The sequence below is a fragment of the Stieleria bergensis genome (assembly GCA_007745635.1).
Lineage (GTDB): Bacteria > Planctomycetota > Planctomycetia > Pirellulales > Pirellulaceae > Stieleria > Stieleria bergensis.
In genome coordinates this window covers 3,275,925-3,320,620 of record CP036272.1, presented here as the reverse complement: position 1 = coordinate 3,320,620, position 44,696 = coordinate 3,275,925, and the positions used below count along the sequence as shown (strand labels likewise).

Genomic DNA, 44,696 nt, shown 5'->3' with positions numbered 1-44,696 from the left:
CTGATGATGACTGGAAGCATCGCGCCGAATTACTTGGGACGATGCCTGGTATCGGCGATGTGACATCAGCAACGATCATTGCAGAGTTACCAGAGCTTGGCGACCTGAACCGACAGGAAAAAGCCTCGCTCGTTGGACTAGCACCGTTCAACCGGGACAGCGGGCAGATGCGAGGCAAGCGTTCGATTTTTGGAGGCCGTGGATCAGTGCGATCGGCGCTCTACATGGCCGCACTGAGTGCTCGCCGATACAACCCAGCGATCGCAGCCTTTTCCAAGAGACTGGCCGAACAAGGCAAGCCTCCAAAGGTCGTTATTACCGCATGCATGCGCAAAATCCTCATCACACTCAACACAATGGTCAAAACAAATACAGCATGGGAAAATCCACAAAACGCTTGACATCTAACACAGCCGCTCCCGCAAGCGGGAGGGTATTGTTGAACGAACCGTTGACTGCACTCTCCCGCTGGCGGGAGAGTCGAGCCTAAGCGAGGTGAGGGTGAAGTGGTTGGCAACGCCAACCAGCTGATGGGCACTATTTGCCTTTCAATGCTTCGATATCGCCAAAGTTCCTTAAATCATGGGGAATGCCGACGTAATCCAGCACGCGACACAGACCACGCAGGGCGACACCAAAACCATCGGGACCGCTAAATCCACCGAATTGACCGCCACCTTTCACGTGCGGCTCCAAATCCATGAACACACCATCGGCACCCCGGGCTGTCATCCGTTCATGCACGGTCGGCATGAATCCTTTCAGATCACGCAGGATTGCTTCGTGCCCGCAATCACCTTGATCGGCAGGAACAAAATTCGCCAAGCTGGCTTCATCGACGTGAGTGATTCGGCCCGTGGGAGACGGATCGTGATAATCCTTGATGTGCAACCAGCCCATGCTGGGTTTCATGTCCAGGTACTGAGCGTAGGTTTCGTCGGCGGTGAAACCTTGGGTAACGATATTGGCGCCATCAAAAATCGTCAGCATCGCCGGGTGGTTGACCTTTTCGGCAATTTGCGCCAGCAGAGGTCCGGTTTGCCCGACAAGGTTCGCTTCGACTTCCAATCCGAACGTCAGGCCGCGTTTGTCACAGGCTTCGGCGATCTGTCCGAGCTGGTCACAAACCTGATCCAGATGCTCTTCTGCTGGCGTGCCCTTGGGATGATAAAACGCGAATCCTCGAATCAGCTTGGCACCGAAGGCTTCGGCGCGATCGCATGCTGTTTGAACGTCTTCGGCCAGGTATTGCTTGAAAGGAACGAATCGGTTGCCGCTTCCGTCGTCCACATCCAGCAATTTGACTTTGCCGATTGGCGAACCAATGCTGCTGACTTTCAGTCCATAATCCGACTGCATTTTGACCAGCGACTGGATCTCGGCGTCATCGAGCTGCATGACATTCTTGATGCCATTTCCTGCGTCAATAAAGCGGATACTGTAGTAACGGAGCCCTAATGCAGCGAAGGCACTGTACTGCTGGACGGCCGTTTTATCGTTGGCGGCTTCATCGGCGAAGCCAGTCAAAAGAACAGGAACCTGATCAGACATCGTAAGTATCGAAAAACTGAGGAAATAAACCGTGTACTTCGCTCAGAGTGACCGATTCTCGGCGTCGAATCAACGGGGGATCGACAAAGATTCTGGGGAGCTGGGATCAGGATTCGGTCGGAAACTGGACAACAATGTTGCTGTGCAGCCCGCCGCGTGGTGTCCATTGACTCTCCACCGTGGCACTTTTCGGCTGTACAACGGCCAAAAAGTCGTCCATGATTCGGTTTGTGATCGCCTCGTAGAAGATTCCTTCGTTTCGGAACCGTTGCAGGTACATTTTCAAACTTTTTAGCTCGACGCACTTCTGGTCGGGCACGTAAGTGAAGATGATCTTGCCGAAGTCCGGTTGGCCCGTTTTGGGACAGACCGAAGTGAACTCAGGGCAATGGTGTATGATCGTAAAATCACGCGACGTGTTGGGGTTCTCAAAGACTTCCAGAATGTCGCTGAATTTGTCGCTCTCGCTCACGTCTAGGCTCTCCTCAGGGAAAAATACAAGTGTTGCAGGTTCGGTCGAAATCTACCAGTCCCGCAAGCCCCGAAGAGGGTAACTCAACGGCCCCGGTTCCGGCAATCGCTGATCCTGTGCAACCACCAAACAGCAGCGGACTGCCGACGGTGTCTCAATCACTGTTCATCAGCGAGACGTTCTCCAGCCGCCAGGGCGAAGGCAAACTGACCGGACAAGAGAGTTTCTTCATCCGCACCAGCGGCTGTAACCTGCGTTGCTGGTTCTGTGACACACCTTACGCATCTTGGCAACCCACCGGACAACGGCAATCCATCGAATCACTGGTCCAGGATGCTCAGGCGGTCTTTGCGGACAAACCTGCATCTCACCGGCATGTTGTCCTGACGGGCGGCGAACCGTTGCTGGGAGCCGCGATCGAACCCCTCTGCCATCTGTTTCACCAAGCCGGATTCCACGTGACTCTGGAAACCGCTGGCACAATCCAGCGAGAGCTGCCCTGTGATCTGCTGTCACTCAGCCCCAAACTTGCCTCCAGTGCTCCGGATGCCAAACAGCATCCGCGTTGGCATCAATTGCATGAGCAACGACGCATGCCATTGAACACCATGCGCTACCTGATTGAGACCGCCAAGGATCATCAACTGAAGTTCGTGGTCAGCGATCGCTCACAGTTTGACGAAATTCAATCACTGGTTGAGCAGCTGGAGGTTCACCCCAGCAATGTCTTTATCATGCCACAAGGCGTCTCGATCGACGACCTCGATGCAGCCCTGCCATGGCTTCAACCATGGACCGAGCAAGTCGGCTATCACTACTGCGATCGCATGCAAATTCGCTGGTACGGAAACCGCCGCGGCACCTAGGTCTCGCCCGTGCTTGCCCAACAACCGAGCCAGCGGAAACGCAAAAACCAAACGGCTGACCATTCGTTTCCTGAACTCTCCCGCGTGCGGGAGAGTTCAGCCTAAGCGAGGTTAGTGTCAAGCGGTTGGCAACGCCAACACGGCTGATGGGCTAGCCGTGTTGAACACAGTCTTGGCACACCATCGCGCCTTGGATGGTGATGCCGGCTAATCGATCGCTGTGACAAAGCACACAAGCGACTTGCGTCGACGGTGCCCGATAAGGGTTGCCATCGTCGGTCGCTGACGATGGCTAAGCAGACTCTGTGCGGAGCAGGTGGCGAACCCGTTCGCCCAATTCAAGCAGACAGTCCTGGCACAGCCATGTGCCGCGATTCCCTTTTATCAAGACCGATTTCGAACGTCGTTGATCGCAGCGCGAACACTGAGACTTGCCACTCCGCACCGCCACCGCAATGATCGGCAGCAGCAAGATCAGCAAAAGCACAACAGAGGCAAGCAAAACAAGGACAATAGACATGGTCGGTCCAGTGGTCATCAAGGCATCAAGTTCAAGGCAAGAAAACGCCGAAACAGAGCTCGTTCAGCAGTTGGCTATTGTGAAGGCCAGAACGCTATGTCGCCAGGGCGCCTCCCGCTGCCAACAAACCACGGCATCGCCAAAACGCCTGATGGGATGGCGACCGCTACAGGCACTTCTTCAGCGCGGCCAGCAGGGTGGTGACGTTCTTTTCCGTCGCCGAATGCCCCATCAGGCCGATGCGCCATGCTTTGCCAGCAAACACTCCCAAACCGCCACCGATCTCGATGTCAAACTCGTGGAGCAATCGCTGACGCACTTTGGCTTCATCAATCACGTCGGGGACGGAGACACAATTCAATGTATGCAGACTCTGTTTAGGAATGTACTGCAGGCCAAGTTCCTCCAGCCCCTTGCGCAACAAGAGATGCATTTGCCGGTGGCGTTCAAAACGCTGCTCAAGGCCTTCTTCCAAAACGATCTGCAATGCCTCTCGCAGCGCGTACACCATGTTGATCGGTGCGGTGTGATGATAGGCTCGCCCGCCGCTGCCGGTATAGTAATTCTTCAGCATCGAGACATCGAGATACCAGCTCTGACACGGTGCTTTGCGTGCCTCGATCACCTCGATCGCTTTGGCCGAGAACGAAACGGGCGACAATCCAGGAGGGCAGGCCAAGCATTTCTGCGTCCCAGAATAGATCGCATCGATGCCCCATTGGTCCACTTGAAGATCGTGCCCACCGATTGAAGTCACCGCATCGACAGCAAGCAACATGCCGGCTTGATGCACCACGTCGCCAACGCCCGCTAAATCTTGAAGGGCACCGGTAGACGTTTCCGCATGAACGACGGCCAGCATTTTTGCAGCGGGAAACTGTTTGACAGCGTCCTCAAAATGCTGCAGCGTGAAGGTATCCCCCCAGGGAACTTCAACGGTATGCACCGTGGCTCCGCAGCGTTGCATCATGTCCTTCATGCGGCCGCCGAAGACGCCGTTGATCATCACAATCGCTTCGTCACCCTGTTCCAGCAAATTGGAAACCACGGTCTCCATCCCCGCCATTCCCGTTCCCGAAACAGGAAAGGTCAGCGGGTTCTGGGTCTGATAGACACGCCGGATCATTTCGCAGGTCTGATCCATGTATTCGATATACTGTGGATCCAGATGGCCCAACGTCGGCGAGCCAATCGCTTTCAGAATGCGAGCTGGCACGGTGCTCGGCCCGGGGCCCATCAGCAAGCGTTCACGAGGGTTCAGAGCGTCAAATAGGTTTTCAGACATGATCCAGCCGATATTCGATGAAAATGCGATAGAATCAGCGTTCCAGGCACGCTGCGGGGAATCGTTCTCTAGAGGTCCATTTTATCGCATCAGAGTCCGCCAACCTAGCGGTCGATGAAAAACACTCGCTAGCCTAAGATAAGCATCAGACACGACGCTCTAGAAAAAGAACGAAGATGAAAACTGACGCGGAACGCATTGCCGATTTGGAAATCGAATTAGCTCACATGCAACGACTGTGTGACCAACTGAATGAAGTGGTCACCGAGCAGGCGTTGGTGCTGGACAAAGCAATGAAACAGATCAAGAAATGGGACAATCGATTCAATGACTTGAAATCGTCATTGGACATGTCACACTCCGACGAGCGTGATCCATTGGCGGAACGGCCGCCGCATTATTGAATCGGCCAAGCGATCCCCAGCAGGAAACGCACCCTCCACCGGCGATTCCAAAGCCTCTCAGCGTTTGGGACGATACAAGTGATTGCCTTGCTTAGCGGCTTTGTGAGCCCGGGCAGTGTCTTGATCCACTCCGGGGTCCGCCTGTGCGTTGAGCCAGCGATCCAGTTCCTCGCTGAGCTCGGCGCGCTTATCACTCATCTCACTGCGTTCGGCAAGGTTCGTCATCTCATACGGATCGGCTTGTAAATCGTAAAGTTCCACTGCCGGTCGTCGTTGGTAACGCTGAATCAATCGCAACGCTTTCTCGTTTTGAAAACTATCGAAAACCCACGATTGCCAATAGCGGTTGTTTAGCTTTCCATCGCCGCGAATCCCCATCAGGTGCTTTTCGATGTACAGATTTTCCGGGGACAGGTTCTTCACCAAGTGATACCGGCCGTCGGTGATCGATCGAATCGGATACGAGGGACCTTCGGGGATATTGTTGTGGACCCCGAAAACGTAGTTGCGATGTTGCGGCTGCTTACCCAGTAGCACTCCGGAAAAACTGGAACCGTCAAATGGGTTTCGAATGAACCGGATTCCAGCCAAGTCAGTCAGGGTTGGCAGCACGTCTGCATACTGAACCAACGCCTCGGTACGCTTTCCAGCCGGGACGATGCCTGGCCAGCGGGCGATCAAGGCGGTGTGCACGCCCGTGTTGTAGTTGGTCCATTTGTTGCCTGGAAACTGCGATCCCTGTTCGGAAGTGAACAGGACCAAGGTCTCACGGTCCTTCCCCGATTCATCAAGCGCCATCAGCAGTTCGCCCACTTGAGAGTCCATGTAGGTAATTTCTGCCAAGTAACGACTGAACGCATCTCGAGTGGTGTCCGTGTCGGCAATGTTTGGCGGCAGCTTCAGCTTGCCTGGTGGATACTGCGAGGCGTCGCCCATCACCCAAGGCACATGAGGCTCAACCAAGGCAACCACCAAGCAGAACGGTTGACTGTCGCGACCGATGAACTCGCCAACGGCCCCCAGATCGTGCTCATTGGTTGGTGAACGCACACAGGATTTGTCAAATCCCTGAACCATTTCAAAGGGGAAGGCTTGTTTTGGCTGAACATGCACTTTCCCGGCAATACCGACGCGATAACCTGCAGAACCCAAGTAGTCGGGCATGGAATCAATGTCCGCATGGCTGGCCGAATGATTCCAAGCGCATCCGTTGGTCATGGGATACAAACCGGAATACAGTTCCGCACGGCAGGGCTGGCACATTGCCTCAGCAAGAAAGGCTCGGTTAAACACCAGCCCTTCGCTGGCCAAGCGATCGATGTGCGGAGTCTTTGCATTCTGACCGCCATAGACTGGCAAATCGTTGTACGTGCAATCATCAGCCATGATGATCAAGACATTGGGCCGCTCCGCATCAGCGGCGTCTGCCTTGGACACACTGACAACCGAGAACAAACCAAGAGCACAAACAGTAACCAGCGTCAGGTAAAACCGAGTCATGAATCGCCACCAGTTGCAAAAGAGAAGAGACGTTGTCGAGCGACAAACAGACGCGCCGCACCACAGATGATGCAGGTTGCGAGCATCGAGGCAACAAGCACGAAGCGCTGGCGACGGCACAAGAAAGACCGGACTATTGTAACCGAATGAAACGACCGATGTCGTGTGCCGTGCTTGCATGCACCAGCAAACCGTAACGTGCTGTGCTTGCACACACGCACCAACCGGAGGGTGCCCGAATTGATTTAGGCCATGATCTCGCGGATCGGTTCGACGTGTTCAACGCCGACCAGTTTCTGGTCAAGTCCGCTAAAGAAGTACGACAGGTTGTTCGGATCAAGTCCCATCAACTGCAAGACCGTTGCGTGCAGGTTTTTAACATGCAGAGGTTTCTCAACGGCGGCCGCTCCCAGTTCATCGGTGGTACCATAGGAGACACCGCCTTTGATGCCCCCACCGGCCATCCACATCGTGAAGCCGTACGAATTATGGTCGCGCCCGCTGCCTTTGGCGTATTCTGCCGTAGGCTGACGGCCAAACTCGCCGCCCCAGACCACCAAGGTCTCGTCCAACATCCCGCGTTGCTTGAGATCCTTAAGCAGACCAGCGATCGGCAGATCAGTGCGGCCAGCATGGCGGTTGTGGTTCAGTTCCAGGTCACCGTGTGCGTCCCAGTTATCATCGTTGTGCGCGCCACCACTGTAGAGCTGAATGAATCGGACGCCACGATCGACAAGCCGCCGAGCGATCAGGCAGCGTGTTCCAAAGTCATTGGTCTCGGGATTGTCGATGCCGTAGAGCTGTTTGGTCTTCTCGTCCTCATCGGCCAAGTCAACGGACTCTGGCGCCGCAGATTGCATCTTGTAGGCGAGTTCATAGCTGGCGATTCGAGAAGCCAAATCACTATTGTGCACTCGCGATTCCATATGCCGTTGGTTAGCGGATTGAATCGAGTCGATCATTTCGCGCTGCATGGCTTCGGAAACGCCATCGGGACGACTCAGATTCAAAATTGGGGAACCCTGGCCACGGAAAACCGTGCCTGCATAGCTGGCGGGCATGTAACCGCTGCTCCAGTTCTTCGCTCCGCTAATCGGTCCCGCTTTGGGATCCAGCATCACAACATAGCCGGGCAAGTTCTCATTCTCGGAACCAAGACCGTAGTTAACCCACGATCCAAGTGCGGGGCTGCCCGAGAGGATCTTTCCGCTATTCATCATCAGCATCGCCGAACCGTGAATAGGAGAGTCAGCCGTCATCGAATGCAGGAAAGCGATGTCGTCAACATGATTGGCTAAATTGGGAAACAGCGAACTGACCCATTTGCCGCATTCACCATGCTGGGAAAATTTCCAACGCGGCTCAACAATTCGGCCACCGGTTCGTTTGCCACCGCGACCAAAGGTTTTGACGTCAACGGTCTTGCCGTCCATGCCCGTCATCTTGGGCTTGTAATCAAACGTGTCCATGTGGCTTGGACCGCCGTACATGAACAGGAAGATGACGCTTTTGGCTTTGGGAGCGAAATGTGGCAGTTTTGCCGCTAACGGGTTAAGCGAACCGGGCTGATTATCAGCCGCCGACAACACATTGTCTTTGGCCAGCATCGATGACAGAGCGGCAGCACCGAATCCACAACCGCCTTGCCACAGGAACTCGCGACGCGTGCGACCACAAAAATTTCGTTTTTTAGGTTTCATTTGACTTCTCATCAATCCACAAACAGAAACTCGTTCCAGTTCAACACGCTCAGGCAATACAGATCCTTTGCCTTCTCGGCAGACACACCGTGCGTCTGCTGCAATTTTTGAATGAATGCCACTCCATCGCTGACTTCCGCAGGTTCTGCGTCGCGCGAAATCGCACCACGAATGGTCGCTTTGACAAACGCTTCATCGCTAACGCCTTCGCCGCCGTAGGTCTGACGCATGCGGACGGCTTGCTGATGAGCGAATTCGCCATTGAGCAGCGACAGCGCTTGGGAAGGCTGCAAGGTCATGAAACGACCTTCGCACGTGACATCCGGATCGGGAAAATCAAAGGCCGACAACAAGGGGGTCAGCAACGATCGCTTGACGTAAATGTAAACGCTGCGACGGTTCTGATCTTCGGGACTGGAATTGCCCCAGCCACTACCGGGTCGCGATTGCCCCGACATCGCCTCACGGGAAAGCTTTGGATAAATGCTTGGCCCATAGGATTTCAAATTCAATGAACCGCTGGCGGCCAACATCGAATCTCGCACCTCTTCAGAGCTCAAACGGCGCGGATCGAACCGCCACAACAAGTCGTTGTTGGGATCGGCCGCCATGCCAGCATCAGTGCCCCGCGACGACATCTGGTAGGTCTTGCTATTGAGGATCAGCCGATGCATCGCTTTGACACTGTAGTCGGATTCGATAAACCGATTGGCCAGGTAGTCAAGCAGCTCGGGGTGCGTCGGCGGCGTCCCCAATTGACCAAAGTTGTTGCTGCTGCGAACGATGCCGCGTCCGAAGTGAAATTGCCAAATGCGATTGACCATCACTCGAGCCGTCAAGCGGTTGTCGTCACTGGTGATCCAGTCGGCGAGCACCGTGCGCCGTCCGGTGGATTGTTCGGTCGTCGATTCGCGTTGCGGAAATTCAGGATTGGCTGCGTCAAAGAGCTCGGGGAAACGGGGCTGTACCTCATCCGCAGGCGAATGCGGACTGCCTCGGAACAGCACATTCATGGGCTTGTCGACTCGTTCGTACCGAGCGACGCCTAAAACCTGTTCTCGAGCCGGCAACTTCTTAGCCGCTTCAGCATTTGCCGTAAACTGTTGCTTTAAGTCGTTGTACCGCGTCCATTGATCGCCGTCCAAGTTGTCTTTCAATTTGGCTTTCAGCACACGCTGCCGGTCTCGACGTGGCCCTTCGGTCGCACGTTGATCGGGAGCGGACATCTTCGCAATTCCGGCTTGCTCGATCTCGCGAATCAGTTTCTCCAGTTCGACTCGCTTGGCGTCGTTGGCTCGATAAGCCGCCTTGACCTCATCCGATGTCACATCAATCTGGTTAAAGCCCGTTCCATTGCCTCGCACTCCATATGGGGTCAGGTCCTGGAAGAAGGAAAGATAGCTGTAGTAATCCGTCTGAGGAATCGGGTCGATTTTGTGATCGTGACAACGAGCACAGTTCAAGGTCAGGCCCAAGAACACCTGACCAGTGGTGGTGATGATGTCGTCAAAGCCATCAAACTTCGCTTGCAGTCCGTCGGCCGGTTCATCATCCCAAATCCCCAGTCGATAGAAACCGGTCGCGGTCAATGTGTCAACAGTGACCTCTTCCAGTTCATCACCGGCCAGTTGTTCGCGGACGAATTGATCATAAGGTTTGTCATCGTTGAAGCTGCGAATCACGTAGTCGCGATACTTCCAAGCGTTCGGCTTGGGACCATCGCGCTCATAGGAGTTGGTTTCCGCAAAGTGCACCAAATCCAACCAGTGCCGTCCCCAATGTTCACCGTATTGAGGTGCAGCCAGCAGGTCGTTGACGCGCTGCTGGTAGGCATCGGGAGACTGATCGTTGACAAAGCTTTGGACCTGTTCCGCCGTCGGTGGCAATCCGGTCAGGCTGTAATACAGACGTCGAATCAAGGCCTGCTTGGAGGCAGGAGCGTTGGGTTTCATTCCCGCCCGATGAAGGCCTTGATAAACGAATGCGTCAATGCCATTGGACTGCCACTGGACCGCTTCAACGACGGGCGGAGCGGGATCACTCAGTGGCTCAAAGCCCCAGTGATTCTTCCAGTTGGCACCTTGCTCAATCCATTTGCTAAGCAACTCAATTTGCTCTTTGCTCAGACGATCGCCTTCAGGTGGCATTTGCTCACCTTCATCGTCACTCAGAATCCGAGCGATCAACAGACTGCTATCGACATCACCGGCGACAATGGCGTGATCGCCGGAATCCGCTTCAGCAAAGGCTGAGTCTTTATCAGCAAAACTAAGTCCCGATTCTGCCTCGTCGGGACCGTGGCACGCATAACAGTGCTTGGCCAACAGCGGCTGAATCTGCTTTTGAAAATCAATTTCGTTCTCAGCAGCAGTCGCCGCGTTTGGCAGATTGACAGCAACCAGGAGACCGAACAGCAGCAGGGGGTGGAAAACGAGCTTCATCGTGAATGTTGCCGAAAGGAGCAGCAGGAGGGAAGGGCACCAAGGTCGAGCTTCAAAGCGAGCATTTCAGCGCTGCAATGGCTGACGTCTCATTATAGCTCGGTGAGCCCGCTTAAGCGGGTTCGACGCAACGTTACTTTGTAATCATCGACGATTACGCCACCAATTCCAATGAGATTAAGTTCAAAACTCCTGAGCAATATTCCACAGGCATTCTGAAATGGAAACTTTGCCGGAAATGGATCATGTCGCTTGCCTTGAAAGCGTCAACTTATCCTCGCCGATCCGCCAAAAGCCCGCCCCAATCGCTAGCGGTTGAAAGCCAATCGTCTAGCGCTGAGCCGACAGAACACGCGAGCCCGTTGCCTTGAACTGCGATTCCATGCTCACTTTGCAAAGTGCTGCAAACGTTGTCGCAGCGCATTTTCCTTGGGTGGGACAGTCAAGAGAATGTACTTGGCCCGCTTGGACGCTTCGTCCTGCTGTCCCAGAGCGTCCAACAACTCCATTGCATGAAGCTTGGCATTGTACCACGCAGCACTGCCGCGTTTCATGCCCAGAGAGTGCCGTTCGAAGAGCTCGACAGCCGCTTGAACCGCAGCCGCGGAGCGATCGCCAGAGAGAATCTGCTTGGTTTGCAGGAGAAGGTTTTCCAACAACGGACCGGCTGGTTGTTTTAACGTCACACCTGCCAACGCGTCGGCACTTGCCTTTCCCGGTTGCAGCCAAAACTGCACGACGGCTTTCTGCCACGCGTCATCCAACGAGAACTCACTGAGCACCGCTGCATTTCGTTTGCGGATCGCCGGGCGTTCGATACCATCAAGCATCAAGCGCATGGCGACCGAGTTCTGCAAGGCAGCGGGAATGGTGTTGGCATTCAGTGACGCAGCCTCCTGCAATCGAAACGTCGCCAGTTGATGGGCAGCGTTTTCCACCGGAGGCGTCACCTCCGGACCACAGATCGCCACGATGGTTTCCAACGCTTGTAAATTGAAAAGCCGCCCAGCCACCTCGTAAACCGGCCGCTTCAACTGGTCATCCTTTCTTGCCAGCTCGATAAGTGTTTGTGCCAGGGAATCAAGATCCGCCTGCGTTGCCTTGCCGACTGAACAAGCCTGCAACCACTGCGTGGCCGTTGGCTGAACAAGCTCCGGTCGTTTACTTAGCACGACCAGTTGCAATATTTCTTCGCCGGCAAGCTTGTCGTGGCCCGACGCATTGTGAATTTTGACCAACCAGTTCATTGCCGTCACCGCTTGTGATGACTGTGGCCATTGCTGATATACATCCTGCAGGTACCCAATCAGGGTCTCAATGCTGATGCCGTCAGTGGACTTTTCGGCGAGTGCTTTGGAGACGATCAGCGCGGCCTGCAGTTGAGCCGAACTCGCTCCTGGGTCGGATTGATGCCGCTGGGAGACACGACTCAACACCAAGGCTGCTTTGCTGGGCTGATCCGCTCGCATCCATGCGGCAGCCGCTTTGCCGGCATACTGCAACGCCATGGCCGAATCGGGCTCAATTTCTGCGGCGTTTTGCAATAGCGAGGCCGCCTGCTGAACGTCCCCGCGCCGCAACCAGTCTTCTGCTTGAACGACCACCAGCGCAGCGCTGGAGTTCATGTTGGGCTGGGTCGGCGTGATCAGTTTTGCGTCTTTCATCTCGCGCAACACGATGGCTTCGGCACGTCGCCGGGCGAAGTCACCGTAACGAGATCCGATCGTCCCGATCCAAGCCACTACTTGAGTTTGGTCGACCGGTTGCTGAGCCAACCGGACCTGCAAGGAGGCGAAGTCCAACACCTTAGAAGCCACGGATTTGCTCGCCCCGAAACGCAACTGTTGGTCGAGTCGCTCGGCGGCACCCAACTCATTTTTGGCCAGCAACAGGCGAATGCGAAGTGCGTCCCAGGCGTATTGCTCAGACTCATTGCCACTGACTTTCGGGGAACTGGTGAGCTGCTCGGCCTCCACCAGATTGCCGCTCCGGAGTTCCGCTTCAGCCAACCAGCGCTGGGCCACGGGCTTTGCGGCAGCGTCGTCTGGCAACTGTTGCAGAAGTCGCTTCGCCTGCACCGCCGCGTTGGTTGCGAGGCTGCGATAATCCGCTGATTGAGGATCAAAGACTTCAGTTTGCAACACCGAAGTGGCGAGCTGGCTGAGTCGCAACTGATTCTCAAGACTCTTGAGTTGTGACGCAGTGGGCTGGAATCCGCTGCCCTGCGAAACGGTGCCACTGGCGGCGTTGGCCCATAGCGGTTTGATTTCTTTGACCAGTAGATCCGTGTCACGCTGCAATCGCGAAAATTGTTTGACCAAACGATCAGTGTCCTGCTGATTTTCCGCGGCGATGGATTTGGCGACAATCGCCGCTGCCAAGATGCGCTGACGTGACTTGATTTCTGCCGCCTTTAGAAAGACCGACAAAGCAGCCCCTGGAGGCGGGTCCGCAGCGATTTGCTGGCCAACGGGCTGAACACTGATCGCAACGGCGTTCTCAATTCGCTGTTGCAAAGATTCGGTTCCCGAGAAAAGCCGATCGACCTGCCGCTGCGTCAGCACTTCGACCAACATCGCCGCCCAGCGAGCGTCATCCAGTGACCCTTTCATGGCTCTCGCCTGCATGCGTTGGCACAGGGCCTGTGCAGCATCCAGCTGCGAACGTTCGATCAGGGCATCGACTAAGTTACGATCGACCGAATCAGTTGCAGGCGGGCGCCACGTATCACGGGCCTGCACTCGCGGCGCTGACCAGGCCAGCGCAAGCATGACAACCAACGCCGTGCCCCAGCGAGGCCCGGCGAACCGATTGACAATCGACGGCACGATTGATCGATACAACATCAAGAGGGAATCCGTTTACAAGCTGCGTTATCAATTCAAGGCGTCAGATGCTTAACAAAGAACTCTCGCATGCGTCGCTTTCCGTATCTCCCGCCATCACTGTGGCCGAGTCCGGGAATCATGAGGAATTCGAAATCCTTGTCCGCTTGAATCAAGGCATCTACCAGGCGATAGGTTGACTCTGGCGGGACGTTTTTGTCCAGTTCCCCGACAACCAAGAACAGCTTTCCGGTCAGCTTGGCTGCGTTGTCAATGTTACTGCTTTCGGCATAGTGAGGCCCAACGGGATAGCCCATCCACTGCTCATTCCAAGAGGCCTTGTCCATGCGGTTGTCATGACAACCACAGGATGCGTAGGCGGCTTTGTAAAAATCCCCATGAAACAAAACGGCACCGCAGGCGTTTTGTCCGCCAGCGGAGGTGCCATAGATTCCCACACGGTCCACATCCAGTGCTGGGTACACTTTGGCTGCGGCTTGGATCCAAGCGATGCGATCGGGGAACCCCGCGTCTTTTAAATTGTGCCAGCAGACATCGTGAAAGGCTTTGGACCGATTGGCGGTGCCCATGCCATCGATTTGCACCACAACAAATCCAAGATCCGTCAAATCGGTGAACCGCGCTGAGTTCGAATACCGCTTGGGCACATGGGAACCGTGAGGCCCAGCGTAAATCGCTTCGATGATGGGGTACTTGGCCTTGGCTTTCTGATCGAAGTCCGCTGGAAAATGAAGGGTGCCCCAGATCTCAGTCTGCTTGTCACGGCCGACGCAATGGAAAACGCGCGGCTTGGCGAAGTCACTCTCCCCGTCGGCAAGACGCTCGGCACTTACCAATGGACAGACCAGTTGACCGTCCTTCGTGCGCCGGAGTTCATGGACGGGCGGTAAGTCAAGCCGACTGTAACTATCGATCACAAATCGCTTATCAGGAGAGAAAGCCACTTGATGATCTCCATCCCCATCGGTCACCGGAATCGATTCCGAGCCATCGAGTTGGACGCGCACCAAGTGCTTAAAGTAAGGGTCCTGATTGGGGTAATAGCCACCAGCCATTAGATCGAGGGTCCCCGCTGGTTCGTCAATGTCGATAATCTGTCGCACCAACCAATTGCCACGTGTAATGGGATGGGCTTGCCAATCATCAGTCTTGTCCAGGTCAACCATGTAGAGATGCCGATAACCGCTGACCTCGCTGGAATAGATGACTCGATCGGAATCCTTGAGATACGTCAGCAGCGGCACTAGCGGTCCATGCATGGTCCAAATAAAGGTGTCAGTTTGCTCGTCGATCAGCACATCCTGTTTGCCAGACAAGAGATCTAGACGAAACAGGCGGAAACGCTGATGTCCGCGATCAATTTTGGAAATCGCCAATTGATTGCCATTGAACCAATGCACTCTGGGACCACCAAAATCAAGCACGGGCAGCTGGTGCTCAAGTGCTTGGCCGGTCTTGGTATTGAATGCCACCAGGCGATACTCGTCATAGGGATCACCAGGCAGGCGGTACGAGGCACGATGCTCGACTGCACGTCCGCCACGCGCGGGCGATGATTCGATCGTGACCACGTCTTGCGGGCGATGTTGAGTCTGCAACCAAGCAATCAAAACGCTGCCATCGGGTGACAAAGCGGCACGTGTTAGGCGCTGTTGCGAGTCCATGTCCACCGACAAGGTCTGCCACGCTTGGTCGGTTGCCCGGTCCCGAACTTGCAACACGTTGCCTTGCAAGCGAGACTCGACTGTTGGGGCAGGACGTTGCTCGGGACGCCCGCGACGCGGACTCGGCTGCGAAGGACGCTGCTTGGGATTGGGGTACTCCTGTCGGATAACGAAGGGGCGATCGCTTTGCTCGGCAACCATGCTGCCAAAGTACTTGCCTTCCCGAGACTTGGCCATCCAGGCATGCCCGCTAAAGGTCTGTTGGCGACGCTTCTTCCCTGGTTCTAAAACGCCATAAGACCGAGTCCCGCCGGAGAGGTCCACCCAAAACAGTTCGACCGTGGAATCACTTTGATTCTCGATCGTGATATTGATCTCCGCCGGAGAGGATTCAGAACGTGCTATCGGCCCGCCAATAAATTCATTCTTCTGATTGCGAACGCTCGCGGCCTCCTGAGGGTTGCTTTCGCCCGTTTCAGCGTTCACCACGATGACCTGACGACCACCGCCTGGCAGTTGCTTCGTGAACGTGAAATGTGTGTCGTCTGTCCAACGCACGTCCAAACGCTGATTCAGTGTGCGCGGCTGCACTCGCTTGGGCGTCAGCGACTGTTGACTCCACGCGGATTGACCAGTCAAACACAGCAAACCCAAGGCCGCCGCGAACAGCGGAAGCAAACGGGAAGGGAACACGAAAGGCGGGATCAACGAAGTACAAATCGTCCGCATCGGGGGTCTCTCAGATCGAAGACTCAAGTGGGTAAGGCAAGTGATAGCTTAGCAACTGTAGCCAAGTGGTTTTCACTACCCAAGCACGCCGCCTGAAGGGATCGAGGAAAATCGCTTGAAACCGAGGCTGGTTTTGAACCGTCCCTGCCTGAATGATAGAAGCCCAATGGTAGCGGCATTGACGATGATTGCCCCAAGCATCGCGAGCGAAAATCCCCAAAAGCAGGTGCGGTGGTCGGAGACCAAACATGCGTTTATGGAGGTCTCGGTCAGGTTTCCGGTTATGCGGGCGGTTCTTTCACAGTCTATGCCGGCTGGTCCATTTTGATGCATTCGGTCCGGCAGACCCCAACTAGCGTGTTGGAATCCCCCTGCTGTGGAAAGATCGTCAGCCGAAGCTGCACTGGATCAGTAAACTCACGTAATCCACCAGTAGCGGGGAAGTATTTACCGCAAACTCAGCGAATAAGCGGGGGGCCGGCACACCATCAGGCCTTTCCTGAAGCTGAAGTTTAACTACCATTCCCCTTTTGAATGTGTGGAGCACACGGAAGTCTGCACTTCGAACTCTCTTCTTTTTTAATGTCCGAGGTCTTATTTAGATGTTTTCTAAGCAACAGCGTCAAGCATTTACGCTTGTCGAACTCTTGGTGGTAATCGCCATTATCGGAATTCTGGTTGGCCTGTTATTGCCAGCCGTCCAAGCTGCTCGAGAAGCAGCGCGAAGAATGAGTTGTGGAAATAACTTCCACCAAATTGGACTCGCTCTTCACAACTATGAAACTGCCTTCAAACAACTTCCTACCGAGCAGGGCGGAACTTGGTCTGATGGCAATACGCCAGCGAACATGAACAATCGTCTTGATCTCTCGATTTTTGTTGGCTTGCTTCCTTACATGGAGCAGCAACCGTTATGGGAAAAGATTCGCAACCCCAGCATTTACAATGGCGTTCAGTACCCAGCGATGGGGCCAGCCGGATGGATTGGTGCCTACGAGCCGTGGGTAACTGAGATTCCAGCACTCCGTTGCCCCAGTGACCCTGGTAGCGGTCTTCCTGCCTTCGGACGAACCAACTATGCAGCTTGCATGGGTGACTCCGTCGACTTCATGAACAATGGCAAGGTCCAAATTTCGCAAGGCGCGATCCGACGTCCGACTCAAACTTGGGTTGTCAACCGAGCGAACGCCGCCAACCGCGGTGTCTTTGTTCCTCGCACCACCTCAAGAATGCGAGACATTCTTGACGGTACTTCCAACACGATCATCTGTGGTGAAATCGCCACTGACTTGGGTGACCGAGATGCCCGAACACTGGCTTCGTGGCGAAACGGCGGAAACGCGGTTCGCAACAACCCTTTGATCTGCGAGGCTCAACTGAGCCCAGAACGCCCTCAGTTCTGGTCCAATGGTTCAGACGGTGGTACCGCTCCACAATTACCGGGTGCCGCTCAAGGTCGTGGCATGCGTTGGGCTCACGCTGTCACTGTGTACACCGAGTGCAACACCATCCGTCCACCCAACAAAGAGCTTTGTCTGCAAGGCGGCGACACTTCTGGTATTGATTCACCCGGCAATGCAACCATGAGCAGCCGCCACTCCGGTGGAGCTCACATCCTGTTGGCAGATGGCGCCGTGACCTTCATCACGGACTCCATCGAAGCGGGTGACCAAACCATTCAAAACGTATGGCTCAACGGCACCGGTCCTTCAACGGTCGGTTCAGAAAGCCCTTACGGTCTTTGGGGTTCACTGGGAACCAAGAACGGACGCGAAACCATCCAAGAAGACTTTAACTGATCTTCTCGTGTCAGGAAGGTCACGCGGAAGCCAGTTAACGATCCAATCGTTGCTTGACCGCGTGACGCGTAAACCATGCAATTTTTCCATTCGAGTCATGGCGGTGCCGTGCCTCACTCACTCCTGTTTTGATAGGAAACAATGAAGAAGATTTTGATGGCGCTTTTAGTGCTACCTGTTGTGATGGCCGTTACGGTTGGCTGCTCAGAAAAGAAGAACACAGTGATCCAGCAAACGGAAGATCCCGCTGCAGCGACCGACCCCGGATCCATGACGGATCCTGGCATGGCCGAGGACGAAACGTCGGAGTAGTCGCCCGCGTTCGATAGCCGCCTTGTTGCGGATCACTTCAAGACAAGTGTCGAAACTCCTTGTTGGCCATTCTGCCAGCAAGGAGTTTTTTAATGCCCTAGGAAGTCTCGACCGAAATCCATGACCCTCAGAACTTCAGCCGATTGCGTTTAACAACACGCTGGGTTGGAGGACTCAGCCACTTGACGCAAACCTTCCAGGCCAGTCGGTGGCTCAATCAACCAGGGGATCAAGTGCGTGCGATGATCGCTCTGTTCGACGGCTTCATCCACGTATTTCCTCTCACCCAATTGCCGTTGTTTCAGGATTGGATCGTGAACCGTTAACGGCAGCAGACTTTGATTGACCACCCATGCCGTGGGCTTGATTCCAGCACGCAGCAAATCCTCTTGCAAGGCTGCCGCCTCATGCACCGGAGTCGCTTCCGGCAGCGTGACCACCAAGACATTGGTAAACTCGGGATCGCGCAGTCGGGGCAAAAGGTTTTCAACAGAGTCACTCACCTGACTGGTCTGTCGACTGACTTCCTTGTGAAAGGCCAGCGCTGAATCGAGTAACAAGATCGTGTGTCCGGTGGGAGCGGTGTCAAGAACAACAAACCCGTCCTCGCCCTCGGCGACCGCGTCGGCAAAGGCCCGAAACACAGCAATCTCCTCGGTGCACGGCGAACGCAGGTCCTCTTCGAGCAATGCCCGTCCCTGTTCATCCAAGCCATCACCTGCTGCCGCGCGAACCTCGTTCCGATACTTTTCAGTCTCTTCACCGGGATCGATGCGGCCCACCGTTAGATTCGGTAACGCGTCCTGAGCCAAAGTGGCCGCGACGTGAGCCGCCGGATCGGTCGTCGTTAGACGCACTGCATGTCCGCGCTGTGCAAGTTCAACCGCCACGGCACAAGCCACGGTGGTTTTTCCAACACCGCCTTTGCCCATCGCCAGCACCACGCCCTTCGACTTGGCTGACAACTGATCGATCAGCGGACCAAAGCTGGCTGGAAGATCACTCGTTGGCAGTTCTCCATCGGACGTCGGTTGGACCGACTCCTCGGCGCTGCCCAGTTGTGCCAAGGCATCAATGCCCATCACCGCACGCGCCGAGAGCGGAATCTGTCTTTGCTTCAGGCTTTGCAGAGATTCCGGCATCTCGGCGATCGCTGATTGACCGCGTTTCTGCATGGCCAAAGCAACAGGATCATTGACATCCGTCGCCTCAAACAGGCCGTTGATAATCAGGTGTTGATTCTCCACGCCTAGTTCCCGAAGCTCATCAGCAGTCTTGCCAGCTTCAGCAAGCGCAGAAGTCTCTGGGCGACTGACAAGCACCAACGTCGTTGTCTGAGCTTGACGCAGCGCTTCGGCTGTCTGAGCATAAACGGCTTGCTGCTTCTGAAGTCCAGCCAAGGGACCGACGCAACTGGTACCCGAGGTGTTCTCTTCCAAGAACTCAGACCAAGCCGACGGTAAGGTCAACAGTCGCAGCGTGTGCCCTGTGGGTGCGGTGTCAAAAATCACATGATCGTAGTCCTGTGTGGTCGAAGGCTCGCCCAGCAATTGCGCGAACTGATCGAAGGCGGCGATCTCCACAGTACAAGAACCAGAGAACTGCTCTTCCATACTTGCGACCGCGACGTCGGGCAACACGCCGCGATAGGGACCAACCATTCGTTCGCGATACTCCGCAGCAGCGGCCTCTGGATCGATGTTCATCGCGAACAGCGTTGGCAAACCCCGAACAGAGGTCGGCTCCGTCCCCAACGGTGTCGACAGGACTTCGTCCAAGTTGGACGCGGGATCAGTGGAGACCAGCAGGACGCGTTTGCCAGCTATGGCTAACTGCACAGCCGTCGCACAGGCGGTGGTCGTTTTCCCAACGCCGCCCTTTCCTGTGAAAAATAAATTCCTTGTTGCATGTTCAAATAGCATTTCTCTGCCCTCGTTTCGTTCTTTCACTCTTCATGCGTCCCGACACCCACTTTGAAACCGAGACCGACCTCCACTCACCATCCGTAGCAAAACACCGACGCAAACGCGTTTCCAATCCTTGCCCCAAACCGAGTCCGTTGCCCACTGAACTGGATCAACGAACCGACTTCGTCGCCTGGGCGGACACTCCACGCCAAGCGAATCCATGTGCACTGCCTCTTAGCAGCAACCGGACTGACCACCGCAGCATCCACCACCAGAAACTGGCAGGGCAGGGCGTGTGGCAGGCTGATCGCCGCCCGACGCAGGTGCGACCGCGTCGATCAACTTGACCAGTTCGTCCCGACTGGGATAGTCGGCCTTGCTAACGATGTTGCCATCAATCATCACGATCGGCAGGACCTCGGTGCCCTCTTTTTCGATCAACTGTGTCACCACATCATTGGCTGCAAACGCGGCCGGCGTGTGCGAGAGATTGAACCGGTTCACGTGATGCCCCTGATCTTGTAACCACTGTAGATCACCCGCAAAACGCGGCAAAACCGGGTCAACACTTGGACCACACACACCGGTGGAGCAACACATGGGGCGGTCATAAATACTGATTTCACTCATCTTTTTTTCTCCGTGATTAACAATCCTAGACACGTCCATCCGGTCGCGTCACTGTTTTTGGTTGACAATGGTTCGCGTCCTAACAGACACAAACTTGGTCGAATGTTTGCACCAACGTCTTCAGGCGTTCAAGTTGATCGCGATCGACTGAATAGATCGTCCGGTTCCCCTGTTGTTCAGCTTTCACCAAACCGCTTTTACAAAGAATTTTCAAATGCTGCGAGACCGTCGACTGAGCCAACGGCAAGCAATCCACAATCTGCCCGCATCCACAGCAATCGCCCGTGCAAAGAATTTGCAAAATCTGCACACGTACAGGGTGTGCGATGCCCCAGGCCATTCCAGCGAGTTGATCATTGTCTTGATGAATCAGGGCCTTCGAAGGCCGCTTAGAAACCGCTTTAGTCATGTCACTCCTCAATTCAGTCAACGATCAGCAACGCCACAACGTCGTCGGTACTAAACAATCGCCTTCATCGCCAATCGCCGATTAACGATAATAGCATCGCGGCAACGAACAGCCAAGGCCGCAAGAAAAACAAGAAAATAGTCAAAGCCGGCCAATTGAGGCCGAATGGCAACGCGTTCAAATGGGCTCAGTCGTTCACAACTCCCACCCTCGCGCTCTTCAAGTCCTTCGTGGTTCATTCCCGATTTCACCACAACTGACAGGAGACGCAATCATTAAGAACTCGCTTCGACGAATAGCGTGTGCTGGCATACTGCCAATGGAACGATTGATCAATCAACGTTCGTCACGCCGTCTCAAAATTCTAAAGTCGAAAAATTAACACACACAGAGGAGCAGAAATCACGGAGGAAACTCTGTGTTCTCCCTGTTCCGTGACAGGACCAACCGACGCCGAATGACCGGACCGACACCAGGCGATTATCTTCCTGCCCGGGGACAAACAGCTAAACCAAAGGTGCGCTGTGGAACACCTGCGGCGTTCGGGCATTCGGTCCGGATTGGAGAAATTTGGTAGGGAACTGCGCAAGTGCGAGCACTGCGTCAGGCACCGTGACCAGCGAACAGACTCATGTCGTTGGTCACGACGGGCATGGGAGTGTGCCAGTGGTCTACGACACCGCGAGAGCGATCGACCAACTGATGAGCTTTGCAGCCTACGGTCAGTGCCTGGCTCGCACAGCCGCCACTCCGACCGCTTGCACTATTTTTCCCGAATCAACTCGACAAACTCGGTTGGAGACATCGCTCGCAAACGCTGCAGATCGGCCTGACATTCGGGCCTACCGGCCAGATTCCGCCACTCGTGAGGATCTTGCTTGATGTCATAGAGTTCTGCATCTCCGTTGGCATATTGGATCAGTCGCAAATCCTTCGTGCTCAGTCCAAACGATCCGGGCTCGCCCAGAAAAGTGACCGAGGCATGGGGCCAAGCAGTCTGGGGATCTTTCAGCAACGGCACCAAGCTGGGGCCATCGTTGTCAGCCTTAGCCGGCAAGCCGGCCAGCTCGACCAACGTCGGATATAGACTCAGCAGATTCACGGGCTGGTCGCAGGTTGCTCCTGCGCGAGTGCCGTCTTGCAATCCCGTGGTGCCTTTGGGAACCCGCATGATCAAAGGCACGCGGGTGCAGACGCGCCAGCCGGTGAATTTCTGCCAGTGCTGCTTTTCCCCCAGATGCCAACCATGGTCACTCCACAACACCACGACGGTATTGTCCGCATTGGGCCCGCGTTCCAAGGCGTCCAGGACTCGACCAAGCATGGCGTCGGCAAATGCGATCGAGGCGAGATAACCTTGAATGCCCTCTTTCCACTTTCCCAACGAGCGGATGTGGGGAAAGTATCGATTGGGTCCACGACGCTTGCCAGCGGGTGGCAAGTCGTTCAAATCGTCTTCAAGGTAACCCGGCGGCAATTGGATTTCCTCTAATGGAAAGTCATCAAAGTACTTCTTGGGGACAAACCAGGGCTCATGCGGACGATAGATGCCGCAGGCCAAAAAGAATGGTTGATCGTGCTTCCTGCTCAACTGATCACTGACCCATTGAGAAACGAGGTAGTCACCGCCAAACTCTTGATCCGTCGCCTCCAAAGGCCCCCAATCCGTTTCCACATACTGCCACTTGCCACCGCGTGGCAAACTGAGCGGACGGGTCTTGGGATACAGCGTGCGTGGAAAGGGATTTTCCTTTTGCTTGTTGGGAAAATAGTCATCCCAAGAAGCCGCATCAATCACATAGTGCAGGATCTTGCCGCTGCCGGCGGACCAATACCCGTGATTCGAAAAGTAGCGGGGCAGCAGCACGGCATCCGGCAAGACCTTCCGCATCGACTGGGTATTTTGATAAAGCCCAGACCGGTTCGGTGCGATGCCCGACAGGATCGCAGTGCGTGAAGGGTTGCACGCCGGGGCCGCACAATGAGCGTTGGTAAACAGCACACCACTGTTGGCCAAGCGATCCAAGTGAGGCGTCTTGGCTTGAGGATGTCCGCCCATCACCCCCACCCAATCGTTCAAATCATCAAGCGAGATAAACAGAATATTGGGTCGCTGGCGTGGCGGTTGTTGTGCAACAGCCTGGCCGAACGCGGTCTGCCATCCCAATAACACCAAGACGCTGCACAAAATTGGACGCACGTTTTTACTCTCACTGTAATCATGGTGTCTCGGCGGAACATCGCGTCGGTGTCGACCTGGCAATGGGCTCCGGATCCGAACCAGCACGCCGTTTTCCCAGCCAAGCGATTGAAAACGCTCTAGTTTACGCCGTCACACTCTACCGTGTTTGATTGCCACACGCGACAACCTGTACAATCTTCTGATTCACGGTCAACACCTACTTTCCCTCGGTGCTCGAATGCATTTCCCAAAATTCTGGGCGCTTGCGACAGCTCACTCAGACTCAGCCACTGGCGAACGCGTCACGGTCAAGGCCTACGGATGGTCTGATCTGTCCAAAGACGAGGCGCAGCAAAGGGCGCAACAGCGAGCCACACAAGCGGCCAAGCGGCGTAGCGACCAAAGCGACGTCTCCGAGCGTTCGCAGTACGATGAATACGCTGTCACGCCGCTACGCGAGCCTGCGGTTGAACGCGTCTTCGCCGAGGGGAATGAAGTCGCAGTGATCAGTCGCAATCGATACGGCGCATTGGTGCTCAACTGTCCATCGACCATGTTTGTCGACATTGATTTTCCAGCGGTCGCCGCGGACGGCTTTCTGGACCATCTGAAGATGATGTTTTCCGCCGGTCATCGAGCTAAGCGAATCGCTCAAGTCGAAGAGCAAACGCTTGACAGGGTCCGCGATTGGTTCGCCCATCATCCAAAAGCGTCAGGTCGACTGTACCGCACGCACAGTGGGCTAAGAGTGTTACTGTGTCATCGCGAGTTTGATCCCGATTCGCCAGCGGCCATGACCGTGCTGGAAGAACTGTGCTCTGACCCGCTTTATCGCAGCTTGACCCGTCGCCAATCCTGCTTTCGCGCCCGACTGACGCCCAAACCCTGGCGCTGCGGATGCGATCAGCCACCTTCTCGCTACCCGTTTCTGAAGGAGTCTGACCAAGATCGGCACCAAGAGTGGGAATCCAAATATTTGCGTGCAAGCGAACGATTTGCCACCTGCCGATTGATTGAAACGGTGGGCCCGGCCACTCAGGCCGAGCCATTCCAGACCATTGTGCAGTACCACGACTCGTTGGCCTGCGAACCGGACCAGCCGCTGGCCTGAGTCGCCAATCCGCTGTGTTTTTTTAAAGTGCTTTCAATGCAATTACCGCATTTCTGCTATACTGTTTGTCCCTAGGCAAAACCCCGCCTGCATTTCCCTCCCCACTCTTTTTACGGTGACTTCGATGAGTAACAATCGTCGTGATTTCATGAAAACCGCCGCAGCCGGTTCCGCTGCGTTATCCGTCGCCGCCAGCACCACGTCGGCGCCAGCGAATGCTCAAGAAAGCGATAGCAAACGGTTACGTCTCGCAGCAATCGGCGTGGGCGGATCACGCGGACGTTACAACCGTGGTGGCAGCATCGCGCGTGACGCTGCTCGCCATGCCGACATGATCGCCGTCGTCGATGTTGATGACGTGCACACCGAAGAATTCAACAAAGCGTTTGGTGGCAAGCTAAACAAGTATCGTGACTATCGCGAGATGCTGGAGAAAGAGAAGCCAGACGTGGTCACCATCGGCACGCCTGACCACTGGCACGTGCCCATCGCGATTGCTTGTTTGCGTGCGGGTGCTGATGTCTATTGCGAAAAGCCCCTGACATTGACAATTGACGAAGGCAAACAGATTCGCAAGGTCGTTGAAGAGACCGGCCGTGTCTTTCAAGTGGGTACACAACAGCGCAGCAGTGCAGATAAGTTCCTGACCGCGATCGCCATGGTCCACACCGGCCGCCTGGGCAAGAACGTGAATGCCTATGTCGCCATCGGTGGCGCGCCAAACGGTGGCCCCTTTAAGAGCACCGAAGCGCCCGAAGACTTGGACTGGAACATGTGGGTCGGTCCTGCTCCGGAAGCAGACTACTGCGAAGAACGACGGCGCATGTTCCGCTGGTACTTTGAATACTCCGGCGGCAAGATGACCGACTGGGGAGCACACCACATCGACATCGCTCAGTGGGCCATTGCTCCTGGCGAAACCGGTCCGACCAAGATCAAAGGTGAAGGCAAATTCACTTCTGTCGTGCCAGAAGACATGGACTGGGTTTCGTTTTTGAATGGTGAATCCGAGATCGAAAACGGCTACAACACCGCAACCTCGTTCAGCATCGACCTTCGTTACGACAGTGGACGCTTGGTCAACGTCAACCATCACTATAAACGTGAAGGCGACAACGTCGACTTTGGCAATGGCATCTTGTTTGAAGGCGAAAAAGGTCGCATCTTTGTCAATCGCGGGAAAATTGAAGGCGCTCCAGTCAAAGCACTGACAGCCGAGGACCGCAAAGAGCTGGACGAATACATCGTCAAAATCTGCAAAGGTAAAAAGCCCGGCAGTCACATGGCGAACTTCTTTGATTGCGTCAAGGATCGCGGCAAACCAATTTCAGACATTTGGTCACATCACCGCACCATGACCTCCTGTCACCTGTGCAACATCGCCTTGATGACCGGTCGTGAATTGAGCTGGGACCCCAAAGCGGAGCAGTTTGTGGGCGACGACGAAGCCAACAAGTTGCTGAGCCGCAAGTCTCGCGACTTTTCCAACGCCTAATCGACTGAGGGAAATCGGCCATTGAGTCGATCCATCCCAGCCACGCCAATCAATCACGGCAGCGCCTCATGGTGCTGCCGTTTTCTATTGGCAAACGGTGGGCTACGGTAATCTGTTCGAGTTGCTCGATGGTGTCTGTCCCGCAAAAACAAAACGTCCGCCACCAGCCTATGGCCAGAATCCTTGTGATGCTAACGTCGTTGTTTTTGGGGGCTGTGCTCTTGCTTGGCCTCGGACGACTGACGCACTACCAAACCCAACCCGGCCCTGTTGGCCAAGTTCCGGAGAACTTAACTTCCGCGGTGCTGGCGTCACTGTCGAATTCATCTGCCGCTCCAACTGGCGGCGCTGAGGGAGTTCACTCATCGGAGCCGACTTGGCAACTTCTTGTCTTCGTGCATCCCAAGTGCCCTTGTACGCGGGCTACGATTCACAACCTGGATCTCGTCAGTCGCCGATCCGATCTGCGACTGGAGATCATCCCCGTCATCTTCCGTCCCTTGCACGGTGACGCCACGTGGCTGGAAACGGACAACACCCGGCGACTGGCCACGCTAACCCGACGCTCGCTGGTCGACGACCAGGATAGCCAACTTGCCCGTCAATTCAACGTGCAGGTCTCCGGCCATTGTCTGCTCTATGATGGCGCTGGCAGGTTACCCTTTAGCGGCGGCATTACGGCGAGTCGCGGGCACGAAGGTCGCTGCCGACCACTTGCTGCCTTAACGAAGACCCTTGAAGGTCATTCAATCGATCAAACACGATGGCCAGTCTACGGATGCCAAATGTATTGAACCACTTGCCGAGTAGCGAACAGTACTCCAACGCACAGGAGTATTTTGAGGCAACCTATGAACAGGACCTCCGTCGTATTAATCGACTGATGATCGCCCTGATGGTGCTGCAGTGGCTGGCTGCGATGGCAGCGGCCCTCTTTTTCACACCGCACACCTACCTTGGCCAGCAGTCCGCTGTCCATGCACATGTTTGGGCCACCGCGTTGATCGGATTCGCGATCAGCGGCAGTGCGATTCTGGCGATGCGCTATCGTCCCTATTCACCCAACACGCGCCACATCGTCGCCGCGATGCAAATGCTGTGGGGGGCGTTGATCATTCATGTCAGCGGCGGACGGATTGAGGCTCACTTCCATATCTTTGTGTCGATCGCGATTCTCAGCATCTACCGGGACTGGAGAATTCTGGTCACGGCCACCGTTGTCATTGCCTTGGATCACTACATCCGCGGCATCTACTATCCGCTGTCCGTCTTTGGCGTCAGCACCGCATCGGAGTACCGTTGGCTGGAACACTCCGTCTGGGTGTGTTTTGAAGTCGCCTTCCTAGGCCCATCCTGCGCACGCAACTATCGCGAAATTCGTGAGTTATGCAATCGGCAATTTGAACTCACCGAGGCCAAACAAACCCTGGACCATCAAGTCGCCATTAGGACGCACGCCCTGGAGATCACCAACCAACAACTCTCCAAGAAAACCATCGAATCCGAGATGTTGGCCGTCGTTGCCCGCTACACCGACAATGCCGTTGCCATCACGGACTGCCAACTCAACATCCAGTGGATCAATGAAAGCTTCACTCGGATCACTGGACGCTCGGAGGAGAACGCGATGGGCAAGTGCCTGGTTGACTTGCTGCTGTGCTCAGGGACCGACCGATTCGCCGCAAAACGACTGATGCTTGCCGGAGAACTGCAGCAAGGCTTCACCGGCGACCTTCTTTCGGCCGACGTCCACGGCCGCGGCTATTGGGCCTCCGCCGAGATTCGCCCCATCCCCGATGAGAAAGGCAACATCAATCGCTTCATAGCGATTCAACGCGACATCACCAAACTAAAGACCGCCGAAACCTCGTTGCGATCCGCCGAACAACGCATGCGATCGCTGATGAACAATGTCCCCGGTGCTTATGTCCGCCGCCAGGGGATCGGAGAGCAGCGGATCAGTTACGCCAGCGACACCCTGGGTGATCTGATGAGGGTCGATCCGGCAGTCCGCAAGCTGGGCACCACCAGTAGTTATCTGGAACTGATCGCCGCTGAAGACCGCGAACGCGTGACCGAACAATTGCGTGAGATCACCAGCGAAGGCCAAGTTTTCGAACTGGAATACCGAATTGGATGTCACAGCGCTACGCCAGACCAATGCAAACCCCTGTGGATCTGGGAACGCGGCCAGTGCATCCGCAGCCAAACAACCAATCACTGCGCTCTGCTGGACAGCGTTCTGCTGGACATTACCGACCGCGTTGCCGTCCAATCGCAAAACGCGGCCTTGCAAGAAGAAATGGTCAGTCTGTCACGCAATGCAGGCATGGCAGAAGTTGCTACGGGGGTCTTGCACAATGTCGGCAATGTGCTCAATAGCGTCAACACCAGCGTCGCGTTGCTCACCCGACAGACCAGAAACTCAGCACTCAACAGCTTGCAACGAGTCTGCGATTTGGTATCACAGCATGAACAGAGTTTCGACCAATTTGTTAGCCAAGACCCACGCGGAAAGCGGTTGCCAGAGTTTCTATCGGCTGTCACCAACGCGATGCAGGATGAACAGGGCGTCGTCCAAACGGAACTTGAATCCCTGGTCTCCAATGTTGAACACATCATCGCCATCGTCAAGTTCCAGCAATCACTTGCTGGCGACACCTGCGTGGTCCAGAAACTAGAGGCCAAGGACATCATCCAACAAGCCATCAACGGATGTGGCCTCCGCCGTCACGACGATGGTGTTCATGTCCAGATTGAAGTTGACAGCCTGCAGATCGAATTCGAAAGCGACCGGCATCGCATCTTGCAAATCTTGATCAATCTGCTTCGTAACGCCCGCGACGCCATCAGTGACCGCGAGGCGGGAACAGGCAAGATCACAATCCGCTGCTGGCGTCAGCCCCATGCAATCTGCTTCTCGGTCAGTGATAACGGAGTCGGAATTGCACCCGATGCATTAACCAAAGTCTTTCGCAGTGGCTATACCAGCAAATCTCATGGTCACGGATTTGGCCTCCATAGCAGCGCCAATGCGGCGGAGGAATTGGGGGGGCGATTAACGGCGGCTAGCGACGGCCCAGAAAAGGGGGCGGAGTTTACCCTCACCATCCCCGTTTAGGGTGCCCCCTCGGATCAATGCGACGATTTCAGTGCTACAGTTTCACTCCGAGAGTTCCAACCATCGCGAGATGGGCGTCGAAACCTATCTACCAGCATGTCCATTTCCAGGGGTTTCAATGAAGATTCTAGTGGTTGATCCCGACGTCGATGAACGTCATGCCTTGGTTGCCAATCTTCAAGAGCAACAGGAACCGTGGCAGATCGACCAAGCTGTCGACGATGGCCAAGCCTTGCAGCAACTCACGCAGTCGGCTTTCGATGTTGTCGTCAGCACCGTGTCTGATGACACCTTCACCAACACACACTTCCTGCGATCGGTAGAAGCACGCTTCCCGCGCGTTTATCAAATCATTCTCACCGGAAACTCGGACCGCGGGACGCTGCTGCGAAGCACCGGACCGATGCAGCGCTATCTGCAAACTCCCTGTCAAGGCTCGCAATTGGTTGAAGCCATACGCCGTGTCCAGCGGTTGCCGCTGAGTCAAATCTCTGCCCGAGTTCTAGAAGCCATCAATGCCGCTGACTGCATTCCACCGCTTCCCAGAGTCCTCACGGAGGTCAACGAACTCGTCCAGCAAGACGATTGGTCCAACACGCAGGTCGCAGAGTTGCTGGAACATGATCCGATGCTGTGCGCCAAAATCCTGCAACTTGCCAATTCGGCCGCCTTCGGGCTAGCCAGTCAAGTTTCAGAAATCGAACATGCCGTGTCGGTGATCGGCATCGAAACCATTCGGTCGCTGATCATGGCGCAGACACTGTTCCACTCAGCGGAAAGTGGATTTACCCAACAAGTCGACGCGATCATGAGTCACTGTTTTGACGTAGCCTCACTGGCCCGGCAGTTGATGAGACACGAAAAAGCATCGTTGCACGAAACGAATGCAGCCTTCACCGCAGGCTTATTGCACGACGTCGGTAAAGTCGTGTTGCTCAATGCGGTGGGCAACGATTACGTGGAACTGCTCGGAAAAGAATCCGCGGGAAATTGCGATCTGAGAGAGATCGAATTCGCAGCCTACGGAGCCAACCACGCGGAGGTCGGTGGCTATCTCTTAGATCTTTGGGCGGTCCCACCAGACTTAGTGTGCGCGGTCTCCTGGCACCATGATGCCTATCGCTGCGCCGCGGCCGAACGAAGCACACAAGCCGTGTTTGCAGCAAACTGGATTCTTTGCGGCGCCAACTGGGATGTGCTGCCCGACTTGAATAATGAACGTCAGGCGACGCCAACGAACGAAGCGGCCAACGGTCAGCACACAATCTATGAACAACAGGATGCTGAAGTGGCCAGCTTCGTGGCCAAACTCGAGGCCTGGCGACAGATTGCCAACGAAATCTGATTCCCACTGAAGTCTGTTTGCCTTTACACTCGCAGCCTGTTTCATCAATCGCTGACCCAGTCACATGCCCGTAAACGGTGTCTTCCCTCGATTGCTCCACGCCATGATTCGCCAGAAACATGGTGATGAAGTCTGGGAGCATATGCTGCGAAATGCGGGAGCTCAGCCGAAACATTTCCTGCCCGGACGAAGCTATTCAGACGCGTCCATCGCAAAACTGCTGCAGAGGGCTGCCGAAGGCTATCCGTGTAAACTCAACGACTTACTGCACCATTTGGGCAGCTTTCTAGTCAGCAACTGGCGAAAACTGGCCGTGCAGTGTTACGGTCCTGACGCAGCCAGCACAATCACTCAGCTGATGCGCAGCCTGAAAATCTTGGCTGACACCATTCCGATTGTCGACGACCTTTCTGAGACACTTGTTCCACTGGAAGGTGTCCGTGAAACGCCCAGGGGGTTCGAACTGCAATTAGCCTGCATGGGGCGCTGTAGCACCTATGCCATCGGGATCGCACGAGAGCTTGAAAGGCAGAGCGACGGCGATCTTCGCTGGACTCTCCCTATCCAGGGCGATCGTGCGACTGGCAGCAAAGCGAATCAGCCGAGTTCCTGCCAGTTGCGTTTGGTACTTTTTCCGGCCGATCGACTAAGCGGTTCAGCAAGCGCGGCGACCGTTGCCGACGAGCGTGCCAATTGTCCAACGAGTTCCCTGGACATGCCGAGCATCGACGATGACCCCGGCAGTGCGGACAGCGACACCAGCCTGGCCGCTCCCCTCTCGGATGCTCCGTCCGAAACCTTCTCCTGGGATGAATCACTTGCCCCACCGCAGCCAGCGGCCTCCTCGCATCCATTGTCAGGCGCAGCGAGCGGCAAGAACCCGCTGTCGGTGGTCACCAAGTCTGCAGAATCGCATCGAATGGACAGTCATGTCCAGTCCCTGAAGTGGCTGGGCAGGTACCGTATCGACCGCTTGATTGACGGCGGCGGCATGGGGCTAATTTTTCAAGCGGTTGACTTACAACTGCAGCGTGTGGTAGCCATCAAAACACCGCGCGACCCTCTGGTCAGCCACTTGGTTCGCCAGCGGTTCTTAAACGAAGCCCGTTCAGCAGCGCAGTTAGAACACCCCAACGTGATTCAGATCTACGATCTCGGCTACGTTGCCGAGCGTCCCTATTACGTGATGGAACATCTTCGTGGCGAACCCTTGCAGCGATACCTACGCCATCGTTCGATCGCCTACCATGACGCCCTGTTACTGATTAAACGCATCGGCGCAGGGATCGCCGCGGTGCACCGGCATGGGATGGTTCATCGTGATCTAAAGCCCAGCAATATTTTCGTCAACGAAGACCTTTCGATGTGCAAGTTGCTGGACTTTGGCATCGCCACACCCGCCGGTGACAACCATCAACAGCACAGTTCTGCTGGCACTCCCGGGTACATCGCTCCAGAGACCATTGGCGCAAAGCTTCGCGATCCCCGAAGCGACCTGTTTAGCCTTGGCTGCATTGCTTACGAACTGATCTATGGACGCAAGTTGTTTCCCAAGGTGCCGATTTCTGAATACTGCAAACTGCTGATGCAATTTGACGAAAACAGTCCAGAGATGCAGGCCATCTACCACCGTGACCGAAAACTTTTATGGGGCCTTCTGCATCCGGAGGTCGATCGCCGATTTGATTCCTTCGAAACAATCAACACCTTGATTGACCACATGTGGCGAAACGCGGAACCGATCTACTACGGCTGACAAGGTGGTCCCAGGCAAAGCTCCAGCACCCCGCGTCACTCATGACGAAGTGCTTCAATCGGGTTCATCTTGGCCGCTCGTCTTGCTGGATAGACGCCAAAAATCAAGCCCACCCCAAGCGAGATAAACAGCGACATCCCAACCGACCACAGCGCGATCCGTGGCTCCAACGAATGCACGATGGGTGGCAACAGGTCGGGCCATAACGCGGATAAAGTCGCCCGCGTGAAATGGAAAATCGGTTTACACAGCAAGCCGCACGCGACTCCCAGCAAGCCGCCCAAACTGGTCAGGACCATCGTTTCGGCAAGAAACTGCATCACGATGTCTTGCTGCTTGGCGCCGATCGCTCGGCGAATACCAATCTCTCGAGTGCGTTCGGTGACAGTGGCCAACATGATGTTCATGATGCCAATCCCGCCAACCAACAACGAGATCCCAGCAATCACCACCAACAGCACGTTGAACATCGTCCGCGTTCGCTCCGCCTGCCGCAACAACTCTTTGGGAACGACAACGGCGTAGTCTTCCTGTTCATGATAGCGCTGCAGAAGATCCGTCACGATCTGAGCGGTTTGGTCAACCTGACCGATATCAGAGACGACTAACGTGATCTGAGTCAGCTCGATGATCTCACCTTTGAAACTGAAACCGGGCCCCGTTCGAGTCATGATCTGATCGCCAACTCGATGCTGAAACGTCAGCAACGAGGTGTAGGCGTCAAAGTCATAATCCCGCGCGTCCAAGCTGCCACCAATCGCAGCGCTGCTGCCTCGAGGAGCACACTGACCGATCACGGTATAGACGTCACTCTCTACGCGGACTTTCTGACCAACCGGATCAACCGACGGAAATAAACGACGCGCCGTCTCGTCGGCCAACACAATCACATTTTCGCCGCGATCATCCTGCTTGAACCAGCGACCGCGCGCCATGCGGAGACGATTGAGTTCGAAATACCCCGAGGTACAACCGACGAGCTTGGCATCGACGCGTCGACCGCCAACCATCAGTTCACGCCGCAGTTCGCGGATCGGCACCGCCTGTTCGATCGTTGGCAGATTCGCCATGATGCGATCGTAATCCTCTCGCAACAATCCATAGCGTTTGACTTGCTCTTCGCCACCGTCGGCGGATTGCGGCTCAATGCTGCGTAGAATGATGTTGGTCGCACCAAGTTTTAGAATCTGTTGCTGCGCGTCATAGCTGACGCCCTCGCCCATGGCGACCAACCAGATCACGGTCGTTGTCCCGATAAAGATCCCCAGCGCTGCCAATGCGGATCGCATTTTTTGCAGCATCAAGCTCTTCACGCCCAATTGCACGGTACTTAGGAATTGCGTCACAAACATCGACTGACCTAGGATTGCTTGGCTGGCTGCTGCTGCTTTGCCTTACCCGTCTCCTTGGGTGTGCTTGGCGCTGACTTGGATTCAATCGAGCTGTCCTTGTTGTCGTTCTCCTTGTTGGCGTTCTCTTTGTTGGCGTCTTCTTTGTTGGCGTCTTCTTTGTTGGCGTCTTCTTTGTTGGCGTCTTCTTGCTGGGTTGTGTCATCTGGGCCAGCGTTGTCTTCGTTTGACTCCGCTCCGCCGCCCATCGAGAATGCTTTGCGTTGTGCATCGGCAAGAAAAGCGCCCGGGTTCAATGCAACTTCGTCGCCTTCATCCAAACCGCTCAGCACGACATTAAATTTGTCATTGGTTTCGCCAATGTTGACCTCTCGACGCACGAACGTCTCGCCCTCCTTGACCCAGCACGAATGTCCACCATCGTGTGCCAGCACCGCCGCGACGGGAACGGTAATGACATCTTGATGGCTGGACAGAATCACATCCACAATCGCGCTCATCCCCGGTTTCAATCCCCGGCGTTCAGGCAGTTCAATCACGGTGTCGTACTTCACCAGATTCCCGGTCCACCAGCCAGCGGGCTTGGTGACTTTGGCAATTTCAGCCACCGATCCGGTGAGAGTCAGGTCTTGCAATTTGATCTCCGCGGGCATGCCGATCTTTAACCGGTCCACCTTCGATTCATGGATCCCGACCTTGACCTGCATCTTGGTCACATCGGGGATCATCAACAGCGTCTGCTGTTCACGCACGACTGCCCCCTCTTCGATGTCCGGTGTATCCTTCCACTCCGCCATCGACGGAAAAATGACCATCCCAGCGACGTCGGCAGTGATGGTGCAATTCGTGAGCTGCTCCTTCTCACGATCGAGCCGTGCCTTCTCCAGTTGCAAGGAAGCATCATAAGAGGCCAGCTGCGCTTCAGCGGCACGGAGGTTGCTTTTGAGCGTCTGAACCTCCTTTTCTTTCTGGTATTTCTCTAACGTCTCCAGTTCGGTCTGCTTGACCTGCAGCGCCTTCAAGGCCGATTCCACTCGAAACGCCTCTTGTTCGAGCTGCAAATTCTTGATCAAGCCTTTCGCCGCCAACCGCTCGGCGGAACCATAAGCCAGCTTGGCCTGCGTCACCGTTTGACGAGCATCAAACAAATCCTTCTGGAGGGTTTGAAGATCGCGAACATACGTGCCTTCCAAATACTCCGTGATGCTCTTCTCAGCGACCGCAACATTGCTTTCAGCGGTAATCTTGTTCGCCAGTGCGTTCTCGTAAGTGATCTGCTTGGACAGAATGTTGTCCTCGATCTGCGATTGATCAAGTCGCACAAGAACGTCGCCAGGCTTGACCATGGTTCCCGTTTCAATCACCCACAGCACGGTGCTGCCACCTTTGACCATGCATTTGATTTCCTTATTGTTGGAACTCTCCACCGTTCCATTCTCGGTGACCACGACCTCCAAGTCGGAACGTCCGATGACGTGAGTCAAGACGTCGCCCGTCTCCTCGGTGTTGGTCGGGTCTGCACCAAAGAAAACCACCGCCACGACCAAGCCGATGGCAATGCAAACCGTGAGCGTGCGAAGCAGAATACTATTCATGGAATCAATTCACGAGCGCCAATGAACACAGAATCAACAGACTCGCCAGCATCCCTACCAACGCCGTCACCAAACGAGTTTCCACCATCCGCCGGAACAGCCGACCGATCCCAAACTCAACGCGTGCGGACACTCAAATACAAAAACACTTGAGCCACCACTGCCAACTGGAACAAACACCCAGGAATCCAGAAAAAGCTGCGGTTCTCCACGCAACGCGGGCACCCACAATGGCTGGCAGGCCAGACAAGACGGATCACCGTCTAGAATACTCCAACCCACCTGCTCCATTGGACATTTAACTCAATAGAATCCGATTTCAGCTCGGTTCAAACGGCGGACTCAGTCGTCATCTGTCCGCAGGGCGGGTTTGCACGGCTTCAGCCTTCGCTCGTCCAACCATCCGCATCACCAGTGCAGCGAAACGCGTGCCGCACTCCGACTCCGTCCCCTTTTCTCTACTGCAATGTCAGGACAATTTTCCCGCCCACGTTGTCGCTCTCTTGCAAACGGTGCGCCTCCGCTGCCTCGCTCAGTGGGAACGTCTTGGCGATGTTTGCGTTTAGCTTCCCAGCGGCCATCCATTGATTCATCTCTGCGGCGCACACCGCAATCTCTGCTGCGGACCCTTTGAACATGACAAAGCCGTGCAGTGTGCACTCTTTGACATAAAACGGCCCGACCGGAAACTCTGGACGCGAGTCGCGCCCGGCCATCACGATCATCTGGCCGCGATCAGCCAGCGCATTGACTGCGAGATCGAAATCAGGCATGCGTCTGGTTTCCCAAAACAAATCGACGCCCTCCATGGCGAACTCAGCCAAACCGTCGGCGATCGATTGTTCACGGTATTGAATCACGTGGTCGGCTCCCAGCTGGCTGGCGACCTCCGCTCGCTCGGGGCTGCCTGCAGTGGTGATCACACGCGCCCCGACATTCTTGGCCATTTGCACCACCATCGATCCGACACCGCCACTGCCACCGACGACAAACACCGTTTGCCCGGACTGGAGCTTTGCGCGTTGGAACAGACCAAGGTGTGCGGTCACTCCGACCAACGCATTGGCCGCCACGGTCGCATCGTCAACACCATCCGGACTGGGATAGACCCATTGTGCATCGACCGCAATCTGTTCAGCAAAGGTTCCCTGTCGTCCCAGCAAGCCTTGGTTGGTACACCAAACGCGCTGGCCGACCTCAAAATCAGTCACATCCTCGGCGACTTGAGCAACGACGCCGGCGGCATCGCAACCGGGGTAAAAAGGCTTTGGCAAATCGACCGCGACTAAACCACTACGGACATAGGTATCGATCGGGTTGACGGAGACTGCAGCAACTTGAATCAACACCTGTCCCGGAGCCAACTCCGGCGACGGTTGATCACCGTATTGAATGACGTCACAGGTTCCAGTTTCTGTCAGGTAGGCAGCTTTCATCGGTCAGAGTCAGTCAAAGGAGGAGAGTGTGGAAGTGCAGCGGTTTAACGCTGCTGCCAATCAAAACCATTTAGTGAAGCGAGTGCCAGGATCAACGCCTGAGTGCCGTCACGCTGGTGGCCCTGGGCGGCGAGCGCTTGATACAACTGGCTGGCGAGCGCTAAACCCGGCAGCGCAAGCTTCATTCGCGAGGCTTCCTCCAACGCGATGCGCATGTCTTTCTGGAAGTGTTCCACAAAGAAGCCCGGATCAAAATCATTCTCCAACATCCGCGGAGCCAAATTGGACAACGACCAACTTCCAGCGGCTCCACTGGAGACACTTTTGAGAACCGTTGGAATGTCCAAGCCAGCGCGATAGGCATACAATAGCGCTTCGCAAATCGCGATCATGCCGCTGGCAATCAAGGTTTGATTGACCATCTTGGTGTGCTGCCCACAACCGGCCGGTCCCTGGTGGACGATGGTCTTTCCCATCAGTCGCAATAAGGGTTCAACGCGTTGATAGGCAGCCGCTTCGCCACCAACCATGATGGAAAGCGCTGCATTTCGGGCCCCCGTGTCGCCACCGGAGACCGGAGCATCGATGCTAGCGACACCTTTCAGTGCGGCTGCCGCTGCGATCTCTTTCGCCAAACTGGGTTGACTGGTAGTCATGTCGACAATGATCGCCCCCGATTGAGCCGAAGCTAACACACCATCGGCACCCAGGATGACTTCACGCACATCGCTGGGAAAGCCGACGATGGTAAACACAACATCACTGTTGGCAGCAAGAGCCCCCACCGAATCAGCTAGCGTGGCTCCCTTTTCGACCAACGGTTTCGCTTTTTCGACCGTGCGATTAAAGACAGTCATCCGGTAACCAGCGTCCATCAAGTGGCCACACATACTGGTTCCCATGACGCCGGTACCGATCCAGCCCAGGCGAGTGGATTCTGGGGAAAGTTCGTTCATCTCTTGCGACATCAAGCCATTTGGGTCAAAACCCGCCCAGCAGGACTCTTGCTGGAGTCGCCGGCGGTTACGTCAATCTTTTTCCCAGCGAAACGCCAGGACACGAGCCAACAGTAGAAACGCTACGCCGGCAATCATCAAGACGGCTAGCTGTGGCCACAACTGGCGGACGCTCAATTCCCGCCAGAACACTTTGTTATATCCATCCAGTGCCCAAGCGTTAAACGTCCACATGCCGAGCTCCCGCATTCGCTCGCTCATCACATAGCGGGGCACCATAGACCCGCCCAATGCACTCATCGTCAACACAATGATCATCGACAGGGCGTTCAGCTGACCACGGGACTTACAAAGCGTAGCCAGAAACAGTCCAAAGGCCGCAGCCGCCATGCTGGTCACCACGGTCATCATCAAAAATCCGTCCCAATGCGAGAGCAGATCAATTTGAAATACTAGCTGCCCCCAGATGAACATCAACGTCACCTGAGCAAGGCCCAGGAGCGTCAAATAGAACCACTTGCCGAGCAACATTTGGTCCATCGTCAGCTTGGTCGAAAGCAACCGTTCCAGCGTTGTGTTCTCACGTTCCTCAAGCAGCGCCCCGCCACCGCCGACGGCACCGAAGAGCAGAAACATGACAGCAATTCCCGAGGCGTACATGCTGACCACTGGATTTGCTTTACCGCTACCGAGCACATCCACAATCTGGACATCCTGAATCACAGTTTCGACCGGCACCGGTTCGGTGGACGACGTTGTCTGCACAGCATCATCGCGCGACATCGCAGGCCTGGGCAGCATCACCGCTTGCACGGGCAAGACGCCTGTCGCGGTTTCCATCTGCCGAGTCTTCAGTGACGCCAGACGCTGACCCGCCCCGTGCGACATCGCCATCGACTGTTTGGAAATCGCAGCAGCCCGCGCTGCCTTGACCGCAGCCAGGGTTTGCGTGACGACTGCCGACACCAGATTGCCTGCAATCGGATCTGACGAATCGACAAGCACCTCCGCGACGACTTCCTGCTGTCCCCGTTCACTGACAGCGGCTTTCAAAACAATTGCTGCCGCGACGCGGCCACGTTGCACCGCTTTGCGTGCCGCGTCAAGCGTTAACAAAGGATCCGACGGCTCATCCATCCAGCGCAAGCCCTCGTGCTCGGCAAGCGTCTGCAAGATTTGCTCGCTGGCCGGGTCTTGCATCAAGTCGACGATGCTGACTTTCACTTTGGTGGTCGCGCCAGCACCAATCCCTCGGCCAAAGATCAGGGCAAAGATACTGAAGAAAGCAATCGGCACGACGAATGACAACAGCAACTCGGTCTTGCTATGCAGCAGCCGAGTCAAGTTGATTCGCATTAACGTCCAGATCATTGATCCCTCAATCTCGCAATTCTTGGCCGGTGAGATGCAAGAAAACATGCCGCAGCGAAGGCGAACGAATCTCCAAGTCCGCCACTTGATATCCGTTGCGTTTGATCAGCTGCACCAAACGTCCCAAATCCTCATTCACATCCGATAGCCGAGTATGAATCGATTGCTCACCGGACTGGCCAACGACTCTTTCCTCTAACGTCGTTCGCATGCCGGTCAATTCGATTGGCCGAGTGAGCGGTTTATCCAAACGAACCTTGACCAGCCGAGAATTCCCCACGGTCTCTTGGACCAGTTCAGAGAACGTGCCATCAGCGACCATCCGACCATGATCAATCACCACGATTCTGTCGCTACGGCTTTGCGCCTCGTCTAGATTATGCGTGGTCAGCAAGATCGCCGTGCCAGCGTCGTTCAGTTTGTCCAGCATGCCAAAAATGTGCTCTCGGCTCTGCGGATCGACTCCGACTGTTGGCTCGTCTAACAGAATCAGTTGTGGGCGATGCAGGACACCACACGCAATGTTAATACGGCGTTTCATGCCACCAGAGAAATTCCGCACCAACTCATTGGCGCGATCTGCCAACCCTGTCCACTCCAAAGCCCAGGACAGACGCTGGCGAAGCAGTGTCCCTTTTAGACCATAGAACCTGCCGAACGCTTTGAGGTTCTGGCGTGCGGTCAGATCGCCATAGAGCGCGATCTCCTGAGGCACAAAGCCGATCAATTGATGCGTCCGCGAATCATCGGGCGATTGACCAAAGATCTTGATCGACCCTCCGCTGGGGGATGTTCGAGCAGCGATTGAGCGAATTAATGTCGTTTTGCCGGCCCCGTTGGGACCAAGAAACGCCAATCGCTCGCCAGCTTCCAAACGAAAGGAAACTCCGCGCAGTGCCTCACGCGTCCCAAATCGCTTGGTCAGTTGATCAATTTCCAATGCGGGGGGACTGCTTTGTATCACCGAAAAGCTCTAAGGTTTTGCTGCAATGAACGCCCCAATCGATCCGCAATCACCACCGTGTGACTGGCTTGGCAGGCCGAATTTGCGTTGTCAGGCTGTTGGATCAGGATTGGATTCACCTAATCAGTCACCCAGTATTGCAAAATCACGGCCTCAGGTCAGCGTCGAATTCCGATCTGACCGCCCGAATCGTACGCCAGGGTACAATGTTTGTCTCATCGTTCCTACCCTGCCTACAGTATTGGCTGAATGACCGTTGTTCTTGGTATTTCCGCTTTCTTTCATGATTCAGCCGCCGCACTGCTGATCGACGGACACTTGGTGGCGGCAGCCCAACAGGAACGATTTTCACGGCTCAAACACGACTCGGGCTTTCCAGTCGATGCGATCAACAGTTGCCTGCAGTCGGCATCCATCGATTTAGCCGACGTCGACTATGTGACGTTCCATGAAAAACCCATTCGTAAATTCGACCGAATCCTGACCACCGCAGTCCATTCGGCGCCCCACGGTTACGGTGTGTTTCGTAAAGCAATACCAGCTTGGCTGCAAACCAAGCTGCATCTCCCACGCGTCGCACGCCGGCATCTGGGCAAGCGATTTACGGGGCGTTACCTCTATGCCGATCACCATTTGTCTCACGCGGCCAGTGCGTTCTACCCCAGTCCGTTCGAAGAAGCGGCAATTGTGACAGTCGACGGAGTTGGTCAGTGGAGCACTACCTGCCTCGGCCAAGGGCAGGGCAACCGTGTGCAATTGAACCACCAACTGAGCTTCCCGCATTCTCTGGGGCTGCTCTATTCGGCTTTTACCTCCTACCTGGGATTTCGCATCAACGGCGGCGAATACAAAGTGATGGGACTGGCGGGCTACGGTCAACCCATTTACCGCCAAGCGATCTTGGAGAACCTCATTGACCTCAAGCCAGATGGCTCGTTCCGCTTAGACATGGACTTCTTCCGATTCGCGGATGGCCTGACCATGACGACGCAGAAGTTCGCCAACCTCTTCGGCTTGCCGGCACGCACGGCGGAATCAGAACTGAGCCAACAACATCAAGACATAGCCGCATCCATCCAAAGTGTGACAGCGTCCGTCGTGCTGCGTCTTGCGGAACAGGCTCGAATCAGGTCCAAGCAACAGAACCTTGTCTTGGCCGGCGGAGTCGCGATGAATAGCGTCGCCAACGGAAAACTGCTTTCGGATAGCGGCTTCGAACAGGTCTGGGTACAGCCCGCTGCGGGAGACGCTGGCGGTGCTCTGGGTGCAGCCTGGTTAACGTGGCACCAGGCCCTCGGGCAGCCCATCGCTTCGGAATCCATTGACCTCCAATCAGGCTCACGACTCGGGCCTGCGTTCACGGACACTGAGATCCGCCAGGCGATTGACAGGTTCCAACGAGACACGCCACAACCCTCCTCTGTCCCCGCTTTGTCGAAATCGCAGTTACTGGACCAGGTTTGCCAACGCCTGACTGCCGGCCAGATCGTTGGCTGGTTTCAAGGCCGTATGGAGTTTGGCGATCGAGCCCTAGGCGGTCGCAGCTTACTCGCGGACCCCAGAGCCCCAAACGTCAAGCAGCGTTTAAACCAAACGGTCAAACGGCGCGAAGAATTTCGCCCCTTCGCACCGGCCGTGCTTGAGGAACATGCCCACGAACTCTTTAAATTGCAAGCCAATCAATCAAGTCCCTACATGTCCTTTGTCGTTCCAGTACGTCAAGGCGTTCAGCAAACGTACCCGGCGATCACACATGTCGACGGAACGGCCCGCGTCCAAACGGTCAGCTCAGAGACAAACCCAGACTTCCATGCACTGTTAGAATGCTTTTTTGAACGGACCGGATGCCCAATGCTAGTCAACACAAGCTTTAATGTTCGCAGTGAGCCGATCGTGTGTTCGCCCACCGACGCGCTGCAGTGCTTTCAGAATACTGAAATCGACGCTTTGGCCATTGGCAACTTCTTGCTCGCAAAACCGGGAGCCACCCTGTGATGCCATCAGACTCCCATCACGACCACGGCCGATTCACCGCAGCGTTGCCGTGGCTGACACTTCCCTGGTTGATCGCGTTGTTCTTAGACGCAACTCGACCTTGGATCGTGCTCATCGCCGTGTTGGGGCTTTCCATTGCCGTGACGATCGTCGTCCGACCCAGCTGGATGACTGCCTTGATTGCGTTTCAGCGTTGGCTGACCGCAATGGTCGCTGCGGCGGTTGGTGAAATCGCGTTGTTGTCAGTCTTTTTCCTGGTCGTGACACCGCTGGGACTGTTCCAACGTCTGCGTGGCAAAACATTGCTGCCGATGAAACCGAACAAAGAACAAGCCTCGTACTGGCAAGCGGCTCACAAAGAGACGACACCGGAGAGTTTCACCAAACGCTGGTAATGATGAACGAAACGCAACGAAAACGATCGGAACTGCCGGAATTACCACCGAGCCGCGGACTGCTAGCGGACTATTGGCAGTTCCTGCGCAAGGAGAAACGCTGGTGGATGATTCCACTGTTGGTGTCGCTCATCTTACTGGGAGCCGCCATCACGTTGACCTCACCGACAGTGGCCCCCTTTATCTATTCGTTCTTCTAGTGCGACAAGGGCTTTCCTGTTGGGATCATGAATCAGCAGAGAATCCACCAGGAGTGCCAAGCGTCTCATCGACGGACGACACAAACCGGAACAACTGCCAGCAACTGAGTCCGTACGCCACGATCACTCCAACAGAAAGCAGCGCAATCCCAAACCCGACGACAGAAAAGACCACCCCGATCCACGATCCTCCGCCGAAAAGAAAGGCACTTCCTCCGCCGAAAAGAAAGGCACTGGACAAACCAAGTCCGAACAAGACCAGGGGCAGACAAAGCAAACCCATGCGAGCGACGAAGGCGGTGCTAGCGGCGCGCTCTGCACCGACCCGCTGTGCCACCTGGCGGACATGCGAAAGAAACAACAACTGCGAGACATAGGGCCAAAGATAGACCATGACCACACCAATGATCATCAACACGGCAAGCCAATTACTGCTACCGAACGGTGCCCCGGCAAACAGACGGGCAAACAGAGCAAAGACAATCGGGACGACGTAACCTGGATAGCAGAACAACAGCAGTCGCTTAGAAACAACACTCGTCGGGATGCGATAACAAATCAGTTGCCCCACGGGCACCGCGAAAAGTGCCCCCCAGGCCGGAATGACCAGGATCCAAGCAAACGCTGCTAGAGCGGATGAACCACCAGAATCAGGACTTGGCAGAAAAGACACCGCCGCGCCAAGGAACGTCAACAAAATGCTAATGGCAAACATCGCCGCCAGACCGAACATCGCGATGGCGACAACAGCAAATCCGAAATTCCCGCGTTTTGCCTGCGCTGCAACTTCCGTTGGAAATTCACCAGACGTCAACTCAGCGGAGGAGACCTGGTACGGGTTGGTCTCGCCAAAGGGGTTTTGCTCGTCCTGCATTCAAGAATTTTCTTTGCAAATTTCGAATCGGAATTGGCATCGTTCAATCGTAACTCACTCTACGAGTCACACGACAACCACTGTGTCGTGCCATTGTAACGCATTCGACACCCTGTGTAATTGAGTCAAGCCACACCGTCATCGATCAACGCTCATTGCGTCAAGCAAACGGATCTGCCGGACTCAAGTGCTGGCATTTGCCAGATACCGATAGAGTTTCCAGCATGACAATCCATAGACAAACATCGCACCAGCACCGATCGCCAGCGAACTTAGAGAGAGCGCTGCCAGGATGACGCCGATGGCAGCGTCGCCATCATTGACCAGAGAACTAAGCCCGGCGACGACGAACAGTAAAATCGGCGCCGCAATCAAGCCAACCCGGGCCAGAAACGCCCAGCTAGCGGCCTCTCCCGCTCCCACACGTTTTGCCAACAAACGAACGTGCGAAACGAAGAACAGTTGGGACACCATCGGTGCACAATAGGCAATGATCGCTCCGATCACCACCACCACCATCATGATCAATGGGCTCTCCTGAAGTGCCAGGACAAACGAGCCCAGGACAGCCAAGACCAGGACCGCCAGCGTGGCCAGATAACCCAGCAAGCAGCCCGCCAACATTGCCTTGGAAACCACTGCATCGGGAACGCGGTAACAAATCATTTGTCCCACGGGAACGGCCAGCATCGCCAACCAGCCGGGCAGCGCCACGATCGGCTCAATCGAGACGATTGACGGGCCTAACGGCAAATTCGAAAAATGCACCGAAGCGAACTGAATGACTAACAGCAACAACAGACCGCCGGCAATCAGTGTCAACACAAACATCGCGATGGCAACGACAGCAAAACCGGAACTGCCACGGCGAGCCTGCAGGGCGGCAGCAGGATCAACAAGATCATCCTTTGCTAATTCAGCGGAGGAAACCCGATAGGGATTATTGACGCTGAAAGGGTCGTTTTCGGTGTTCATGGGCTTCTTTAACGAAATGCGATCTATCCGGGCACGGGGTGTGCCGGGATAGATCGTGCGTTGAAGTTTGTCGCTTTCGTGTTGCGACGTGGAAGGACTGATTAAAACGAGTCGGCGAAATATTTGCCAGTCGATTCTGGTTGCCAGTCGAGACCTGGCAGAAGAAGTTGTGTGACCGCTGCTGTGAACGGCTGTGCGGTTTCCTTTGCACTTTCAGCCGGCCTTAAGACCTCCGCGACGTATCAGGCGTAAAAGCCCGCACCCATCGCATCATCCCATTGCTGCTTTTCATGCCTTTCTTGACTCTCGCCCCACCACCATGGGCTACACTGCGAATCCAAGCCCAATACCTTGGACCAACTCGGCTTGGGAGACAACGCACTGAGTGTCAACGATTCACTGCCCCCGTCTAGCAAGGGTGCCCCCGTCTAGCAAGGGTGCGTCCCCGTCTAGCACAACCGTCTAGCAAGGGTGCGTCCCTATTGAGGGAGCAAGGGTGCGTCCCCGTCTAGCAACCCCGTCTAGCAAGGGTGCGTCCCTA

General features: G+C 55.4%; 34 protein-coding genes. 14 read left to right on the top strand and 20 right to left on the bottom strand.

What is annotated here, in order from left to right; genetic code table 11:
• Positions 1-401: transposase (locus SV7mr_RS11430; RefSeq protein ID WP_145278342.1), on the top strand; the 401-nt coding region annotated here is incomplete at its 5' end.
• A gap of 136 nt (positions 402-537) precedes the next feature.
• On the opposite strand, the gene SV7mr_RS11425 is transcribed toward SV7mr_RS11430, so the two are convergent.
• A complete protein-coding gene (locus SV7mr_RS11425; protein ID WP_145272078.1) occupies positions 538-1,551 on the bottom strand; it encodes a sugar phosphate isomerase/epimerase family protein in 1,014 nt (337 codons plus the stop codon).
• 106 nt (positions 1,552-1,657) lie between these two features.
• Positions 1,658-2,023 (bottom strand): preQ(1) synthase, encoded by a 366-nt coding sequence (gene queF / locus SV7mr_RS11420; RefSeq protein ID WP_145272075.1) that lies wholly within the window; start codon positions 2,021-2,023, stop codon positions 1,658-1,660.
• Positions 2,024-2,172: 149 nt separating this feature from the next.
• Here queF and SV7mr_RS11415 point away from each other — a divergent pair, with 149 nt between their 5' ends.
• Positions 2,173-2,889, top strand: coding sequence for a 7-carboxy-7-deazaguanine synthase QueE (locus SV7mr_RS11415; protein WP_419188405.1), 717 nt, complete (start codon positions 2,173-2,175; stop codon positions 2,887-2,889).
• 686 nt (positions 2,890-3,575) lie between these two features.
• Here SV7mr_RS11415 and SV7mr_RS11410 read toward each other — a convergent pair.
• On the bottom strand, positions 3,576-4,694 hold the full coding sequence (locus tag SV7mr_RS11410) for a pyridoxal-phosphate-dependent aminotransferase family protein (RefSeq protein ID WP_145272073.1): 1,119 nt from the start codon (positions 4,692-4,694) through the stop codon (positions 3,576-3,578).
• 176 nt (positions 4,695-4,870) lie between these two features.
• Here SV7mr_RS11410 and SV7mr_RS11405 point away from each other — a divergent pair, with 176 nt between their 5' ends.
• On the top strand, positions 4,871-5,098 hold the full coding sequence (locus SV7mr_RS11405; protein ID WP_145272071.1) for a SlyX family protein: 228 nt from the start codon (positions 4,871-4,873) through the stop codon (positions 5,096-5,098).
• Between the two features lie 57 nt (positions 5,099-5,155).
• Here SV7mr_RS11405 and SV7mr_RS11400 read toward each other — a convergent pair whose 3' ends face one another.
• From SV7mr_RS11400 to SV7mr_RS11380, 5 genes are all read right to left on the bottom strand, one after another.
• Positions 5,156-6,598 (bottom strand): sulfatase family protein, encoded by a 1,443-nt coding sequence (locus tag SV7mr_RS11400; protein ID WP_145272069.1) that lies wholly within the window; start codon positions 6,596-6,598, stop codon positions 5,156-5,158.
• Positions 6,599-6,843: 245 nt separating this feature from the next.
• Positions 6,844-8,298, bottom strand: coding sequence for a DUF1501 domain-containing protein (locus SV7mr_RS11395; protein ID WP_419188404.1), 1,455 nt, complete (start codon positions 8,296-8,298; stop codon positions 6,844-6,846).
• Between the two features lie 11 nt (positions 8,299-8,309).
• Positions 8,310-10,739 carry a PSD1 and planctomycete cytochrome C domain-containing protein gene (locus SV7mr_RS11390; RefSeq protein ID WP_145272065.1) on the bottom strand — a complete coding sequence of 810 codons (2,430 nt, stop codon included), beginning with the start codon at positions 10,737-10,739 and terminating at the stop codon, positions 8,310-8,312.
• Between the two features lie 386 nt (positions 10,740-11,125).
• The gene (locus SV7mr_RS11385; protein WP_145272064.1) at positions 11,126-13,585 is read right to left on the bottom strand and encodes a hypothetical protein; all 2,460 of its coding nucleotides are present in this window, start codon (positions 13,583-13,585) and stop codon (positions 11,126-11,128) included.
• A gap of 35 nt (positions 13,586-13,620) precedes the next feature.
• The gene (locus tag SV7mr_RS11380) at positions 13,621-15,978 is read right to left on the bottom strand and encodes a prolyl oligopeptidase family serine peptidase (protein WP_145272062.1); all 2,358 of its coding nucleotides are present in this window, start codon (positions 15,976-15,978) and stop codon (positions 13,621-13,623) included.
• Between the two features lie 602 nt (positions 15,979-16,580).
• Between SV7mr_RS11380 and SV7mr_RS11375 the strand changes: the two genes are divergently transcribed.
• Positions 16,581-17,777, top strand: coding sequence for a DUF1559 domain-containing protein (locus SV7mr_RS11375; RefSeq protein ID WP_145272060.1), 1,197 nt, complete (start codon positions 16,581-16,583; stop codon positions 17,775-17,777).
• A gap of 141 nt (positions 17,778-17,918) precedes the next feature.
• The gene (locus SV7mr_RS25305) at positions 17,919-18,089 is read left to right on the top strand and encodes a hypothetical protein (RefSeq protein WP_419188403.1); all 171 of its coding nucleotides are present in this window, start codon (positions 17,919-17,921) and stop codon (positions 18,087-18,089) included.
• Positions 18,090-18,238: 149 nt separating this feature from the next.
• On the opposite strand, the gene arsA is transcribed toward SV7mr_RS25305, so the two are convergent.
• From arsA to SV7mr_RS11355, 4 genes are all read right to left on the bottom strand, one after another.
• A complete protein-coding gene (gene arsA / locus SV7mr_RS11370) occupies positions 18,239-20,011 on the bottom strand; it encodes an arsenical pump-driving ATPase (RefSeq protein WP_145272057.1) in 1,773 nt (590 codons plus the stop codon).
• Positions 20,012-20,230: 219 nt separating this feature from the next.
• A complete protein-coding gene (gene arsD / locus SV7mr_RS11365; RefSeq protein WP_145272055.1) occupies positions 20,231-20,626 on the bottom strand; it encodes an arsenite efflux transporter metallochaperone ArsD in 396 nt (131 codons plus the stop codon).
• A gap of 79 nt (positions 20,627-20,705) precedes the next feature.
• The gene (locus SV7mr_RS11360) at positions 20,706-21,035 is read right to left on the bottom strand and encodes an ArsR/SmtB family transcription factor (RefSeq protein WP_145272053.1); all 330 of its coding nucleotides are present in this window, start codon (positions 21,033-21,035) and stop codon (positions 20,706-20,708) included.
• A gap of 763 nt (positions 21,036-21,798) precedes the next feature.
• Positions 21,799-23,235: a sulfatase gene (locus SV7mr_RS11355; RefSeq protein WP_419188402.1), complete on the bottom strand. Its 1,437-nt coding sequence runs from the start codon at positions 23,233-23,235 to the stop codon at positions 21,799-21,801.
• A 220-nt stretch (positions 23,236-23,455) separates the two neighbouring features.
• Here SV7mr_RS11355 and SV7mr_RS11350 point away from each other — a divergent pair, with 220 nt between their 5' ends.
• From SV7mr_RS11350 to SV7mr_RS11325, 6 genes are all read left to right on the top strand, one after another.
• A complete protein-coding gene (locus SV7mr_RS11350) occupies positions 23,456-24,328 on the top strand; it encodes a hypothetical protein (protein WP_145272051.1) in 873 nt (290 codons plus the stop codon).
• 124 nt (positions 24,329-24,452) lie between these two features.
• Positions 24,453-25,823, top strand: a complete 1,371-nt coding sequence (locus tag SV7mr_RS11345) for a Gfo/Idh/MocA family oxidoreductase (protein ID WP_145272049.1) — start codon at positions 24,453-24,455, stop codon at positions 25,821-25,823.
• 188 nt (positions 25,824-26,011) lie between these two features.
• The gene (locus SV7mr_RS11340) at positions 26,012-26,617 is read left to right on the top strand and encodes a RedB (RefSeq protein WP_145272047.1); all 606 of its coding nucleotides are present in this window, start codon (positions 26,012-26,014) and stop codon (positions 26,615-26,617) included.
• A complete protein-coding gene (locus SV7mr_RS11335) occupies positions 26,587-28,944 on the top strand; it encodes a PAS domain-containing sensor histidine kinase (RefSeq protein WP_145272045.1) in 2,358 nt (785 codons plus the stop codon). Before SV7mr_RS11340 ends, SV7mr_RS11335 begins: the two co-directional genes overlap by 31 nt.
• A 118-nt stretch (positions 28,945-29,062) precedes the next feature.
• Complete coding sequence (locus SV7mr_RS11330) at positions 29,063-30,289, top strand: response regulator (protein ID WP_419188401.1); 1,227 nt, start codon at positions 29,063-29,065, stop codon at positions 30,287-30,289.
• Positions 30,290-30,353: 64 nt separating this feature from the next.
• Positions 30,354-32,045, top strand: a complete 1,692-nt coding sequence (locus SV7mr_RS11325) for a protein kinase domain-containing protein (RefSeq protein WP_145272041.1) — start codon at positions 30,354-30,356, stop codon at positions 32,043-32,045.
• Between the two features lie 35 nt (positions 32,046-32,080).
• Here SV7mr_RS11325 and SV7mr_RS11320 read toward each other — a convergent pair whose 3' ends face one another.
• The 6 genes from SV7mr_RS11320 to SV7mr_RS11295 form a co-directional block, all read right to left on the bottom strand.
• Complete coding sequence (locus tag SV7mr_RS11320; protein ID WP_145272039.1) at positions 32,081-33,397, bottom strand: ABC transporter permease; 1,317 nt, start codon at positions 33,395-33,397, stop codon at positions 32,081-32,083.
• 8 nt (positions 33,398-33,405) lie between these two features.
• The gene (locus tag SV7mr_RS11315; RefSeq protein ID WP_145272037.1) at positions 33,406-34,989 is read right to left on the bottom strand and encodes an efflux RND transporter periplasmic adaptor subunit; all 1,584 of its coding nucleotides are present in this window, start codon (positions 34,987-34,989) and stop codon (positions 33,406-33,408) included.
• A 458-nt stretch (positions 34,990-35,447) separates the two neighbouring features.
• Positions 35,448-36,425 carry an NADPH:quinone reductase gene (locus tag SV7mr_RS11310; protein WP_145272035.1) on the bottom strand — a complete coding sequence of 326 codons (978 nt, stop codon included), beginning with the start codon at positions 36,423-36,425 and terminating at the stop codon, positions 35,448-35,450.
• 44 nt (positions 36,426-36,469) lie between these two features.
• A complete protein-coding gene (locus tag SV7mr_RS11305; protein WP_145272032.1) occupies positions 36,470-37,381 on the bottom strand; it encodes an NAD(P)-dependent oxidoreductase in 912 nt (303 codons plus the stop codon).
• Positions 37,382-37,453: 72 nt separating this feature from the next.
• A complete protein-coding gene (locus tag SV7mr_RS11300) occupies positions 37,454-38,752 on the bottom strand; it encodes an ABC transporter permease (RefSeq protein ID WP_145272030.1) in 1,299 nt (432 codons plus the stop codon).
• 7 nt (positions 38,753-38,759) lie between these two features.
• Positions 38,760-39,716, bottom strand: coding sequence for an ABC transporter ATP-binding protein (locus SV7mr_RS11295; RefSeq protein WP_145272028.1), 957 nt, complete (start codon positions 39,714-39,716; stop codon positions 38,760-38,762).
• A 249-nt stretch (positions 39,717-39,965) separates the two neighbouring features.
• Here SV7mr_RS11295 and SV7mr_RS11290 point away from each other — a divergent pair, with 249 nt between their 5' ends.
• From SV7mr_RS11290 to SV7mr_RS11280, 3 genes are read left to right on the top strand one after another with little or no spacing between them, the layout of a single operon-like run.
• Positions 39,966-41,711 (top strand): carbamoyltransferase family protein, encoded by a 1,746-nt coding sequence (locus tag SV7mr_RS11290; protein WP_145272026.1) that lies wholly within the window; start codon positions 39,966-39,968, stop codon positions 41,709-41,711.
• Positions 41,711-42,106: a hypothetical protein gene (locus tag SV7mr_RS11285; RefSeq protein ID WP_145272024.1), complete on the top strand. Its 396-nt coding sequence runs from the start codon at positions 41,711-41,713 to the stop codon at positions 42,104-42,106. The genes SV7mr_RS11290 and SV7mr_RS11285 overlap by 1 nt, the downstream gene beginning before the upstream one ends.
• Positions 42,106-42,306 (top strand): DUF5989 family protein, encoded by a 201-nt coding sequence (locus tag SV7mr_RS11280; RefSeq protein ID WP_419188400.1) that lies wholly within the window; start codon positions 42,106-42,108, stop codon positions 42,304-42,306. Before SV7mr_RS11285 ends, SV7mr_RS11280 begins: the two co-directional genes overlap by 1 nt.
• Before the next feature lie 25 nt (positions 42,307-42,331).
• Here the strand turns inward: SV7mr_RS11280 and SV7mr_RS11275 are convergent, their stop codons facing one another.
• Positions 42,332-43,180: a hypothetical protein gene (locus SV7mr_RS11275; RefSeq protein ID WP_145272022.1), complete on the bottom strand. Its 849-nt coding sequence runs from the start codon at positions 43,178-43,180 to the stop codon at positions 42,332-42,334.
• A 183-nt stretch (positions 43,181-43,363) separates the two neighbouring features.
• Complete coding sequence (locus tag SV7mr_RS11270; RefSeq protein ID WP_145272020.1) at positions 43,364-44,155, bottom strand: hypothetical protein; 792 nt, start codon at positions 44,153-44,155, stop codon at positions 43,364-43,366.
• Positions 44,156-44,696 lie beyond the last annotated feature (541 nt).

Excerpts from the sequence above, each read along its gene's own strand:
- SV7mr_RS11350 (WP_145272051.1), top strand. The coding sequence starts at position 23,456 with ATGCATTTCCCAAAATTCTGGGCGCTTGCGACAGCTCACTCAGACTCA.
- arsD (WP_145272055.1), bottom strand. The coding sequence starts at position 20,626 with ATGAGTGAAATCAGTATTTATGACCGCCCCATGTGTTGCTCCACCGGT.
- SV7mr_RS11330 (WP_419188401.1), top strand. The coding sequence starts at position 29,063 with ATGAAGATTCTAGTGGTTGATCCCGACGTCGATGAACGTCATGCCTTG.
- SV7mr_RS11275 (WP_145272022.1), bottom strand. The coding sequence starts at position 43,180 with ATGCAGGACGAGCAAAACCCCTTTGGCGAGACCAACCCGTACCAGGTC.
- SV7mr_RS11385 (WP_145272064.1), bottom strand. The coding sequence starts at position 13,585 with ATGTTGTATCGATCAATCGTGCCGTCGATTGTCAATCGGTTCGCCGGG.
- SV7mr_RS11390 (WP_145272065.1), bottom strand. The coding sequence starts at position 10,739 with ATGAAGCTCGTTTTCCACCCCCTGCTGCTGTTCGGTCTCCTGGTTGCT.
- SV7mr_RS11280 (WP_419188400.1), top strand. The coding sequence starts at position 42,106 with ATGATGAACGAAACGCAACGAAAACGATCGGAACTGCCGGAATTACCA.
- SV7mr_RS11395 (WP_419188404.1), bottom strand. The coding sequence starts at position 8,298 with ATGAAACCTAAAAAACGAAATTTTTGTGGTCGCACGCGTCGCGAGTTC.
- SV7mr_RS11375 (WP_145272060.1), top strand. The coding sequence starts at position 16,581 with ATGTTTTCTAAGCAACAGCGTCAAGCATTTACGCTTGTCGAACTCTTG.
- SV7mr_RS11290 (WP_145272026.1), top strand. The coding sequence starts at position 39,966 with ATGACCGTTGTTCTTGGTATTTCCGCTTTCTTTCATGATTCAGCCGCC.
- SV7mr_RS25305 (WP_419188403.1), top strand. The coding sequence starts at position 17,919 with ATGAAGAAGATTTTGATGGCGCTTTTAGTGCTACCTGTTGTGATGGCC.
- SV7mr_RS11285 (WP_145272024.1), top strand. The coding sequence starts at position 41,711 with ATGCCATCAGACTCCCATCACGACCACGGCCGATTCACCGCAGCGTTG.
- SV7mr_RS11335 (WP_145272045.1), top strand. The coding sequence starts at position 26,587 with ATGGCCAGTCTACGGATGCCAAATGTATTGAACCACTTGCCGAGTAGC.
- SV7mr_RS11325 (WP_145272041.1), top strand. The coding sequence starts at position 30,354 with ATGCCCGTAAACGGTGTCTTCCCTCGATTGCTCCACGCCATGATTCGC.
- SV7mr_RS11410 (WP_145272073.1), bottom strand. The coding sequence starts at position 4,694 with ATGTCTGAAAACCTATTTGACGCTCTGAACCCTCGTGAACGCTTGCTG.
- SV7mr_RS11310 (WP_145272035.1), bottom strand. The coding sequence starts at position 36,425 with ATGAAAGCTGCCTACCTGACAGAAACTGGAACCTGTGACGTCATTCAA.
- SV7mr_RS11360 (WP_145272053.1), bottom strand. The coding sequence starts at position 21,035 with ATGACTAAAGCGGTTTCTAAGCGGCCTTCGAAGGCCCTGATTCATCAA.
- SV7mr_RS11425 (WP_145272078.1), bottom strand. The coding sequence starts at position 1,551 with ATGTCTGATCAGGTTCCTGTTCTTTTGACTGGCTTCGCCGATGAAGCC.
- SV7mr_RS11315 (WP_145272037.1), bottom strand. The coding sequence starts at position 34,989 with ATGAATAGTATTCTGCTTCGCACGCTCACGGTTTGCATTGCCATCGGC.
- SV7mr_RS11405 (WP_145272071.1), top strand. The coding sequence starts at position 4,871 with ATGAAAACTGACGCGGAACGCATTGCCGATTTGGAAATCGAATTAGCT.
- SV7mr_RS11320 (WP_145272039.1), bottom strand. The coding sequence starts at position 33,397 with ATGTTTGTGACGCAATTCCTAAGTACCGTGCAATTGGGCGTGAAGAGC.
- SV7mr_RS11345 (WP_145272049.1), top strand. The coding sequence starts at position 24,453 with ATGAGTAACAATCGTCGTGATTTCATGAAAACCGCCGCAGCCGGTTCC.
- arsA (WP_145272057.1), bottom strand. The coding sequence starts at position 20,011 with ATGCTATTTGAACATGCAACAAGGAATTTATTTTTCACAGGAAAGGGC.
- SV7mr_RS11400 (WP_145272069.1), bottom strand. The coding sequence starts at position 6,598 with ATGACTCGGTTTTACCTGACGCTGGTTACTGTTTGTGCTCTTGGTTTG.
- SV7mr_RS11305 (WP_145272032.1), bottom strand. The coding sequence starts at position 37,381 with ATGAACGAACTTTCCCCAGAATCCACTCGCCTGGGCTGGATCGGTACC.
- SV7mr_RS11270 (WP_145272020.1), bottom strand. The coding sequence starts at position 44,155 with ATGAACACCGAAAACGACCCTTTCAGCGTCAATAATCCCTATCGGGTT.
- SV7mr_RS11380 (WP_145272062.1), bottom strand. The coding sequence starts at position 15,978 with ATGCGGACGATTTGTACTTCGTTGATCCCGCCTTTCGTGTTCCCTTCC.
- SV7mr_RS11300 (WP_145272030.1), bottom strand. The coding sequence starts at position 38,752 with ATGATCTGGACGTTAATGCGAATCAACTTGACTCGGCTGCTGCATAGC.
- SV7mr_RS11340 (WP_145272047.1), top strand. The coding sequence starts at position 26,012 with ATGCTAACGTCGTTGTTTTTGGGGGCTGTGCTCTTGCTTGGCCTCGGA.